Below are 57,164 nucleotides of genomic sequence, written 5' to 3'. Positions count from 1 at the left end.
GCTGTCTCGCCGTTCGCGAGAACGACGAGGACGTAACCCTGTGGCGCTTCAAGGGGCTGCGACAGGAAGCTGCGACGGTGCGCGTAAATCCGGTGATGTCGAGCAATGATGGCGCGGTCATCCGCGAGTGGGCACTTGCCGGTCAGGGCATCATTATCCGTTCCGAGTGGGATGTGGCGGAGGATCTCGCCCGGGGACGGTTGCGGCAGGTGCTGCCCAACTGGGCGCTGCCCACCGCGGACATCGTCGCGATGCTTGGCTCCCGGCACGGACGAAGCGCACGGACTGCCGCCTTCCTGACGATGCTGCGACAGTCGCTGAAGCCGCCGCCCTGGCAGGCCTGAACTTGAGCGATGGCGTCGCTAATAGCCGACAATGGCCTTCGTCTCGAGATACTCTTCCAGTCCGTGCACGCCATACTCGCGGCCATTGCCCGAGCGCTTGTAGCCGCCGAAAGCGGCCATGCCGTCCCACGCTGGATAGTTGATATGCACCTGCCCCGCGCGGATACGCGAGGCAACGCGCCGCGCCCGCTCCGGATCCGCAGACTGTACATGGGCTCCCAGTCCGTAGACGGTGTCGTTGGCGATCGCGATCGCCTCTTCCTCATCCCGGTACGGCATGACCGCCAACACGGGCCCGAAAATCTCCTCGCGAGCGATGCGCATATCCGGCCGGACGTCTGAAAAGATAGTCGGCCGCATAAAGAAGCCTCGATCGAGGCCCTCCGGACATCCCGGGCCGCCACACACGAGCTTGGCGCCTTCGTCGATTCCGGCGCGGATCATGGCCTGAACCCGCTCATGCTGAGCCCCATTGGCGATGGGCCCCATGGCTGTCTCCGGGTCCCGTGGATCGCCGACGCGGATCGCATTCGCGGTTCTACCGGCCAGATCCTCGACCTCGGCGAGGCGATGGGCGGGTACGAGCATACGCGTTGGGGCGCTGCAAGACTGGCCGACATTGCGCATGCCGGCCAGCACCCCTTTGGGCACCGCCTCGGCGAAATTGGCGTCGTCGAGGAGGATGTTGGGTGACTTACCGCCGAGTTCCTGGACGACCCGCTTGACCGTCGGGGCCGCGGCCTGCGCGACGAGCACGCCTGCACGGGTCGATCCGGTGATCGAGATCATATCAACCTCCGGATGACCGGCGAGAGCTGCGCCGACCACATCTCCGGTGCCATTGACCAGGTTAAAGACACCCGGCGGGGTGCCGGCGTCGTGCATCAGCTGGGCGAAGAGCAAGGCGCTGCAGGGGGACAACTCGCTGGGTTTGAGGACGATGGTGCAGCCTGCGGCAATCGCCGGGGCAACCTTGGCGGTGATCTGGTAGAGCGGCCAGTTCCACGGCGTGATCAGGGCGCAAACGCCGATTGGCTCCTTGGCCGTTGCCGTACTGCCATCAATCGTCAGGAACTGGTATTTCTGAAGGACCTCCATCTGGACGCGAACGTGCTCGGCAGCGAAAGGCACCTGCGTGGCACGTGCGAAGCTGATCGCCGCACCCATCTCCGTGACGAGGGCTTCGGCGAACAGCTCCGCTCTCTCCTTAAGGAGCGCATGCATCCTACCGAGCAGCTCCAGCCGTTCGGTCACGGACGATTGAGAGAAGGCAGGGAAGGCCTTGCGAGCCGCCGTAACCGCGAGATTGACGTCATGGGTGTCTCCCGCGGCAACGCGCCCAATCACCTGTTCGGAGGCGGGATCAACAACAGGCAGGCTTGTCGCGTTCGCGCGCTCTTGCCACACCCCTTCGACGTAAAATTGAGCTTCTCGTTCATTGATCATGATTGGAACTTCCTCGGGAAAGCAGCGCGACCCTCGAGCCTCCGGAGGAGCATGCCCTATTTTGCCTAAAGGCCGCTATTTATGTCATCTGAATGTCGGCTTAAGCGTCGCCTTAAGAATCCGCGCTTCATGCCGTTGTTCCCGCGCACCGCAACAAGGAGGTAATCGGTTCGGCGTTTGCCTTCATGGTCGCGGTGAAATTTCTAACACACTTGCCGAGTTCGCGCCGCTTGAAGCCGGTTTCAGAAAATCACTAGGTTGCCCTGAGATCGAGCAGATTTACTTCCGACGCGCCGAGAGCCAGGCTGGGTATCTCGTTCAGCTTGGCATCGATGCCGAGCTCTCGCGCCGCCGCAACGACATTGTCGATCCCCACTTCCATGGCCAGGGCCACCGTCGCCGCATTCAGCGAGCGCGCGAACGCCTCAGCGATGCTGACCCGGCCTCGATAGCCGCCACCGTAGTTTTCCGGCCTCCAGCCGTTGATCTCGATCGGAGCGTCATCGACACTGTCGAACGGGGTAAGCCCAGCTTTGAGCGCGGCGTAGTAGACAAACAGCTTGAATGCGGAGCCGGGTTGGCGCATCGCCGACGCTGCGCGGTTGAAGGAGCTCTTCCCGTAATCACGGCCACCAACCATGGCGACGATCGCCCCTTCCGGCGTCATTGCCACCAGGGCCGCTTGCGATGCACCTGCGTTCGCTCCATGTTTGTCGAGCGCTTCGGCGACTACCTTCTCCGCGAGAATCTGCAGGCGCGGGATCATCGTGGTCCTGACGGTAATTGTGCCCCGATAGGGACCGGCAAGCTCGCGTGCTTCCTGCATGACCCAATCCGAAAACCAGCTGCCCGACCTTGCTGTAGGCTTCGTCGGACTGAATTCGGCAAATGCGTCATTCGCCGCCTCGGCCTGGGCCACCGTGATCTTACCAGCCCTGGCCATCATATCGAGCACAAGCTTTGCCTGCTGGCGCGCGCCTTGCGGATGGTTGAACGGATTGAGCTGAGACGGCGCACGGATGATGCCGGCGAGCATTGCGGCTTCACCGAGCTCGAGCTCCTGGACCTCCTTGTCGAAATAGATGCGCGCCGCAGCAGGCATCCCGGTCGCACCCGCGCCCAGATAGATGTTGTTCAGATACCGCGTGAGAATCTCATCCTTGCCGAGCTTATGCTCCAGCCAGAATGCGATGACTGCCTCCTGGATTTTACGTTTCCAGGTACGGTCCCGCTCCAGGTACATGATCTTGATCAGTTGCTGCGTGATCGTGCTGCCGCCCTGGACGACCTCGCCGGCCTCGACATTCTTGTACAGCGCGCGAAATATTCCCCTCAAATCGATGCCGGAATGCTCATAGAAGCGACGATCCTCTATGGTCAAAACCGCATCGATCAATTCATCCGGGAAATCCTGGCGGGCTGCATAGGGGCCCTGTATGGGTCCCTGACGAACCAACGGTTTGCCGTCTGCCGTTTCGAGCACGACCACGGGCTTCAGCGATCCGTCGGCGATTTCCTCCCAAGGCATCTCTTAGTGTCCAAGCAAAGAACATGAACAGAAAAACCAAGCTCGCCGCACCGGCCGCTGCACCCAGCATCACGAGCGGCTTGCCTTGGTACCGGGTTTGGCGCAACTGCTCGAATGCCGAGCGAGTCGTGCGGCCCACACTGGACAAGGTAACCGCTGAACGCCGCCCCAGTGCAGCCAGGCCGATTCGGATGCTCGACAGGTCAGCACTGCGCAGCCTCCGTAGCCCCTTCCAAATGGCTTCGTAACATGTTCTCGCGGCGGGAACGCAGACTGCTGCCAGATCATCATTCAGGGATCGGGCAACTTTGACAAGCGCCTGGCCGAGTTCGCCGAGCGCTCGTCTGGTTCTCGCAAACGCCTTGGAACCGGAGTCCTCGCTTCCATTCCCGGTTTCGCCAAACACTCGCTTCTCGCCACTCCCGTTCGACGTGTCGGTCAAGGCCTGTGCCCCCTACCTCAACCGCAGGCGCCCTCCCGCGCAGCGGGTTCGTTCTTCGGCCCCTGTCCGGCAGTGCGATTTGGCCAGGAAGTAATCACATTGCAGAGTACAACCTACGCCGCTCGGAAGAAGCTTCTTCCTTTATCGTAGCTTTCCGCTTGGCCGAGCCGCAGCGCCTTGGCAGCAGCCGACGAAAGGGCACCTTGCTCCCCGGCTCGGCGGGAAGTGCGCTGATCTCCGCCGCTTTTGTCCCAGACTGCGCGGCTGCTGCCGGCGCCGTTATTGCCGTGGTGACCATCAGGGCAGCCAGAACGGTCGCCGTTGGTGTAGGCGCCACCGTCATCTTCCGGATTTCTCGTCGCATCGCATGTTTCTCCTCAATTGCGACCAATGTCTTCACGCCCGTTCCTCCGGATCGCGGGATTGTCGCGGTGAACCCCGGCGGCCGTCACGGGAACGGGATGCGAAGCGAAAGGAGCAATCGGCGCGCCAACGGCGAAAACGCCGCCACATCAAAGGCATGCACCTTCAGGATGCAGGCGCGCGTCCCGGCTTTGGTTCAAATCCACCGCTTTTCGGCCCCAGCGCGTGGATATCCACCGGTTGCGCAATGGAGAGCTTCCGGAAAGCCCTTTCAAAACAGGATGTTGTGCCGTGGCATCGGACTTGCTGGCTACAAGGCATTGAGCGCATGCGCAACGAAGAGACACAAGATGGACAAGAAGCATCAGATCAATCTCTGGTACGTCATCGCGGCAGTTGTCCTGCTGTTCCTGTTTCAGGGGTGGTACGCGACCTGGCGCACCGTCGAGCCGATTCCCTATTCCGAGTTCGAGCAGTCTTTGAAGGACGGGAAGATCGCCGAGGTCCAGGTAGGCGAGCAGCAGCTCGTGGGACAGTTCAAGAAACCGCTGAAGGATGGCCGCACCTACTTCACCACCAACCGGGTTGATCCAGCCATCGCCGATGAACTCACCAAATACGGCGTGAAATTCGACGGCACGGCCAAGAACACCTTCCTCAGCGACCTGCTGTCCTGGGTGATCCCCATCGGCTTCTTCTTCGCGCTCTGGCTCTTCTTCATCCGCCGGGTTGCGAGGCAAGGGGTCGGCGGGCTGATGACGGTCGGCAAGTCGAAGGCCAAGGTCTATGTGGAGCGCGACACGAAGGTCGCCTTTTCCGATGTGGCCGGCGTCGAGGAGGCCAAGGACGAGCTCAAGGAGATCGTCGCCTTCCTGCGCGATCCCGCAAGCTACGGCCGGCTCGGCGCCCGCGTGCCCAAGGGCATCCTGCTCGTCGGCCCGCCCGGCACAGGCAAGACACTGCTTGCCAGGGCGGTGGCCGGCGAGGCGGGCGTGCCCTTCTTCTCCATCTCCGGCTCGGAGTTCGTGGAGATGTTCGTCGGCGTGGGTGCGGCGCGCGTGCGCGACCTCTTCGAGCAGGCACGCAAGGCCAAGCCCTGCATCATCTTCATTGACGAGCTTGACGCGCTGGGCCGCGCCCGCGCACCGGGCGGCATGCCCGGTGGCTTCGATGAAAAGGAGCAGACCCTCAATCAGCTCCTGACCGAACTCGACGGCTTCGACCCCTCCGAGGGCATCGTACTCCTGGGCGCCACCAACCGCCCGGAGGTGCTCGACCAGGCCCTCCTGCGCGCCGGCCGCTTCGACCGCCAGGTACTGGTGGACCGGCCGGACAAGCCGGGGAGGCTGGCCATCCTCCAGGTCCATATCCGCAAGATCCTCCGGCTCGCCGCCGACATCGAGCTCGATCAGGTCGCAGCCCTCACGACCGGCTTCACCGGCGCTGACCTCGCCAATCTGGTGAACGAGGCAGCACTTCTCGCCACTCGGCGCGGCGCATTGGAGGTGACGATGGCCGACTTCACCAACGCCATCGAGCGCATCGTCGCCGGACTGGAGAAGAAGAGCCGCCTGCTCAATCCGCATGAACGCCGGGTGGTGGCGCATCACGAGATGGGCCATGCGCTCGTGGCCGCATCGCTGCCCGGAATGGACCCGGTTCACAAGGTATCGATCATCCCGCGCGGCGTCGGCGCGCTCGGCTACACGATCCAGCGGCCGACGGAAGAGCGCTTCCTGCAGACGACCCGCGATCTCAAGGACCGCATGGCGGTGCTCATGGGCGGCCGGGTGGCCGAGCGCCTCGTCTTCGGCGAGATCTCCACCGGAGCGGCGGACGACCTCGCCAAGGTGACCGATATCGCGCGGCACATGGTCACCCGCTTCGGCATGGTCCACGAAACCGGCGAGGTGGTTTATGAGCAAGACCGCCCGGCTCTTCTCGGCCAGACCTATGGACTGGGCCAGCCGAAGGACTATGCGGAGGCCACGGCGCGCGAAATCGACCTGGCGGTGATGAGGCTGGTCGAGGAGGCGTCCAAGCAGGCTGAAGCCATCCTCACCGAGCGCCGTGCCGACCTCCACGAGGGCGCCGAACTGCTCCTCAAGGATGAAACGATCACCGCCGCCGACTTTCCGCCGATCACCGGCAGGTCGCGGCCGGGCGAAGCGGCCCAGCGCCCCGGTCCGAAGGTGGCCGTGGCATGAGCATGGAAGACCGCCTCTCTCCCGCCGACACCTCCCCAGTGGCGGCGAAGGAGCTGGTGGCGGGGCGGCGGAGACCGCGCCTGGCGAAGCGATCGCTCTTCTTTGGCGCGGCCTTCGTCTCGGCCATCGGCTACATCGACCCCGGCAACTACGCCACGAACATTGAAGCCGGTGCGCACTACGGCCACATGCTTCTGTGGGTGGTCGTCTGGGCCAATCTGATCGCCGTTCTCGTCCAGCTCCTGTCGTCCAAGCTCGGCCTGGCCACGGGGGCGAGCCTGGCGGAGGTGCTGCGCGCGCACCTGCCGCCCTGGGCCAGATGGGCCTATTGGATACAAGCGGAGATCCTCGCCGTCGCCACGGATCTCGCGGAGTTTGTGGGTGCCGCGCTCGGCTTCAAGCTGCTGTTCGACCTGACGCTTTTTGAGGGCGCCGTGCTTACGGGGATCGCAAGCTGGGCGATTCTCTCGATCGAGCGGCGAGGCTTGAAGCCGCTGGAACTGGTCATCGGCTCGATGCTCGCCGCTGTCGCCCTCATCTACGTTCTCGAGCTTGCCTTCAGCCACCCTGCCCCCAAGGCCCTTCTCGAAGGCGCGCTCGTCCCCACGCTCTCCGGCGAGAACAGCCTCTATCTCGCCGCCGGCATTCTCGGCGCCACGGTGATGCCGCATGTCATCTACCTCCACTCCGCGCTCAGCCGCTCGGACGCGCAGACCTTCGCCACCACCTCGCGGAAAAAGCTCTGGTGGTGGAGTCGCTGGGATGTGGGTATCGCCATGGCGATCGCAAGCTTCGTCAATTTCGCCATGCTCGCCATGGCCGCGGCGGTCTTCCACCCCGTTCATTCCGACTTGGCGGGGATCGAGACCGCCTACCGGACGCTGGAGCCCTTGGCCGGCCCCTTCGCCGCCCGCATCTTCGGCCTGTCTCTCATAATTGCGGGGCTGGCCTCGACGGTGGTGGGCACGCTCGCCGGACAGGAGGTCATGCAAGGCTTCGTGGGGTTCCGGATTCCACTCCTCGTCCGCCGAGCGGTCACCATGGCTCCCTCCTTCATGGTCATCCTGGCCGGCTTCGACGTCACGCGGGTGCTTGTCTTGAGCCAGGTTGTCCTGAGCTTCGGCATCGCTTTTGCGCTCATACCGCTCGTGATCTTCACGAGCCGCCCGACCCTCATGGGCGATCTGGCGAACCGACGGATGACCAACGCGCTTGCCTGGACCGCCGTCGTCATCGTCGTCGCGCTGAATATCGTCCTTATGGTGACGACGTGAAAATCGACCGTATCAGCCGCCTGCCGCATGTGGAATCTGAAAGGCTGATCGCGACGATCTCCCGAAAAGGGACGCGGCTTGCCGTTCCCGGTGTCGTCGATCTTTCAAAGCTGGCGACCGACGAGAATGGCGTATCGAAGATAGCGAAGATTAGAATTAGTCGAAGTTGTGGGTGAAACCTATGCAATGCAACGACCTACACGCGATGACTACGCCGAGGCCCGCATTTCATACGGATCCGTAAAGTTTCGGCAAAGATGCCGACAGTTCCGCCTCCTAGGAGGCAGGAAGCCGCGGGCAGGAAGCCCGTCCGGCAGACAACCGCTTCCTCAGGAGGGACCGATGGACATCACCACGCAGGAGCCGACGGCAGCACCCATGCTGAACAAGGTGCCGGAGATCACGCTCTATTTCTGGATCATCAAAATCATGGCGACGACCGTCGGCGAGACGGCCGCCGACTACCTCAACGTCAACCTCGGCTTCGGCCTCACCAACACGTCCTGGGTTATGAGCGGGTTGCTCGTCGCCGTCCTGGCATACCAGCTTATGCGCCGCCAATACGTCCCGTGGCTCTACTGGCTGACTGTCATTCTCATCAGCATCGTCGGCACGCTAATCACGGACAATCTGACCGATGCCTTCGGCGTCCCGCTCTGGACCTCGACGGCGGTGTTCAGCGTCCTGCTGGCGGTGACCTTCATGGCTTGGTACGCCGCCGAACGCACGCTCTCGATCCACACCATCTTCACGACACGGCGCGAGCTTTTCTACTGGGCAGCGATCCTGTTCACCTTCGCGCTCGGAACGGCGGGCGGCGACCTCGCGACCGAGGGTGTCGGCCTCGGCTACATGCAGGGCACGCTCATCTTCGGCGGCCTGATCGCGCTGACGACGGTCGCCTACTACGCCATGGGCCTCAACGCGGTGCTCGCCTTCTGGATCGCCTACATCCTGACGCGCCCGCTCGGCGCCTCGATCGGCGATCTGCTCTCGCAGCCTCCGGCCGACGGCGGGCTCGGTCTCAGCCACTTCGGCATAAACGCCGTCTTCTTCGTGATCATCGTGGCTCTGATCGGCTACCTGACCGCCAGCCGAGCGGACAGACCGTCCCGAGAAGAGGAAACGGCGGCGAAGCGCCACTGGGCGGAAGGTGCTCACGGCTAGGTTGCACAAGAACCCGGCAGGTGGGGAGGACGGCCTTCCTGCCGCCTCCCTGCCATGCAATAGTAAAGGCAGACGACGATGCGAATCCTCTACATCGAAGATGATGCCAAGACCGCCGAAAGGGTAGCTCGCGGCTTCGCCGAGGTCGGGCACGTCTGCGACGTCGTGGCGGACGGCGAGGACGGCCTGTTCCAGGCAATGCGCGAATCATACGACGTTCTGGTGATCGACCGCATGCTGCCGGGGCTGGACGGCCTGTCGCTCGTGCGCTCGCTTCGCGCGGCCGGGCGCAAGATTCCGGCCCTCTTCCTCACCTCGGTGGGCGGGATAGACGATCGGGTCGAGGGACTTGAGGCCGGAGGCGACGACTATTTGGTCAAGCCCTTCGCCTTTTCTGAACTTCAGGCTCGCGTGAACGCGCTTGCGCGCCGGCCACCGCCGGTCTCCGTACAGACGATCTTGCAAGTGGCCGACCTGAAGATGGATCTGGTCCGGCGGCGGGTCAGGCGCGGCGAAACTGACATAGAGCTGCAGCCCAGGGAGTTCACCCTGCTCGAAGTTCTCATGCGCAACGAGGGTCGTATCGTAACACGCACGATGCTGCTCGAGCGGGTCTGGGAATTCCACTTCGATCCCAGGACGAGTGTCGTCGAGACCCATGTCAGCCGCCTGCGGGCAAAGGTCGACAAGCCCTTCGCGACTCCTCTCATCCATACCGTGCGCAATGTCGGGTATTCCCTGCATGCACCGCGATAGCCTCGTCCGCAGTACCCCCTTCCGGCTAGCCGTCGCATTCGCGGTGATGGTGGTGGTCGCCTTCGCGCTCACCGGCATTGCCGTGCACAAGCTAGTGGAATGGGAACTGCGTAGATATCAGGATAAGACGATCCGGGAGACCTATTCCGTTATCGCGGACGCCTATGGCGACAGCGATCTGCAAGACATGCTGGAGGCGGTGGAAATGAACGTGCGGGCGACGCGCGGAATGGACCGCATCTTTGAGGTGACGTCGGCGGATCGCCGCTTCCTCGGTGGCAATGTTCGCGATTTTGACGTGCCCGACGGATGGAGCGACATCAAGGGGCGGGCCATTGGGCGTGAACCGGATCTCGCCTACCGTGTCTATGCCGGGATGGTTGATGGCAACCGCGTTGTCGTGGGCACGAGTCAGCAAGAGAACGACAGCATCCAGGAAATCCTCGCTTCCAGCTTCGCCTGGGCCACGGTGCTGGTTGCCGTTCTGGCTGTGTCCGGCGGCGCGGCGCTCGCCGCAAGGGTCCGTCGCCGCTTCAACGCGGTCGGCGACACCATGCATGCCGTTTCCCGTGGACGACTGTCCGCTCGCATCCCGTCGCTCGGAAACGGCGACGACATCGATGCGCTCGCCCGCGACATAAACGACGCGCTGGCTCGCCTCGAGCATACTGTGGAGGGCATGCGCCAGGTCAGCGCAGATATCGCGCACGACCTGAAGACACCGCTCAACCGTCTACGCCTGACGATAGAAGAGGCGCTCGACCGGGAGGCTCACGGGCTCTCAGTCGGTGAGGCGCTTGTGGAAGCCGCCGTGGAGGCCGACCGCATCAACGAGACCTTCGAGGCGCTTCTGCGCATCTCCCAGATCGAGGCGGGCTCCCGCAAGACCCGGTTCGGTCCCGTCGACCTGGGCGCGATCCTGGAATTCCTCATCGAGGTCTATCGCGACGTCGCGGACGATGCTGGTCAGTCGCTGTTTTTCGACCGGCGTGCCGGAGCGTACCCGCCGCTTTCGGGCGACCGCGAGCTGCTCACGCAGATGTTTGCCAACCTCATCGAGAACGCGATCCGCCACTGCCCTGCGGGTACAACGCTAACCGTTAAACTCCAGAATGACCCGCAAGGCCTTGTGGCGCGTTTCGAGGACGACGGTCCGGGCATTCCCGAGGCCGAGCGGGAGAAGGTGTTCCGTCGTCTCTACCGGCTGGAAAAGAGCCGCACCTCGCCTGGCAGCGGGCTCGGGCTCAGCCTCGTAAAGGCGGTGGCAGACCTGCATGACGCGGCGATCGAACTCAACGACATGAAGCCCGGGCTTGGTGTCGTAATCCGGTTTCGTCCCGATCCGCGCGTCTGCGCGGCGTAACTTGTTCAGGAGCTCTCCCGAGGCCTCTTCAGATGACGCTCGAGCACGCGCCATTCGTGCCAGACGAGGACGATAACGACGATGTCGAAGAGCGTCAGCACTATGAGGCCGAACCCATGGGTGTAGGAATAGCGATATAGCTGGTAGGCGACGAACCCGGCGAGCGCGACGAGCGATGCCGGGTAGGCCCAGAGCCGTTCGCGCAGCAGGCCGGCGACAAGCACGGCCTTCACCAGCCCGTGGCTTAGCAGATAGAACGCATAGAAGGACTGGGTTCCGACCGAGAGATGCTGGGCAGCATCGAGCAGATGCGTCGCGATGAAGTCGCGAGGATCCTCGAGCAGTTCCTCCTGCGTCAGGAACTGCACCCAGCGCTTTATCGTCTCCCCGCTAACGATATAGAGCGCGATCCCGGATGCGCATTCGATCACGGCATGAAAGCCCTTGAGGATGACGCTGATCTGAAAGATGCGATGGATCCGCTGCTCGGTATGGTCCACCGCGACGTGTCGGTTCGCGAACATCAGTAGAAATCACTTTGGACAGAATGATCACTGCAGCCATCAACGGACCGGCTGGCACATATCCCCTGCTCGATAGCCTCACGATCGCCGTGACGCAACTCGGTGTCCCGGCCATCGTCCTGATCGTGGCGCTGCAATGGTGGAATCGGAAGGACCGTTTGCATGTGCGCCATGTTGCCGTCACGGCCAGCCTGTCGTTTGTCTTAGGACTTGCCGAACCAGCTTATCCTGCTTTTCGTAGATCGTGTGAGGCCATACGACGCGGAGGTACCCCACCTCATCATTGCGCCGACCCCTCCTTCCCGTCCGATCACGCGACGGTAGTCGCGGCCGTCGTCGTCGGTGGGGTGCTGACGGGCATCGCCGCAGAAATGCTGGTACGAATGCTTTATCGCAAAGGCAGCCGCCTAGACGCATTCGTGTCGGGGGTTCTCTAGGCCATGGCGATCCTCGACACGGTTCGGGAGCGTTTGGGAAAGGCTGCTGATCGAACCAGGTGTCTTCGTGGTGGGGGGCCAGCTGTGATGGTCCTGCTGTTTGGTTGGATCGTCGAGGATGTGTTCACGAACGACAGACTCACATTCGTCATGGCCATCACCAAGGCGATGCCTACGGCAGGCGACCTGACGACCGCCGAGGGCCGCACGGGCTCGAAAGCGCCTTGTCCATTCCGATATCGATATCCTCAACGAGCTGGGATATCTGCCGTTCAGCACCTCTGGTGGTGCGTTGCTCTTCCACCTGTTCAGCAAGCTCTACGAACGCACCACCGTCATCATCACTACCGGCCTGAGCGTCAGCGAATAGGCCAGCGTCTTCGGGGACGCTAAGATGACCACCGCGCTTCTCGACCGGCTCACACACCATTGCCACATCCTCGAAACTGGAAACGACAGCTTCCGCTTCAAGAATAGCTGGGCACATGAACGCAAACCACGAAGGAGAAAGGCAGGAACTTGACCGCACCCACAGACCCAAATGGCGGGTCAGTTCTTAGCGGAAATCAACAGTCCCGGCGCGTCGATGGACTGGACAATAACGCGATACCGCCGCCCGGCAAGCTGACTGCAAGGCGGCGGCAATTTTCACTTCGGCTTAGGCGTGCATCACTCGTCGTACTCGCCTTCCTGAGAATCATCGACGGTGCCGCTGCCATCGTTTTCATTCTCGGCTGCGGCGGTCGCCTTGACCGCCTCCCCGGTCGATGCATCGACAAAGAAGTTCTGCTCGGTTCCATCCGGCTGCACCGTGGAGACCTCATAGCCTGGCTTGCCGTTCTCGTCCGAGAACACGGCTTCCATAACCTTGCCGCCCGACTTGTCTTCTGCTGCCTGCACGGCCTCCGACATCGACACCTTGGCGGCAAGCGCCGCCTGCATTTCGGTTTTGTCTGAAGCACCTGTTTCTGCATAGGCGGGGAGGGCACTGCCCGCGACCATGGCAGCGAGGGCACCGGCGAGGACTGCGTTTTTCATGATTTTGCTCCTTGGCTGAGGGAGAGGCGACCGTCGCCTCTCTCCCGAACAGGTTGGGCCGCGAAGTTCACCGCATCCTTTCTGCGGGCTTACCGATACGTAAGAAAAACCAAAGGCAGAGCTTACGGACCGTATTTGCTCTCACCACGGCACAAGTGCGCCTCGCACAGGCCGTGATGGCTTAGCGCGACACATCTGTCGCTGAACTTTGCAAGGAGCTCGGGATCGAACGCGTGACCCTCTATCGCTATGTCGGTCCAAAGGGACAACTCAGAAACTATAGAAAGCGTGTCCTCGGTTTAGCAAACGATTTTGTTTCTTAAAATTACAACCCTGGTGGATCGCATAACCGCCAGTTTTCGCGGCTTTCCGCTCATTAACAATGATTTCAGTTGCTGGAACGGCTTTGCGGCAGGGAGACCCGCCGCTGAAATATCCACGTGAGCGCCCCGAAGCCGACACTGACAAAAAGCGAAAGCCAGAGCCACCCCTCAACCATGGGCTCAAAGTTGGGCGAGGAGCGTTCTTGCCATTCGATCAAAGCGAGGTTGGGAAGCAGACCGCTTGTCGACATAGCGACGGCAGCGATGACGACGCCGAACACTGACGGGGCGATCAATCGTGGCGGAGCGGTATGTGTATCGGGCGCATCGACGGGAACGCCGATCGTTTTCGCAACAAGCCCATGGCGAGGCGAGGTTGCCGCTGCCCCGCCCCAGCTTAGTGGAAAGCCGTATCTGGCGAGAATAACCCTGATGGTCAGAACGCCGACAACCGCGATCATTGAGGACGCCACTACGTCGCTGATATAATGCGCGGTTGTAACAAAGCGCGTGCAAGCCAAGGTGATCCCACCAGCAAGTGCCAGACTGCGATATTTCGGGAAGATCAGGGCCAGAGCTACGCCCGCCGCCATGGCGCAAGCGGTATGACCGGATGGAAATGAATTATAATCCCTTCCGAACCGGAAAAAGAAAAACTGATAAATATCGTGGTTTAGAAGTAAATTTGGGCGGGCTCTGCCAAATACGATTTTGATTATATCGACAACTATGCCGGTCACAGCCACGCTAAGCAGAACAAACAGCGCCTGGGAGGCATAGAGCGGGTTTCGCAATACAAACCGGGATAGTACGAAGGCCACAGCAGCGGGAATGATGAACCAGTAAGCTTTGCCGAAGTCCGTTAAGAACCAGGCAACCTGCACAAACATCGTGTCACGTTGGCTTGCGAAGAACAGAGCAACTGGACGGTCCACAAGCTCTTCCAGCGCGTGAAGCTGGACTATAGCCCCCATCAGCGCCGACAGCGCCGCACCAGCCAATATCCACTTTGTGAGTGTTCGGGGGGGAGCGTGTCCTGACGCTTGCATTTGGTCCGTCCTTGTCAATCGGCCTGTTGAAATTCAGTTGGTTGCGATCGCTCTCACCAAAAATGTGGAATCCGCCTACAGGCGAAATGAGACAAAATGTTGTCTTGAAATGTAACCGCTGTTACATCATGAAATGAATATGAATTCGCTTTCCTGGCTCCTTCTCATTTACAAAGTCCCTGCCGAACCGTCCTCGAAGCGCATTGCGATCTGGCGGCGGCTGAAGGGGATGGGGGCGGTCTATCTACAAAGCGGGGTCTGCGTGCTCCCGCAAACCGACGAGCACACGCGCGGCCTCAAAATACTGGCGAATGAAATCGCTGAGATCGACGGCGAATCCGTACTTCTGGAGACGGCCGCCCTGGATCGTGCGCAGAGAGACAAGGTGATTGCACGCTTCAAACAGGATCGGGACGAGGCCTACCGGGAATTCATCGACAAATGCACGGACTTCCATGGGGAAATTGCCAAAGAGCGGGCCGCGAACAACTTCACCTACGCCGAGCTGGAAGAGAACGACGTTGATCTGAAAAAGCTTCAGGGCTGGTTTGAGAAGATCAGGAAGCTGGACTTTTACAGCGCAGCTTTAGGGGCCGAAGCAGAAGAACGGCTGCGCGGTTGCGAAGAACTGCTCGACGTTTACGCGCGCGAGGTTTTTGACGCGCATGACGAGAACAGTTGAAGACGAAGTCGCCGCGGCTAATCCAGCCGTTGCGTCTCTGGACAATCGCCGATCCGTTCCCGCCGGCGTGTGGATGCTCGGCCTGGTGTCGCTATTCATGGACACATCGTCCGAGATGATTCATGCCCTGCTGCCGGTCTACATGGTTTCGGTGCTTGGAACCTCGGCTCTGGCTGTGGGTATGATCGAGGGCATCGCGGAAGCGACTGCCTCGATTACAAAGGTGTTTTCCGGCGCGCTAAGCGACTGGCTCGGGAAACGCAAACTCCTCGCAGCCCTGGGATACGGCTTGGCAGCCATCACGAAACCGATTTTCCCGCTCGCCACCTCAATAGAATGGCTGGTCGCCGCTCGCTTTATCGATCGGGTGGGGAAGGGCATCCGTGGTGCGCCGCGTGACGCTCTTGTTGCCGATATCGCACCTCCGCATTTGCGCGGTGCGAGCTTCGGGCTGCGTCAGTCCCTTGATACTGTCGGAGCATTTCTGGGCCCGCTCATCGCCATCGGCCTGATGTGGCTGACAGCCGACAATTTCCAGCAAGTATTCTGGATTGCCGTCATCCCGGCTTTCATGTCGGTCGCTATCATTGTGTTTCTGGTCCGCGAGCCTGACCGGCCACAGGACACGAGAAGGCTTCGCGCGCCCCTCCACCCCGCCGATCTGAAGCAGGTGGGCCGAGCGTTCTGGTGTGTGGTGGCCGTGGCGACACTCTTTACGCCGGCCCGCTTCAGCGAAGCCTTTCTGGTCTTGAAGGCACAAGCCATCGGCCTTCCGGTGATGGCAATCCCGGCGGTGATGGTCATCATGAGCTTCGCCTATTCGCTGTCGGCCTATCCCGCCGGCATTATGTCAGACCGGGTCAACCGCATCACGATGCTGGCCCTGGGTTTGGCGCTTTTGGTGCTGGCCGAGGTGACATTGGCCTTTGCGAGCGGACTGATAGCCGTCGCAATTGGGGTCACGCTGTGGGGATTTCATATGGGTTACACACAAGGCCTGTTTGCCACCCTTGTCGCGGACACCGCGCCGGCAGAACTGCGAGGAACAGCCTATGGGATATTCAACCTCGTTACGGGCGTAGCCATGTTTCTCGCCAGCGTGATCGCTGGGGCGTTTTGGGATCAGCTTGGATCTCAATCCACCTTCCTCGTTGGCGCCATCTTCGCAGTGCTTACGTTGCTAAGCCTTCCTCTCCTGAAAAATCGCCTGTGCGTTGAAGGCAACGAAGGCGTGCCTACAGTTGAAAGATAACAATGACGACTTCGACGGTTCAAAAGCCATTCCGGCAAAAAAATAGAAACTCAGCATAAATCGATACATAATCGGGCCCAGCGGCCGTCCTGGCCGCCGGACCTGTCTTGCGTCATGCCGCCTTCACCTCAATTTTCCGGACCTTTTTCTGCGCCTCCGGTGTCTTGGGAAGGATCACCGTCAAGACGCCGTTCTTGAACCGTGCCTCCGCCTTTTTGGGGTCGACACCGGCTGGCAGGGGAATGTTGCGGTAGAAGGAGCCGTAGCTTCGCTCGGACAGATAATAGCCCTTCTTCTTCTCCTCGCGTTCGTTCTTCTTCTCACCGCGGATGGTCAGAACGTCGTCGCTCAGCCTGACGTCGATGTCCTTTTCGGTCATGCCGGGCAGTTCGAACGAGACTTCGACTTCCTTATCGGTCTCCGAGACCTCCGTGTGCGGTGTGCCCACGGATAGGAATCCGTTCGTCGCGCCGGATGGGGGCTCGAAGCGATTCCAGAAATCGTCGAAGACACGGTTGATGTCTCGCTGCAAAGCCGAGAGCGGATTGCCGCCTCCGTCCTGCCCCTGCGAGAGAGTGCTTCGCGTGCGGCTCCAGGGAATGAGATCCTTGATCTGCATGTTAGGCCTCCTTTCACACCTCCTGAGCAGGCCTACGCCGCCTTAACCTCGATCCTTTGGGTCTTGGCGGATTCGGCCTTCGGCAACTTCAGGGTGAGCACGCCGTTCTTGTGGCTGGCTTCGATATGGTCGCGGTCGACCTCCTCCGAGAGGGTGAACACACGCTCGAAGTCGCCTTCGCCGTACTCAGCGTAGAGACGTTTATAGCCATCGTGAGCCTCCGTCGGCACCTTGCCGCGAATGGTCAGGACGCGGCGTTCCAGCGTGACATCGACATCGCCTGGCGCAACACCAGGCATATCGGCGACAAGCACGATGTGATCCACGGTCTCATAGATGTCTGTGTCAGGCAGATAGATCGGCGCCGCGGTGCTCGGCTCGCCGCCGTTGGTGCGAGCGACGTCCCGCTTCCTCGTGGTCGTCACTTCCTGTGCCATGATTGCATCTCCTTGCTGTTCATTGATTACTGATCTGAATCTTGCGCGGCTGATCTGCCTCCGGTCGCTGCATTTCGATCTCCAGGACGCCGTTCTGGAACCGAGCCTTTACCTGGTCCGGATCGACACGATAAGGCAGCGAAACGGTGCGAGAGAATGCGCCCAGGGGCCGCTCGCGCCGATGCCAGCTTGCCTGCTCCGCCTCTTCCATCGGTTTGCGCTCACCGCGGATGGTCAGCGTGTCCTCGCGAATCGTGAGATCCACTTCCTCCGCCGACAGCCCCGGCAATTCGGCCGTGACCGCTATGCTGTTCTCGCCGAGCCAGAGATTGACCGGCGGATAGATTCTGGTCGCAGGAGAGCTAGGGAAATCGGCAAACAGCCGATTCATGTCCTCCCGCATTCGTTGCATTTCCGTGAACGGATCCCAGTCGAAGCCTGATGTTCGTCCCAGCAGCATGGTTGTCATCCTCCTTCGTTCCAAACTTAGCCCGAGCCGCTAGCACGCGAACGGCCTCGCACGCACCGGCGTGCGTCCGCCGCGTGGCGCCGCGAGCTGCAAGTTTCGAGATGCGGAGAACAACTGCCGAGCCAGAGGCAAAGAGGAGGGAAAGCCCGACAACGACCGGCGCGTCTCGCAAAGAGAAGTGCCGGACAACAACCAATGGCTAGGCGCACATGCTTTCGTCGCGAAGCGACATGCGGCGCCCGCCCCTATGGGCCGGACTCGCCATTACTTGCCTCGGGACCCGTCAGTGGCATCCCGCGGCAATCGATTTGGTGAGGGCTGTTCGTAATTTCAAGTACCCCCGGATCCAGGAAGATGCTTTTCGGCGGAACGACTTATTCGGGTAGATTCCTGACGATTGGGGTGTCTACGAAATCACTGCACGTGACTTCTGATCGCAGCTACTCACTGCACTCCTCTCCTGCACGCTGAACTTATCTTCTGAACGTGTGAAGCTTGAAGTATCCGCCCCTATGGTGTGCCTCTCTGCCTTTGACTGCTCAATTTGACAGCCGTGGCCCGATGATCCCGCCGGCCTCAACCCTTCCCGCAAACGACACAGGAGACATTGCCGAACCCAAAGCCGCCGCTCTCCAGCGCCACAGACCGCGCACGGCTTTAAACTCACGCCGCCAAGTCGGCGCCCGAACCCGTCAAAACAAAGGGCGGTGAGAGAAGCGGGCTAGCCGGCGGGAGCGGGACTGGTGCGTACGCTGCCCGAGAAGCCAATGAAACAGGAGCGCCGTTGTTCACCATCGCATTCGCGCTTCAATTCCGAAGGCGGCGCGGCTGAAGCCATCCCCAGCCCCTCTGCGTGCGGTGGACGAATACGACGCGAACACGTCGAGCCAAAGGCTCTCAGTCATACCGTACGTAAGCCTGCCGCCGATATAGGCGATCGGGCGATCGCCGTCCGGCCGGCTCCATTCCCATCCCGCTGCAGCCTGGATCAGCAGGCAACACAGGCCGGTCGAAAAATCGGCTTTCACCGGCAAGCGGCGAACCTTCCGATTTTTAGCCCTGCCGGCGTCCCCACTTCGTTCGCCCTGAAGGGTGCCTGCTGCTCTTGATCCGGGCCGTGCATCGCTCCCGTCGGAAGATCGAAACACGGAGTGATCCAATGAACGACCCGAGCAACTTCATCCGCTTCAATGAGAACAACACCAAGCTGACAGGCAACGTCGCGGCCCTGGACTTAGACTTCAAAATCTTCGGCGAGAAGCTGAACAGCGAGAACGAAGAAGCGCCTGCGTATCGCCTCTTCGGCCACGCCGCGCACAAGGTTCACCTTATGCCCGGACGATGAATATTCTCGTTTGTGCGCCAGCCGTCCTGCCATCATTGATTATCGGATAGGGTAGGGGAACCTGCCCCAATACCATCCAGGTTCAAGGGAGGACTCAAGATGAAACTATCCAACATCTCCGCAATCGCATTTGCCGCGGCGATGCTTGTCCCGTTTGCGGCGCAGGCCAGCGACAAGGAATACAAGCTCGTTCTGACCAGTGAAGCCGGTGATCGCGACTCCGTTCTTGGCAAGGCCATGCAGAACTGGGCGTCGATGATCGAGAAAAATTCGGACGGGCGCATCCGCGTGAATGTCTTTTATCAGGGCGAGCTGGGTGGTCAGCAGGAGCTGTTTGACCAACTCGTCAAGGGCAACGTCCACATGATGATCACGTGGCCGCAGACGTCCTACGACCAGCGGATCGGTGTGAACTACATCCCCTACCTCGTTCTGGGATGGGACGACGCCATCGAGGCGTTTGGAAGGGAAGGCTGGATCCGCCAGTTGCTCGATCCGATCTATCAGGATATTGGCCTCAAGTATTTCGGACCGTTCCCGGAAGGCTTCGGTGGCATCGCCACCAAGGGCCGCTACGCCACCAGCTTTGAAGAGGCGCAGGGTCTGAAGGTACGGTCGCAACCGATCTTCCCGCTGCCGCAGACGATTCAGGCGATGGGCTTCCAGGCGGTGCCGATAGACTGGGCTGAAGTCTATACGTCGATCCAGACCGGCGTCGTGGATGGCGATTCATCCAATGTCATTTACTGGGACTACGAATATTTCCGTGACCAGCTCGATTACTTCGTTCAGTCGTCGCACAACTTCTCGTCCTACTCACTGCTGATGAACGGTGCGACCTGGGAAGAGATGGATGAAGAAGACCGCGGAATAATCGAATCCGCATCCGTCGCCGTGATGGACCAGCAGTTCAAGGACGCCAAGGCGGAAGACGACAAATGGATCGCCGCGGCGCAGGAATCCGGCATGGAATACATCGTTCCGACCCCCGAGCAGAAAGCTGCCTGGGTCGAGCGTGTCCGCACTGAAGTCTGGCCGCAGGCGGAGGAGGCCCTCGGCACAGAAATCATGGACGTGGTGCGGGCCAACGCATCGGTCCCGAAGTAGATCCACTAAAGACGGTTGAGGCGGGCTGCGCGGCTCGCCTCAGACTGCCGGCAACGTACGGCGGCCCTATGGGTGCTGGAGCACTCGCGGAAAGTTCATGGTTCAAAGACAGAACAAACCGAGATCGAGTCTCGCCGATCCCAACGGCTGTCAACAATCGAGGGGAAATCAATCTGGGCCGTTGTGTCTTGCGTGACCCGTCTTCGAATAAGGGAGGACTTCATAATGCAAACACTAAGAACAGCCGATGCGCTTCTTGTGCGCATCATCCATCCGATTTTGATCGTGGTCGGGCTGGCCGTCGCGCTGATGCTGGTCGTCGGCATCTTTACGCGGGTGCTCGGGGCACCTGTATTCGGTCTCGAAGAGATCATGCTGCTTGCGGTCATGTGGTTCTACATGCTGGGCGCAGCGCTGGCATCGCGTGAACGCTCGCACCTGTCGGCCGACTTCGTGCGCGTTATATCGAAAAACCCGAAAGTCTGGCGCGTTGCGGCCTTGTTTTCCACCGCGGTATCGCTGGGTATCGCGGTGTTGTTCAGCACTTGGGCGTGGGCGCTGTTCTCCTTTGGTCTGGAGCGTGGCCAATCCACGCCGGTCTTCGGGATTCCGTGGTGGATCTCGCAGTCCAGTCTCTTCGTCGCTTCGGTGATGTTCATTGTCTATTTGGTGCGGGACCTACTCCATGAGATCCGCGGCGAGGACTGGCAGTCGGGCGATCCCGCGGCAGAAGTGGAGTAATCTGAAATGGGTGCACTTATCGCAATCATCGCCGTCGTATTGCTGATGATGATCGGGGTTCCGGTCGTATTCTCCTTCGCCGCAATGACGCTCATCCTGTCGATCGCCTATGATGTCGATATCTCGTCCTTGATGACCACGGGCTTCTGGTCGGTCAACTCGGTGATCCTGGTGGCGTTGCCGCTTTTCGTGATGACCGGTTACCTGATGCAATCCGGCGGGATCGCCCGGCGCCTGGTGGACTTCGTCGAGGCATTGGTCGGGCGTTCGCGTGTTGGCATGGGCACCTCGATGGTCGTAACTTGCGGCATTTTCGGGGCCATTTCGGGTACCGCCTCGGCTGCCGTGGCTTCCGTCGGTTCTATCATGATCAACCCGATGGAGAAACACGGCTATGCGCGGGGATATACAAGCGCACTCCTGGGTATTTCCTCGCTCCTGGGTCTGTTGATCCCACCTTCGATTACTATGATCCTTTATGCGGTCGTGACCCGACAGTCGGTTGCAGCCTGTTTCCTAGCGACCGTAGGTCCGGGCATCTTGCTGATGATCTGCCTTGCGCTTTTCAATCGGCTGCATGTCAATCGGAAGCTGGGCGGGGATACTGAACGTGCTTCGTGGGGTCAGCGCGTTTCCGAAACGGCTTCGACCGGCTGGCGGGCTATTCCCGCATTATTGCTGCCGGTTATCATTCTGGGCGGTATCTATGGCGGCTTTGCCACGCCGACCGAGGCCGCAGCCATCTCAGTGGCCCTCGCCATTCCCATCGGCTTGTTCGTCTACCGAGAGCAGACGCTGCGAGGGATCGGCGAAGCTGTGATCCATGCCGCAACCACCACCGGCGTTATCATGATCATCCTCGTCTTTTCGTTCGTGGCCAGCCGGATCCTCACCCTTGAGCGCGTGCCTCAGGAACTGACCGACGTTCTGCTGAACACGTTTTCGAGCCCGATCCTCATTCTCCTGGTAGTGAACATCTTTCTGATCGCCATGGGCATGATCATGGACGATGTCAGCGTGATCGCCATCATCAGCCCTCTGATGGTGCCGGTCATGGCCGAGATTGGTGTCGACCCGATCCACTTTGCAGCGATCATCGGGACCAGCATTGTGATCGGGGCGAACAGTCCTCCGATGGCCCCAATCCTGTTCATGGCCTGTCGTGTCGGCAGGGTCGGGATGTCGGAAGTGATCACGCCCGCGTTCTATTTCATGGCTTTGGCGGCATTTCCAGTAATGCTCGTCACGACATATTGGTCGCCGCTGGCGCTGTTCTTACCGCGGCTTCTGGGGTTCATGCCGTAGAGACAGTGTCGATATCGCTCCGCCTGCGCGGTTTGGCGGGGCAAACACCGGGAGGCGGCCCCAAAGCCTCCCGGAATCCGACACAATTTGGCGAATGGAAGCGCGCAATGGCATTCAGGTTCACCCTTGAGGGGATCTACGCACCGATCGTGACGCCGTTCGACGAAGAGGGCGCATTCGATCTCGATGCGCTGGCCGACGTCATCGATCATCTGGTCGGAAAGGGCGTCCACGGGATAATTTCTGGAGGATCGACTGCCGAGAATTATTCCCAGACCGTCGAAGAGCGGCTTCTATTAGCGCGCTTTATCAAGGACCGACTGAATGGTCGTTTGCCGTTGATCGTGGGCACGGGCGCCATGCGCACGCCGGACTCCGTCGCGCTAGCCCAAGGTGCGCGCGAAATGCAAGCCGATGCCATCCTGCTGGGAACGCCCCCTTACTCGGTCCCGACCGAACGCGAGAATGCGCTGAATGCACTCGCCATTGACCGCGCCGCGGACCTGCCGATCATCCTTTACAACTACCCCGGCCGCATGGGCGTGGAGATGGGCGAGGAGTTTCTCGATCGCGTCTGCCGCTCGCGCAATGTCATCGGGATTAAGGAAAGCTCGGGCGATATCAACCGGGTTCACCTGCTGGCTCGCGATTACCCGCATATCCAGATGTCCTGCGGCATGGACGATCAGGCACTGGAATTCTTCGCCTGGGGCGCGCGCAGCTGGATCTGCGCAGGCTCCAACTTCCTGCCGGAGGAGCATGTCTTCCTCTACGAAACCTGCGCCGTGAATGGCGATTTCGCCAAGGGGCGTCGGATCATGTCCGCCATGATGCCGCTGATGCGCGTGTTGGAACAGGGCGGCAAGTTCATCCAGTGTGTGAAGCACGGAACAGAGATGGCAGGCCTGCGGGCAGGGCCGATGCGCCCGCCGTTACGCGGCCTCAACAAGGATGACAAGCGGGAGCTCGAACAGGTCATCCGAACCCTCAAAACCACGATTGCGGCTATCAAGGCGGAGAACTGATCCATGAGGGAGCTTCTGACCCGCGAAGAATACGAGGCTATCGCAGCCAACCTGTCCCTGCCGGTGAATGCGTTCATCGATGGCAGCTTCCGCCCGGCGAAATCCGGCAAAACCTTCGAGACTTTGAATCCGGCGACCGGTGTGAAGCTTGCGGATGTGGCGGCCTGCGATGCGCAGGACGTGGATTTCGCCGTTTCCAAGGCGCGCGAAGCGTTTGACGATGGCCGCTGGTCGAAACTGCATCCCGCCGAACGCAAGGAGGTGCTGATCCGGCTTTGTAAGCTGATGACCCGCAACCGCCACGAGTTGGCAGTGATGGAAAGCCTGGACAGCGGTAAGACGATCTACGATTGCGAAACCGTGGACGTGCCCGAGACCATCCACTGCATCAAGTGGCATGCTGAGCTGATCGACAAGATCTATGACCAGGTGGCCCCCGCTTCGGACAATCATATCGCAATGGTCGTGCGCGAACCTGTCGGCGTCGTCGGGCTTGTCCTGCCTTGGAACTTCCCGCTTCTGATGATGGCTTGGAAAATCGGCCCGGCGCTGGCCGCAGGATGCTCGCTAGTGATCAAGCCTGCAGGAGAAACCAGCCTCACCGCTCTTCGGATTGCCGAACTGGCCCATGAGGCGGGCGTTCCTGCGGGCGTTCTGAACGTCGTGACCGGCAGCGGTGCTGCCGTGGGTGAGCCTTTGGGCAAGCACGCGGATGTGGACATGGTGTCCTTCACCGGTTCGACGGCGACGGGGCGGCGGTTCCTGCATTATTCGGCGGACAGCAATCTCAAGGAAGTCGTGCTGGAGATGGGGGGCAAGAATCCCTGCATCGTGATGGATGACGCGGAGTATCTCGACACCGTGGCCGAACACGTGGTCAATGGCGCTTTCTGGAATATGGGCGAAAACTGCTCTGCTGCATCGCGCCTGATTGTCCACAAGGACATCAAGGACAATCTTCTGGAGCGCGTGAAAACCGTCGCCCGCCAGTGGAACGTTGGTTCACCGTTGGATCCGTCCGTGCGAGTTGGCGCCTTGGTTTCCAAGTCTCATTTCGACAAGGTCTGCAGCTATCTTGAGCTGGCCAAGGAAAGCCAGATCATCTTGGGTGGCGAGGATATCGATGGCGCCTTCGTGGAGCCCACGATCGTCGACGTGGGCGGCAATGACGAAACTTTGGCCCGCGAAGAAATCTTCGGCCCGATCCTGTCGGTCATCACCGTGACGAGCTTTGACGAAGCCATCTCGGTGGCCAATGACACGGAATACGGCTTGGCGGCCTCGATCTTTACCGCCAACGCACGTCGGGCGATCCGCGGGGCGCGCGCGCTTCGCGCCGGAACCGTGACTGTCAACAGCTTTGGCGAAGGTGACATCACGACTCCCTTCGGCGGTTACAAACAGTCGGGCTTTGGCGGGCGCGACAACGCGATCCACGCCCACGACCAATACACCCAGCTCAAGACCATCTGGATCGACCTTAGCGATCCGTCGGATTCCGAGGTGGAGTAATGGCGCGGATCGGTTTCCTCGGGACGGGAGAGATCGCCTCGGCGATGATTCAAACCATCGCTGGGGCGGGGCATGACATTGTCGTCTCTCATCGCAATGAGCGGGTTTCGGCGGAACTGCAGATGAGGCATCCCGGGCTCCGCCGGGCTGCGAACCAGACTGTCGTGGACGAAAGCGATATCGTGGTGCTCTGCCTCTTGGCAGACACCGCCCGCAAGGAATTGCCAAATCTGGTGTTCGGCGACGGGAAGACGGTTATTTCCGTCATGGCCGGAATGCCGATCGCCGAGCTTGAGCGGCTTTGTGCGCCGGTCACCGAAATCTGCGTCGCCATTCCGCTACCACCGATGCCCTTGGGCGGTACGCCATTGGCCGTCTATCCGGAGAATGTCTGTCTCCATGAGCTATTCGGTCCACATGTGCGCATCCACGCCTGCGCCTCAGAAGCCATGCTCAATGCGCATTTTGCGGCTACAGGTGTGCTCCTGCCCTTGCTTGATCAGATAGATGCCGCAGCAAACTGGCTGTCGGCGTTCACCGATGATCGTGCTGAAGCTGCGAGCTATTTGGCGGGGCTGATCGGCGCATACTGCAAGTTGCTGACGCAAGAGACGGGAACTGATCTTGCGCAATTGCGCGCTGGATTGGGCACAGAAGGCGGGCTGAACCAGTACTTGAGCAGGACACTGGCAGACAACGGAACCCTCACTGCCCTGGAGGCCGGTCTCGACGGCCTTCGGAAAAGACTTCAACTGCCTCCGAAAAATTAGTGATGCGAGGCGAATACTTCGCAAAGAGGTTGCCCAAGTTCGCCGGACGGGCAGCCTGGAGCGCAATTCTCGGCACATTGCCCGCGGCGCAGCCATTGCAAGGGAAGGTGACCGCCGACTTTACCGTGATCGGCGCAGGCTTTGCAGGATTATCCGCGGCGCGGCGCCTCGTTCAGTTGAACCCGGGGGCAAAGGTTGTCGTGCTCGATGCGTCCCGCGTAGGCGAGGGGGGCACCGGACGCAATTCCGGGTTCATGATCGACTTGCCCCATAATCTGGCATCGGAAAATTATGCCGGTGCGACTGAAGGTCTGGATAGAAGCCTGATTTCTCTGAACCGGATGGCGATTGGGTTCGCTCGTGAGGCGGTGCAGGACTATGGGATTGATGCCAATTATTTTGATCCAGCAGGCAAGATCAACGGCGCCGCGACGGAGAACAGCCACGCGCAGAATAAGTCTTATGGTGCTCATTTGCAGAAGCTGGGCGAACGCTATGAGATGCTGGACGAACAGGCGATGTTGGGGGTGACGGGCAGCCGGTACTATTTGTCGGGACTCTATACGCCGGGGACGGTCATGCTCCAGCCTGCCGGTTATGTCCGGGGTTTGGCTCAGGGCCTGTCCCGTGAGGCGGTTATCCATGAAGAGAGCCCGGTTACCGCCTTTTGCCGGCAAGGGACAAGTTGGCGTGTTGAAACTTCCGGTGGAGTTGTTTCGACTGACAAGATAATCCTTGCCAATAACGGCCACATCGAGAGTTTCGGCATCTCGCGCGGCCGCCTCATGCACATTTTCCTCTTCGCCGGTATGACCGAGGAGCTGAGTAGAGATGCGCTCCGCCGCGTCGGCGGGCAACCGAGATGGGGGATCACGCCATCTGATCCGATGGGAACGACGGTCCGCCGGATCGACACGGGGCAGGGCGGCAATCGAATTACCGTTCGGATCTGCGCCGAATTCTGCCCTGACATGGAAAGCACCGAGTACAAGATGCGTCGCGCAGCAAAAATCATGCGCAGAAAACTCGATGAGCGCTTCCCGCAACTCCGTGACGTCAGGTTGGAATACATCTGGTCGGGCCCCTTATGCTTGTCTCGGAACGACGTATCCGTGACGGGTGAGATCGACAACGGCGTCTATGCTGCCTGTTGCCAGAACGGCCTGGGAACGACCCGCGGGACGCTGACTGGCATCGCCGCGGCGGAATGCGCCAGCGGGAAAAGTTCCGTCATCACGGAGTTCTTTGCGCGACAAGCGAAACCGCCGCTTCTCCCGCCTGCACCGTTGGCGAAGTTGGGTGCGACGGCATATCTGAACTGGAAGGGATGGCGGGCGAGAAAGGAATGATGCGCATAGGCGTAATAGGTTAGACCACCATCAGTTCGGACGCGCTTGTTGCATTCAGCAAGAATGTTTAACTTGGGCCATGCCGCCCAAACGTCGATATCTTCCATCGCTCGGATCATTTGCCACTTTTGAAGTGGCGGCGAAGCATCTGAGCTTTACCATGGCGGGTACTGAGCTCAATGTCACGCAGGCGGCAATCAGCCAGCAGATCCGCGGCCTTGAAAAGGCTCTTGGCGCCACCCTTTTCGTACGGAAACACAATAGTCTCGAACTGACTCCCGCGGGCGAAAGCCTGCTGAGGGCCGTCAGCCGGGGGCTCGATGATATTTGCGACGGCATTGACGCGATCTTGTCACCGCCGGATGTCGCGGTGATTACCTGCTCAGGCACCAACGCGGCTGTCGCCTGTTGGCTGAAGCCCTTTGTAGACCGCTTCCGGGCCGACAATCCGGATATGAGATTCGTGCTGTTGGCCTCCGACGAGGATGACGCATTGCGGAACTTCGACGAGGTCGATGTATCCATAATCTGTGGCAACGAGCGCTGCGATGTGGGCGAAAGACTTTACTATCTCTTCCCGGAGACGGTCGAGCCGATGTGCAGTCCTGAATATTTGAGAAAGCACGGCCCGATCGATGATCCGAACAGCCTTGAGCGTGCACATCTGCTTGAATTGCATCGCAAACATTGGTCCGCCAATGCAATCGGCTGGCAAGCAGTCACCTGGGAGGACTGGTTTCGTGCGATGGGTATTGCAATTCCGCCGTTCGTACCTTCCCTAGTCAGCAACAATTATCCGCTGCTGCTGAACGCTGCTGTAAATGGCGAAGGGGTCATTCTCGGCTGGCATCACCTCGTCAAAGCGGAACTTGAGGCGGGGAGGCTCTGCCGCCTCTTTGACAACCCGCTTCAGGTGGATCGCGGCTATTACCTCAAGCTGAACTCCGCATCGCTGGGCAAGCCCCATGTCCTTCAGTTTATCGAATTCGTCTTGTCTGGTCTTGTGGGCACAACGCAAAACACCCCCTGGCGCTCACTCACGGGGTAAGCGCAAGTAGATGGTCCAACGTATCACTGAACGTGCTGATGAGGCGCCTCAGCCGCGGTTTTACGGCATAGCCATGTCGCGCTGTCGAAACACTCAATGAGTTCTCACTGCTTCGACGAATCTCCTTCTCGCTAGATCATTTCACCGTTTTACTGAAACGGTGAAATGATCTAAGCTTTTGATTTTACGCAATTCTGGGCGGAAAACCGGTATCCACTTTTCCTAGAATTGCTCTGACCTCTTCAACGAGCGCCCCATGTGTCGGATAGCCTGTATCCTTCCGGCCAAGGGTCGGACGGATCGAGCATGTGCTGGTGGATGCCGGTGATCCATCCGCGGCCGGATATCTCTGGGTGGATGGCCAGGCGGCCGGCAACGGTCGTTTCACCCAGGATCTGGCCGGAGAAGGTTGAGCCGATGAGCGAGCGAGTCGCGAGGCGGTCCCCCGTCTTCATCAGACCGCGCGCGTGCAACACAGCCATACGTGCTGACAGGGCCGTGCCGGTAGGGGAGCGGTCAACCTTCCCTGGCTGGATGGCTACGGCGGCGCCGGCCTCGAAGCCCTGCGGTCCATCTGAAAGCGACCCAGCGAAGAGACAGAAGGAAAAGTGCCGCCAGTCCGGATTCTCGGGATGCTCGAAGCTTAGTTGTGCGTTGGCGGCGTTCGTGATCTTTACACCGAGCCTGGCGATGTCATGCGCCTCGCTCTCGTTTAGCGAGAACCCCATCGCCGCGGCGTCCACGATCACGAAGCTATCGCCGCCATAGGCGGTGTCGACGGACAGCGAGCCGAGGCCTTCGACCTCAAGCGGCTCGTCAAGGCGGGAGGCGAAAGAGGGCACGTTCTGGACAAAGATGCGCTCGGCCTTTCCGTTGCGGCATTCCGCCCGCACGCGGACAAGGCCACCTGGCGCTTCGAGTACCAGATGTGTCTCCGGTTCTGTCATTGGAACGAGTCCGGCATCGAGCAGCACAGTTGAAACGCAGATGGAATTGGAGCCGGACATTGGCGGCGTATCCTCCGGCTCCATGATGATCCACGCCGCCTGTGCCTCCGGGTGCTTGGGGGGCACCAACAGGTTCACATGCCGGAAGACGCCGCCGCGCGGTTCGTTTAGGACGAAATTTCGCAGAGTCCCGTCCTGCGCGATCCATCGGCTCTGCTCCCAGATCGTGTCGCCCGGGGGAGGCAGGAGGCCACCGACGATCACATCGCCGACCTCGCCCTCGGCATGGGCAGAAATCACGTGAATGGTTTTGGATGAACGCATGTCAGATCACCTTCACCAGCCGCAGGGCGTCGTAAATCGCGGCATGGGTGTTTCGGGCAGCTACGGCATCGCCGATGCGGAAGAGCTGATATCTGCCGTCGGGGTTATTATTGACCTTTTGCGGGCGGCCATCGATAAGCGCCCCATAGTCCACCTCGCCGCGGTTGACGGAACCGGGGCGGAGGTCGAAATAGATATCGTCCAGCGGCCGCGTGCCGTGGTTTACTACAACCTGATCCACCCGCCGTTCGCGGGCGACACCGCCATAATCGCTGCCGACAGTGGCCAACAGCTCATTGCCCTCGCGTCGCACAGCGTCGAGTTTCCAGGTGACAGTAAAGGTCACGTCGCGCTTTTGCAGCTCGCGCATCGACGGGGTCAGCGACATGGCCATGACCTCGGGTGCGAAGCTGCGGTCGCGGGTCATGATCTCGACCTTTGCGCCGGTGGTAGCGATCTTCTCGGCCGCCTGAAGCGCGGCGTAGTCGCCCGCGTCGTCGTAGATCAGCACATTCTGCCCTGGCCGAGCATCGCCAGAGAGGATGTCCCAGGCCGATACGATCAACTCGTTGCCTTCGTCCAGCACGTCGGTATGGGGAAGACCTCCGGTAGCCACGATAACGACGTCCGGTTTGTCTGCCAGTACGGTCTCGTCATCGGCGAAGTTGTTGAAGTGGAAAGTGACGCCCATTCGCTCGCATTCGGCAAAGCGCCACTGGATGATCTGCATCATCTCGGCCCGGCGGTCGGTCTGGGCGGTCAGGCGGATCTGCCCACCCGGATCGTTCGCCGCCTCATGTACGATCACCTCGTGGCCGCGTTCCGCGGCGACACGGGCGGCCTCCAACCCGGCGGGTCCGGCGCCGACGATCACCACGCGCCGTTTGGTGTCGGCCTTGGCGATCTCATGCGGCTGCTCCAGCTCGCGCCCCGTCGCCGGGTTGTGCAGGCATAGCGCCGCGCCGCCCTGGTAGATCCGGTCGAGGCAGTAATTGGCACCGACGCAGGGGCGGATGCGCTCTTCCTCGCCGCGTATGATCTTGGCGACTATATGCGGGTCGGCCATATGCGCGCGGGTCATGCCGACCATGTCGAGCTTGCCGCTGGCGATCGCGTGGCGGGCCGTCGCGACATCCTGAATCTTGGCAGCATGAAAAGTGGGGAAGTTGGTCGCGGCTCGGATCTCTCCGGCGAAGTCCAGATGCGGGGCGCTGCGCATGCCCTGAACCGGGATCACGTCGGTCAGCCCCGCATCGGTGTCGATATGCCCCTTGATCACGTTCAGGAAGTCCACCATGCCGCAGGCTTTCAGCCGACGCGAGATTTCCAGCCCGTCCTCTTTGGTCAAACCGCCCGGCAAATCCTCGTCACCCGTGTAACGGACACCGACGATGAAATCTGGCCCCACCCGCTCGCGAATGGCTTTCAGCGTGTCGAAGGTGAAACGCAGGCGATTGTCGAGATCGCCGCCGTAGGGGGCGTCAAGATCGTTCGTCAGCGGCGACCAGAACTGGTCCATCAGATGGCCGTAGGCCTGCAGCTCGATGCCGTCGAGCCCCGCCGCCTTCATCCGCTCCGCCGCATCGGCATAATCCTCAATAATGCGGGCGATGTCCCAGTCCTCGGCCTTTTTCGGGAAAGCCTTGTGCGAGGGTTCACGTTCATGGCTGGCGGAGACCACCGGCAGCCAGTCAGCCTTGTCCCAGCGGGTGCGGCGGCCGAGATGCGTGAGCTGGATCATGACCGCGCAATTATGCTCATGACACTCGTCGGTCAGCTGTCTCATCCAGCCGACGACCTCGTCCTTCCAAGCCAGAATATTGTTGAACACAGGCGGACTGTCGCGCGCGACCGAGGCGGAGCCTGCGGTCATCGTCAGTGCCACACCGGCCCGTGCCCGCTCCGCATGATAGGCGCGGTACCGTTCCTTGGGCATGCCGTCCTCGGGATAGGCTGGCTCGTGGCTGGTGATCATCAGCCGGTTCTTCAGCCTCAGATGCTTTAGTTCGTAAGGCTGAAGAAGGGGATCGTGCGACATGGTTCGTCTCCCAAACACTGGGGGATGATTCCATGGAATGTTCATCTATGTCAATTCAAAGTTCATACGTGTATATTTTGTTTGCCGCGCGGACGATCGGCTGGTATGATTCCGCCAATGGACAGGAAAAGCGAAATCACCGGAAAAACCGAAAAATCGTCTGGTTGGCGCGGGTCGCGCGATGTCTGGCTGCAGGCAGCGAAGCGGGCGTTCCTCGAAACTGGGCTCGACGCGGTGAAAATCCAGCCGCTAGCGACCAGCCTGAAAATTTCGCGTACCAGCTTCTATTGGTTCTTCAAGGACAGGAATGCTCTGCTCGATGCTCTTCTCGAACAGTGGGAGACGAAGAATACCGGTGCTTTCGTGGCGGCCTGCGAATCGTATGCCGAAACAATTACGGAAGCCGTGTTGAACCTCATCACAGTATTTTATGATGAAGAGGTGTTCGAACCGCAATTGGATTTCGCCGTACGTGGTTGGGCCCACCAATCTGACTCCGTGATGGCGCGCGTTAACTTGATGGATGAGCGTCGCCTCGCGGCGATACGAGACATGTTCGTCAGGTTTGGTTTCGCCAGTGACGATGCTGACGTCCGTGCGCGCACGGTCTATCTCGTCCAGATTGGTTACATCTCGATGCAGGTGCAGGAAAGCGTTGCCACGCGGATGTCGCGTGTTCGGCGATATGTCGAGATTTACACGGGTCGGCCACCGACCCAGGGCGAAGTGGACCGCTTCCACGCGCGACTAAAATTCAGACCGCAAGAGAGGGGCGCAAGCCTGCATACGGTAGCCTGAACCCACTGTGCAAACTATTCTAGAGGAACGCCATTGCACGCCCAACTGATCACATACGACGGCACGATCGGTAACCTGTCCTGGACCGAGGCGGTTGAGGCATTGAGAGTCGGACATCTCCGGCCGAAAGCCCAAGTCGCGGACATTTTTCTCGGTCCGGCCAATGCCACGCTGCTCAGCCGTGGCGCCTTCATCGATGGGCTCGGCTACGGGGTGAAATCGGTGAGCGTATTCGACCAAAACCCGACCCACGGATTGCCGACCATTCAGGGTGCGATGTTCGTTTTTGAACCGAAACATGGCCGGTTGGATGCGATCATCGACAGCCGCCTTGTAACCGAGTTTAAAACGGCGGCGGATTCCGTTATGGGAGCGCGCTTTCTTGCCCGGCCAGACAGCAAGAATCTTCTGATCGTCGGCGCCGGAACGGTCGCCCGGAGCCTCGTCAAAGCCTATCGGGCGCTTTTCCCGGGGCTGGAACGAGTGTCCATCTGGGCGCGACGGGCGGAACAGTCCACGGCCCTGGCGCGCGAGTTTGAGGCCGAACCCTTCTCGGTCGCTGCCGTTTCCGATCTGGCGACGGCCGTCACCGAGGCAGACATCATTACCAGCGCCACCATGGCACGTGAACCGGTCCTTCGGGGCGCCTGGATCAAGCCGGGGGCGCATGTGGACCTGATTGGCGCCTACAAGTCCGATATGCGCGAGGCCGATGACGCTTTGATTTCGAGCGGATCACTTTATGTGGATAGCCGTGAGACCACGATCGACCATATCGGCGAGCTGACTATTCCCATTGCAAGCGGCGTCATCGCCGCGGACGCGGTTATGGGGGACCTTTACGACCTGGTTCATGGCCGGACCGACGGACGCCGTTCGCGTGACGAGATCACCGTCTACAAGAACGGGGGAGGCGCGCATCTGGATTTGATGATAGCGCGCTACATTTCCGAAAATGCCATCTAGCGCCGGATCGGATTTTGTCGCCCCAAGGGTTTGCGACCTCTTTCCCAACTCATGAACCGTTTGGGTTTGGCAGCAACCGCTCCGAGTTTGCCGGAGGTTGCTTGAGACGACTCATGTGTGCCGAGCGCGATATCAGCCCTTGAAATACCTTCGCCAAGCCAGAATCCCGTTGCTGGCGAGCGCTTATCAAGCGAGTCGAGCGAATTCCTCGGCACGCCGTGTCACAGCGGCCTCGCCTAATCCGTCTTTATTGGCGTCAGCATTGGTGTCGGCGATGGAAACGGCCCGGCGAGATCGGTTGTTGGCGCCGACACCGGCAAAAGGAGGCAGATCATGCGTATCTTTCTTGCAGGCGCCACCGGAGCGGTCGGCAAGCCGCTCGTGCGACAGCTCATCGCCCGGGGTCATGACGTTACCGCCACCACGCGGAGTGCCGCGAAGGCCGAGGCACTGCGCCAACTCGGCGTCACGGCCGTGATCATCGACGGCCTCGACGGCGCGGCTGTCGGCGAGGCGGTCGCACGGGCCGAGCCCGATGCGATCATCCACCAGATGACGGGTGTTTCGGGCAAGCCCGACTTCAAGAACTTCGACCGCTGGTTCGCGCCGACCAACGCGTTGAGGACGGTAGGCACCGATAATCTGCTCGCTGCCGCCCGCGCCGTTGGCGTCAAGCGCTTCGTCGCTCAGAGCTATACGGGCTGGAACAACATTCGCGAGGGCGGACCCGCTAAGAGCGAGGACGATCCGCTCGACACCTCACCCCCAAAGGCGCTGACCGAGACGCTGGCGGCGATCCAACATCTCGAACGGTCCGTCACCGATGCGCCTTTGGACGGGATCGTGCTGCGCTATGGCAATTTCTACGGACCGGGCGCGTCGGAGGAACTCGTCAGGATGGTGCAGGGCCGGATGATGCCAATTCTCGGCGGGGGCACCGGCATCTGGTCATGGATCCATGTCGACGATGCCGCTGCAGCCGCAGTGGTGGCCCTGGAGCGCGGTTCGCCCGGCCTATACAACATCGTCGACGACCAACCGGCCGCGGTGTCGGAATGGCTCCCTTATCTGGCGGAGGTCGTCGGTGCGAAGCCGCCGCTTCGCCTGCCGGTCTGGCTCGGCCGCCTCGTCGTCGGCGAGATGCTCGTGCGGTGGATGACGGAAGCCCGTGGCGCGTCCAATGCAAAGGCCAAGCGCGAGTTGAGCCTGGAGCTTGCCTGGCCGACCTGGCGCGATGGATTCCGGCACGGCCTGGTCGGCCAGGAACCTGTGGCATCGCCACAGTTCAGGGCCGTTGCATGATGCTACGAAGCGTCGGGGCGCTCGGCGCCGAAGCAAAGGCGCCGGGCACCCGGCGATCGCAACAGGAGGTGAGGAGAAGTGGCAGAGTCCGAGAGCTTCGAGAAACTGCGTCCGCGCATGTTCGCCATCGCCTACCGCATGCTGGGCAGCGTGAGTGATGCGGAGGATATCGTGCAGGAGGCGTTCCTGCGCTATCAGGGCGCACTTCGGGGCGGGACAGAGATCGGCTCGCTGCGAGCCTATCTTTCAGCCGTGGTGACGCGCCTGTCGATCGATCACCAGCGGTCTGCGCGCGTCCGACGGGAAGATTATTTCGGTGTCTGGCTCCCCGAACCGCTGCTGACCGATACGGGGGATAACGACCCGACCGTGGTCGCCGAGGAGGCGGATTCGCTGTCGATGGCGTTCCTGCTGTTGCTGGAGCGGCTGGGGCCGGTGGAGCGCGCCGCCTTCCTGCTGCACGACGTGTTCGGCTACGGCTATGACGAGATTGCCCGGATCGTCGGCAAGGGCGAGGCAAACTGCCGCCAGATTGTCGCCCGCGCGCGGGCGCGCATCCAGGCCGACCGCCCGCGCTATGAGGCGACGCCCGAGCAGCGCGAAAGGCTCGCCGCGCATTTCTTTGCCGCGATCACGAGCGGCGATCTCGACGGGCTTGTGCAGCTTCTCGCCGAAGATGCCATCATATATGGCGATGGCGGCGGAAAGGCGCCCCAGTTGTCGAAGCCTGTCGTCGGTGCGATGCAGCTGGCCCGCCTGCTGACCGGATGGGGCCGGCAGATGCGCCAGCTTGGGCTTCGCTTCTTGCGCCGGCGTGTGAACGGACAGCCCGGTGCCGTTTTGGTCGATCAGGACGGGCTCTACCTCGGCGTCTTCGCCCTCGAAATCGACCAAGGTGTGGTGCGGACGGTCCGCTCGGTGATCAACCCGGACAAGCTTCGTCATCTCGGCCCGGTAGCCGACGCCTGGGCGCTCCAGAGGAGGCTGACCGGAAAACAGCAGAAGCGAGAGATTTGAACCTGAATCGGCTCGAGAAAATCCCTCATGACGACGGCGTGCGCATCCCGCATGTATATGGGGGCGGGTGTGACATGCCTGTCGCCTGGAGTCATAAGACTGCTGCATCAGCGTCGAAAAGCCGGCCTCAACGCTCGATCGAACCCACTCGCCGTATCTTCTTCTGAAGGAGAAGAAATGCGTACAGAAGGGCTTCCGCATAGATGTCGACGGGGATGATTCGGTCCACACCCCGCGTCACGGAATACGAATAGTGATAATAACCCCCGCCATTGGCACATGAACCCATCGAGATAACGTAGCGGGATTCAGGCATCTGATCGTAGATCTTGCGAATCGCAGGGGCCATTTTGTTAGTCACTGTGCCCGCAACGATCATCACGTCGGACTGGCGCGGTGAGGCGCGCGGCGCAAAGCCGAAGCGCTCGCAGTCATAGCGCGGCATCGCAAATTGCATCATCTCGACACCGCAGCAGGCAAGGCCGAACTGGTTCCACATCAAGGAACCCGTCCTTGCCCATTGAGAAAGCTTGTCGATACTGGTGACGACCCAGTTGCGGTCGGTCAGTTCGCTGCTTATCTCTGTGAAGAGATTGGATGCAAACTGCGATTCTTTGCTGGCTGGCCGCTTCTCATCTCCGCCAGAAGAAGGGTGTTGGCGCGGCACTGCCGAATGGACCTTCGACCTGGGTGTCATGATCCCTCCTTTGTGCAGGACTGCACAAAGTAAGACGAGGTAGCGACGACAGACGTGACATGCGAGTCGTCTGACGCCAGGAAACTCAATCAGGGCTTCCGGTCCAGCGGACGCTCTCCCAGCAGCGCAACGTCGGCTATTCTATCTTGAAGCGGCCTTTGCTTGCGAGACGAGTGAATGGCGTATTCGGGGTCGAACTTTCCGGTTCCCATCCGTCACACGAGGGTGGGGAGCGGAAATGGCAAGTGCGGGATAATGCTATAGCAGTGCGCGGGAGATCAGCGCATGTTTGGACTCTTGGCCCTTTTAAGCGCGGCGATATTTTTCGGCGCCGCCATCTACATCAATTTAGCTGAGCAGCCCGCCAGGCTCGCACTGGACGATCGCGCCGCGTTGATCCAATGGGGCCCCGCCTACAAGCGTGGCTTTGCCATGCAGGCTTCTCTCGCAGTGCTTTCAGGACTGCTGGGGCTTGCTGCTTGGTGGGACCACGGCGATATGCTCTGGCTGCTCGGCGCCGCTTTCATCCTGGCTAACTGGCCCTATACGCTGTTCGTCATCATGCCGGTCAATCATCGCCTTGAGGCGACGATGGTCGATGGTGCAAACGGCGAAACGCGCAAACTGCTCGTGCAATGGGGAAAGCTTCACGCGGGGCGAAGCGTTCTTGGTGGCGTCGCGGCATTCGTCTTCTTCTTGGCCAATCTGCCCAGTGCCTGAAAACAGCTTTCGCGTCCGCTTCGGGTCGCTTTTGCGCGTTCCAGCTCATCGCAAGAGGGTGAAGGGAGTCCGCCAGGACGAAGCCAATCCGTTGCTTTGCGAGACAAACCGGTTAGTCAGGATAAATCAGCCGCCGACCGGCGCCATAGACCTGCTTCCACGCGAGGATGGTGTAGGACTTGCGAAGCCCGGTGGGCCAGAAAGGATCTTCGTGAACGAGCCGCTCCACTTCGTTGACGGATGCCGCATCGACGATCCAAAGACCGCCCCACCCCTCGCCATCGGAACCCGTCAGAGGCCCGGCCGAGACGACATTGTCGGAATGCGTCTCAAGAAAGGACAAGTGCTCGGCCATATGGGTTTCCCGAATGCCCGGATCGGCGTTCGCCTCGTCTTCAAACAGGATGATGAATTTCATGGTCTTTCTCCAATGCAGATTAAGGCCCGACCATAGGGCAGCAAGAACGCCAGTTGATCCGGCAATTCTGCCGCTTTAACCTGCAACAATGCAGGACCATAGCTGGGATGACCTCAGATATCTTCTCGCCGTCCATCGGGCGGGAACCCTGGCCCGCGCAGCGCGCGTCCTCGGAGTGAACGAAACGACGGTCGCCCGGCGCTTGCGGACCTTGGAACAGAGCCTCACGGTGAAGCTCCTCGTTCGGAACGCTTCTGGTCACTACGAGGTGACGGATGTTGCGCAGGTCTTGATTGGCCATGCACAGGTGATCGAACGAGAGAACCTCGCGATTGAAGATGCTGTAGGCCGGGCGTCGCGGAAAATGGCGGGCACGGTCCGTATCAGCTCGGTCCCGATTGTCGTGAACAGGATTTTGGTTCCACATCTCCCTGAACTCAGGGACAAATATCCATTGCTGACCGTTGAGCTGGTCCCTGACTCCAGAAACGTCGATCTGACCAAGCGTGAAGCCGATCTTGCCGTTAGGTTGGCACGTCCCGAGTCTAAGCGTCAGGGCGCAGAAGATCGGCATGCTCGGGTTCTCCGTCTTCGGCCCAGCATCAGGGGCGGCCCCTCAGGTCTGGATCGGATATGACGATGCCCATGCCCATCTGCCACAGGCCAAGTGGGTTCAGTCGATCAAGGGAGCGCGCCAAGGCTTCTTGCGGGTCGCCGATGCCGGGACAGCCCTGGAGGCGGTTGCCTGCGGGCTGGGCGTGAGCTTCCTTCCGAGGCTGGCGGCCGCGGGCGACGCGCGGTTGCGCGAAATCATCGATGACTTGCCGATATCAGCACGAGCCCGATCAGTCTGGCTTCTCTCGCATGTGGATCAGAGGATGCGAGCTTCGGTGTCCGTGACGAAAGATTGGCTAATGACATTGCCGTGGGACGACGTCGGCTGAGGGTGGTCGAATCTTCGCGTTCCTCTGAAGTCTCGAGAGGGTGGAACTACGTCATTGCTAGCAAGCAAATCAATGGCAGAAGCGCACGAGTTTCCCGACATTTCCTCGCTTCGCTGACGGTGGTATCACCACCAGACTAGGCTATTACGGTGCAGCGACGTGTTGTGGCAGAAGGAGATGGGCGACATTTCGCTCAACGCTCCGTGCTGCCTTGGACCTGTAATTTTCTACAATACCCAACTGTTTCACGATCCATACAATAGACGTGGTCGAGTGAAGAACCGCCGCGTGGTGATTTCGCTCACCAAGGAGGGTTCTCCGTTGGTAGTTGGGCAATTGCTTCGATGCAGTCTCTGCCAGTAATTCCCGCAATTCCTGGAGTATCGTGAGGAAATGATGAAATGACTTCCAAGATATACTTCTTTAAGAAAGACAAATATGTGCAAATCGACCCTGACAGCAAAAAAGTTGATTCAGGTTACCCGCGTTCGATCGCCGACGACTGGAATGGGTTAAAGGAGATAGGCTTTGATTCCGATTTGAATGGCGCGGCGTATATTAATAACGCGCTATACTTATTCAAGAAGGAAAAATATGTAGAGTACGATCTAGGGAATGACAAGATTAAAGGTGACGCGTTGCCGCTTAGCAGTCTATTTAAGAATCTTCCAGGCAAAATGCAATCAGGATTTGACGCTTGCGCTTACTGGAGGCCTAGTGAATTTTTCATCTTTAAAGATAACCAGTCTGCGAGCTGTAATACCGAGAATTCGCCATTTGTTTTTGGGGACGCCTACGATTTTAGCAGTCTTCATGGTAACGGTTGGGTTGCATTGCCTTCGAGTTTCAAAAGTGGTGTTGATGCCGGATTGACAAAATTTTCCGGTGCATCCTTCGATTCGGTAGATGGGACGGTCTTCTTCAAAGATAGTCAGATGGCTGTATATACTGCCGAAAGCACATGCAGTAATGCCCAAGCGATTCAGAGCGTCTGGCATGGATTGGATGGTACTGATTTCGCCGAGGGCATTGACGCGGCCGTCCAGTTGCCAACGGAAAAGAAATCGCATGGCAATGGCCCGTCTCCGGCGCTGCAGACCGGAAGGCAATGCTGCTTCGACCTGCCGCCGAATACGACATTCTATGTTGCAGCGATGAATACGGAGAAGTGGGTGCGAACGGTGCACGTCACCATAGACGGCAAGGAGGCCAAGCCGGTCAACCTACCTGCCCACGACAATGGCCTGGTCCAGGTCTACAAGTCCGGCGCGGGCTCGCCGCCGAGCGGCAAGAGTGGCGTATGCATCGGCATTGACGACAGCCAGTCGGGCCACATGCTGCTGGGCTGGTACCCGCCGGTGGTGGTCGCGGACGGCGAATTCGTGAACATCGGTGCCGAGAAGGACTACAGGAAGGAAACCGGCTTCAACGACGCAGCAGTGTGCGTTTTCTGGAGGAAGAGCTAGTCACATCTATCCGCAGCCGGCCGGGCCAGCAGCATGGCCCGGCCGGCTCCCGGATGCCGATGCGGCCGATCGAGAAGCTGGCACTGCCATCTGCTCATGGCTGGCGCGAGTCGGGAATGACCGGACTTGGGCGGTTGTGTCACATTGCCAGCCGTTCGGTAGATGTCGCCGTCGGGCCGAATCTTCGCGTTCCTCTGAAGTCTCGAGAGGGTGGAGGCTGTGTGAGAACTCCCGCTCATGATATTCTTTTCCGAGTTGAGCGGGGGATTCGGGATGGCAGGTTTCATCGAGGGCAAGGACCGTCGGGAACAGCTTTTCTTGCCGGAATGCCTCGATGACTACGTTGCCGAAGACAACCCCGTACGCGTCGTTGATGTCTTCATCGACGAGCTGGATGTAGGCGGATTGGGCTTTGCCGGCGCGGCGGCAACGGGGCGGCCAGGCTACAGCCCCGCGACGATGCTGAAGCTTTACCTGCATGGCTATCTCAACCAGGTGCAGTCGAGCCGGCGGCTGGAGCGTGAGGCGGGCCGCAACATCGAGCTAATGTGGCTGACGGGCAAGCTCGCGCCCGACTTCAAGACGATCGCCGATTTCCGGCGTGATAACGGTGAGGCGATCCGCGCCATGTGCCGCCAGTTCGTCGTGCTGTGCCGGCGGGTCGGCCTCTTGGCCGGCGGCACGGTTGCGGTGGACGGCAGCCGCTTCAAGGCGGTGAACACGCGCGACAAGAACTTCACGCCCGGCGCGATCCGGCGTCGCGTGGAACAGATCGAAACCAGCATCGAGCGCTATCTGTCGATGCTCGACACAGCCGATCGTCAGGAGGACGAGGTGGCGCAGATGCGCTGGGATCGCCTGACGGAGCGTCTCGACCGCTTGCGCCAGCAGATGCGCGATCTGAGAGCGATGAAGCGAGCCGTCGAGACGGCCCCCGACCGGCAGGTGTCGCTGACCGATGCCGATGCCCGGGCCATGGCCACCAACGGCAAGGGCACGGGCCTTGTCGGCTATAACCTCCAGGCAGCGGTCGATACCAAGCATCACCTGATCGTGGCGCACGAGGTCATTAATGTCGGCCACGACCGCAGCCAGCTCGCCAATATGGGCCAGCAAGCGAAAGAGGCAACCGGCGCGGAGGAACTGATCCTGCTGGCCGACCGCGGCTACTTCTCGGGCGAGGAAGTGTTGGCCTGCGAGGCGGCGAGCATCAAGCCCATCGTGCCGAAATCGCTCACCTCGAGTGGCCGAAAGCGTGGCTTCTTCGGCAAGCAGGACTTCGTCTTTGATGCCGACCGGGATCTGTATGTTTGTCCGGCGGGACAGGAACTGACCAGAGGCAAGTACCGATCGGACCGGCAAGGCGATGTCATCTTCTATCGCCACCTGACCGCCTGTTCGACCTGCGAACTCAAGCCCCGCTGTACGCCCGAGAAGCTTCGGCGCATCCGGCGCTGGGAGCATGAGGGCGTTCTCGACAGGATGCAGGCCAGACTCGACCGCATGCCCGAGGCCATGCGGGCCCGGCGACAGACGGTCGAGCATGTCTTCGGAACCATCAAGGGCTGGATGGGCCGAAGTCACTTCCTCACCCGGCCGCTACGAAATGTCGGAACCGAGATGAGCCTCCACATCCTCGCCTACAACCTCAAACGGGCGATTGCCATCCTCGGAGCGCCGATGTTGATGGAGGCAATGAGGGGCTAAGCTCCTCAGACCCTCTGCGCGTCACAGACCACGTCACAAATGACGTTTCCACACGGCCTCGGTGGAGAGAGGAAGTTTAGGTGAACGTGTGGAACTACCGCACAGTGCCAATGAGCTGCCATTCGTGAGACCCGTCCGAAGCTGAGCTTCGCGCTGTGATCGGGCTTGAGCCAAAGGCCTTGCCGCCACAACGGCGACGCCCCTTGATGCTGTCAGAAATCGCTATTCGGCCATGCCGAGTCGTTTCGCATTGGGCAATATCGACTGCTCAAGGAAGAACAGCAGCTCATCGCTTGGCAGGAAGGCCATCATGTCCTCCAGCACGGCCGCCCGCGCGGCGTCCGGATTGTCCCAGTCGGCACCAAGAATTGCCGCCTCGAAGCGATCGAGATAGGCCTCCTGCCACGCCAGGAAGGCAGGCGTGGCCGGTAGGCCATGGCCCACATGGAGGATCATATCCTCCGGCAGCTCCGATTGCAGCCGGCTAATCGCACGCTTCCAGTCGGGGTTGGCATTGTCGGCCATGTAGGGATGCATGAACGAGTAGACGAGATCGCCGACGAAGGCGGTCGGCGCCGGTCCCTCCAGGACGAAGATACTGTCATGGAAGGATTCAGCCGGCCCGATATCCATGACCGTGAAACGCAGGCCGGGACCGAAGTCGAGTGTCTCGCCGTCGCCGATGGTGTCGTTCGGAAAGATGCGGTTTGTTGGCCACTCCTCACCGAACATGCCACTTATGACGGCGTCCTTGTCGGCATCATCGCGACGGGCGATATCGTTGACCTCGGCTAGCGATACGATTGGAATGTCCAGCCCCTCCGTCAGATTGCCGAGCCCGGCATAGTGGTCGGGATGGGGGTGGGTGAGAAGAACCGCGCGAAGGGGTTTGCCGAAGCCATCCGCCTTTGCGCGCAAGTTCCGCGAGGCCGAGTTAGTCAGCATGGCGTCGACAACCACCAACCCGTCTTCACCTTCCACAAGATACGCATTTAGGGGAAACGGCGTTTCCACCCCCTGCCTGTGAACCTTGACCAGCCCGGCAGGCTCCTGCGCCGAGGCGGCCGCACCCGCCAGTGCCAAGCCAGTACCGGCCAGCACGCCGGCACCGGATACCCTGATCAAGTCGCGGCGTGACAGGGTAGTGTCGTCGGATCGGAATTTCATTTGCCCGCTCCTTGGTAAAGGTGCTCTTTCATCCAGTTCGAAACGTGTGCGACTGCAGCGCTTACATGCGGCTGGCTGTCATAGAGCTCGATATGGTTGGTGGTCTCGATCCACTCGATACGCTTGGTTCCGTTGATGCGCTCGAAGATCCGCGCCGCCGCTTCCGGCGAGCAGTAGAGATCGGTCGTGCCGTGCACGACGAGCGTTGGCGTGGCGGCCAGATAGTCGGCGCCGAGCACGGCGTCGAAACGGGCCAGATTGTAGCTCGACAGCCGGGTGATCTCGTTCTTCCAATGCGGGCTGTGCGCACGGTCGGTGCCGTAATAGTCGAAGGGTTCCTGGCCGGGCATGCCCGCAGCTTCGCCATCGACTTTGGTCACGGCCTTAATGCGCGTCGGCGTCCCTTCATGGAAGAGGGCGAGCTCGCGGGCATAGTCCTTGAACCACTCCGTCTTCCGGACAGCCGCATCCTCAGACGCCGGACGGGCGTCGAGATAGGCCGCAGCGACCGTGGCGAGCGCGCGGATACGCGGATCGAAGGCGGCGAAATGAAGCGCGAAGGAACCGCCGAGGCAGATGCCGACGGCGCCGATGCGCTGCGCATCGACCTCCGGTCGCGCGGCAAGGTAGCTGGTCGCCGCCGCCAAGTCGTCTAGCTTCTTATATGGTGCTTCGTGCTGGCGGATGCGCCCGCCGCTCTCGCCGAAATTGCGATGGTCGAAGGCCAGGGTGGCAAAGCCCTCCTTGGCCAGGAACCGCGCATATGTGCCAGTCACCTGTTCCTTGGTACCGGTGAAAGGACCGGTGAATACGAGCGCCGGCACCGGATCGGCTGCCGAGGCTCCCTCGGGCAGTTCGAGGTGTCCGATAACCGTCTCGCCATCCACCTCGAAGCCAAGCTTTTCCATGTCTCTACTCCTTGCGTGGACTAGCACGGTGGGAAAGAGTAAGGATACGTAAGTTATTTGTGAACTGGCATCAGAGCGATATCAATTATTGATGAAGTCGATTGGGGTGTTGCAATGCCCGTACCGATACAGGAACTTGACCTCAACCTGCTAAAAGTCTTCGACATGCTCATGGAGGAGCGCAGCGTCTCGCGCGCGGCGCAACGCCTTGGGATCACCCAGTCGAGCACGAGCAATGCTCTCGACCGTTTGCGGCGCGCACTTGACGATCGCGTGCTCGAGCGTTCCGGAAACGCGATGGTGCCGACGCGCACCGCTGTTGAATTGTGGCCGCACGTCCAACTGGCTCTGGCCCAGATCGTCACCGGCTTGAATTCCGTTGGCGAGTTCGACGCGGCCGCGCTGCGCCAGACGGTCAGCATCGGAATGGACGAGTACAGCCTGGCGGTGCTTGGCCCGGCGATCGAGGCGCGGCTGCGCGCGGCCGCTCCCAGGATCCGGCTCGTCTTCCTTCCAGCCACGCCGCATGAAGACGAGCAGGCCCTGTTCAGTGGCAAGCTGGACCTTCTTGTCGGCCCGGCCTGGCGCCCTATTCCGGGGCTGGAGCGGTCAGTACTGTTGCATGAGACCTTCGTCGCGGTGGTCGACGCCGACCATCCGTTGGTCGGTACGCGAGGGACCCGCACGGTGAGAATCGAGGACTATGTGCGCTATGCCCACATACTCGTGTCGAGGCGAGGCTACGTGACGGGAAATGTCGATGCCGGCCTGCGGCGGCTTGGCATGCGCCGGACGATAGCGATGACGACGCCCTATTACGCGAGCGCGCCGCGTTTCCTCCGCGGCACCGATCGGATTCTCAACCTGGGCCGCAGGCTCGCCAGAGAACTCACCGAGGAAGTCGGTCTGCGAACCTTCGAGATACCGGTAAACGTGCCGGGTTTCGATATCTGCCTATTTTGGCATCCCCGCAACGCTCGCGCCAAGCCGCATCAGTGGCTCCGGAGCGAGATCGAGGCGGTAGCGGCGGATGTCTACGTCCAGACATGATAGATCGTTGTCGGTAGATTGCACGTTCAATTGGTCCAGCCCGCATAAGTGAAGACACCACCAAGAGTCTGCCATCGCATTCCCGACGTTCTCATCCAAGCTGACCGATGTCCGTCTTGGGTCGACTCGTGACCTTGGTTGCTTTCGCCGCATAGGTCAGGGTGGCGCGAGGCGACACACAGGAACCGCCAGCGAATGTCGGTATCTGTGGTTTCTGTAATCGAGCGTTTGAGGTCAAGCGCAAATCCTCAGCTGTCCTACCACGGGGCTCTGGCTTCTGTCCGAGGTCGGCATTCGGCCGCCTCATGATCGACATTGTCGCGATTGACGAAAAAAGTAACCTGTAACGTTGCAGATCGAAAAGCCTGTGGCATACTCACCCCTGAACCACTTCGGGTGCGGCCACCACAGGAATGCCGCAGCTGTAGGAAAGCGGGTTCGGTCCGGCCGACGGTCGGGGAGGAGTCAACAAGGGAGGAGTCTGATGAAGAAGCTATTTCCGTCCACTTTGCTGGCCGGCACCGTCCTGGCCGGGTTCGTCGCCACGGCGGGGGCGCAAGAGCTCGTGACGACAGACCGGGTGGGAAGCCCCGATGCACCGAACGTGCTGACCATGCGGGCCAATCCCAACCAGTCGACCAACAGCCCCAGCCCGGAGCAGAAGGCAGCATTCGAGAAGGTGTGGCAGGAATTCGCTGAGGCCCATCCCGATTGGCAGATCCAGTTCGAGTTCTTCGGCCAGGATATCGGCGGCGAGCATGCCCGCCTGCTTGAACAGGCGCGGGCGGGCCGCGCGCCCGATTGCGTCACCGTCGATTCCTTCCAGTTAGCGCTTTTCATAGACAATGGCGTACTGAAGCCGCTGGACGACTATTTCAGCCAGGAGGAGATTGACGATCTCTTTCCCTTCATCCGTGAAGGCGTCACTGGGCCGGACGGCAGTATCTACGCTTGGTGGTGGGGCACCGACCTGCGCGTACTCTACCGCAACACCGAGATCGTCCCGGAGGCTCCTCAGACCTGGGAGGAGTTGCAGGCGGCGGCGCTCAAAGCGACTGAATCGGGCATCGAGGGCGTGCTCTTCAACGGCGGCCGCTGGGAAGGCACCACCTTCGACTGGCTCGCCAACTTTTGGGCCCAGGGCGGCTCGTTGGTGGACGACAGCGGCAAGCCGATCTTCGGCGAAGGCGAAAACCGCGAGAAGATGCTGACGGCCATCAACTACTTCAAGGGCCTCGTCGACAGCGGTGCCGCGCCTAAGCGCGTGGCTACGATCAAGGACTATAACGACTTCAATGCCGCCGCCATCGCCGGCAGCGCCGCCATGTTCTTCGGTGGCCATTGGCAGCATTTCCAGCTGATGGAGGCGATGCCGGAAGCAGAATTTGCCAAATGGGACGTGTCGGAGCTGCCGGGCCCATCGGCGGACGAGCGCTCCACCGGCACCGGCGGCTGGACGGTGGCGGCCTTCTCGGACGATCCGGCGAAGGTGGAGATGTGCGCCAATGTCATGCGCGAGGTTTATATGGGGCCGGCCAACGAGGTCATCGGCGATCTGCCGACGCGAGAGTCCCTGTTCGCGTCGCTGCCGAAATTTCAGGATCCCTATTTCGGCAAGCTCAAGGAGTATCTGGTGAACGGCCATGCCCGTCCCGGCGTGCCGATCTATCCGGAGATCTCCAACCAGATCCAAATCATGATGGGCGAGGTGCTTTCCGGGACCAAGGAACCCGAGGCGGCACTTGACGGCGCCTGGAACCGGGTGATGGACGCCTACGGCAAGCTCTAACCGCTTGGACGTCGGTCCCGGAGGCGCACGCATGAGTCAGGATGCTGTTGCAAGGCCCGCCGCGCGCGCCGCGGTTAGTGATACTGGGGTAAGGTGGCGGCTTGCAGAGCGACCGTTCGTCTGGCTGGCACCGCTCGCCTTGCTCCTGGTCGTGACCTACGTCTATCCGGCGATCGACGTCATCCGCTACAGCTTCACCGACGCGACGCTGCTCAACCCCCAATATGCCTATACAGCCGACAGCTACAGGTCGGTGGCCACCAACCCGGACCTACCAGGCATCCTCTGGGTTACCCTCCTGTTCGTCGTTGCCAGCGTCATCCTCCAGCTCGTGCTCGGCCTGCTTGTCGCCATGGTGCTTCACCGTGGCGTCAAGCGACGCCTGCCGGGCGTTGCGGCGGTCCGCATCATAATCCTGTCGGCCTGGATCGTGCCGGGCGTGGCCGCCGGCATCGTCTGGCAGTTGATGTTCAACGAGGCGAGCTACGGCTTCCTGAACGCCATGCTGCGTGGCGCCGGCATCTCTCCCGTGGCCTGGCTTTCGGATCCGGATATTGCCCTGTGGTCGGCCGTCATCGCCAATGTTTGGCGTGGCACTGCCTTTAGCATGCTCCTGCTCTATGCGGGTCTCGTCGTCATCCCGTCGAGCCTCTACGAGGCCGCCTCGGTGGATGGGGCCACGCCGCTCAAACAGTTCTGGTACATCACCCTGCCGCAACTGCGGCCGATCCTGCTCATCAACACGGTGCTGATCAGCATCTTCACGCTCAACACCTTTGACCTCATCCTACCGCTCACTGGCGGTGGGCCAGGCAGGGCGACGGAGGTGCTGGCGCTCTACACCTACAATGCGGTGTTTCGCAATTTCGACCTGTCGAGCGGGGCGGTGTTGGCCGTTCTTCTCCTGGCGATCAGCGTCGTCTTCACCCTCATCTATGTCCGCCTTCTGCCTAGGGAGCTCTGACCGGTGACCACCCTCGGACGCACCCGCCTTGCCGACGTCGGCACCTATGTCGCCTTCGGCGTCATCTGCCTCTTCTTCGCCGGACCCCTCCTCTGGCTGGTCTCGCTGTCGATCCGCACCAGCGCCGAGATCTATGTCAGCAGCATCAATCTGTGGCCCAACAATCCGACGTTGGAGAACTATGTCGCCGCCCTCAACAACCCCCTCTTCCCCACCTATCTGTGGAACGGGCTGAAGCTGGCCGTGGGCGGCGCCTTTGGCGCCATCTTCTTCGCAGCACCCGCGGCCTACGCGCTCTCGCGCTTCCGCTTCCGCAACAAGCAACTCGCCATGATTGGGCTCCTCGCGGTGCAGATGATCTCGCCGCTCGTCATCATGGTGCCACTCTACCGCTACATGGACCGCATTGGCCTCACCGACAGTCATGTCGGGGCGATGATGCTCTACATCGCCATCGCAGCCCCCCTATTCACCTGGATGCTGAAGGGCTTTCTCGACGGCATTCCACGCAGCCTGGAAGAGGCGGCGATGATTGACGGCTGCACGCGCTTCGGTGCCTTCATGCGCGTCGTCCTGCCGCTGAGCCTGCCGGGACTGACATCGGCCTTCGTGCTGAACGCCATCCTCGGCTGGTCGCAGTTCATCATCCCCTTCATCCTCATCAGCAAACCCAATCTTCTGCCGATCGCCGTCGGCATTTTCAATTTCCAGGGCACCTACAGCCAGACCTCGACGCAGACGCTCGCCGCCGCCAGCGTCATCTCCATCGTGCCGGCCGTGGTCGTGTTCCTGGTCCTGCAACGCTTCATCATCGGCGCCCTCATGAGCGGCGCGGTGAAAGGCTGACCGCCCCTCATTCCGAACACAGGGACCACCATGACTTTGACCGTTGAACAACGCATCCACCGACTGCGGAAGCGGCTTGCCGAACTGGAGCTGTGGACCGTGCGCGCCGGCATTCCGCTCGAAGGATGGACATTCAACGATCAGCCGCTCGCCCTGGGCACCCCATGGCCGACGCGCGACGGGACCGTCGTCCTTGCCCATGGCGAGGCGGAGGTACCCGCCGACTGGCCGCTCGAGGAATGCCGGCTTGACCTCGATCTCGGCGGTGAGGGGCTGGTGCGCGTCACCTATGCGGGCGGAGTGTGCGAAGGCTTCGGCCTCGATCCCAACCACCGCCAGCTGCCACTGAAGGGCCGGCGCTTCTTCGTGCGGGCCGAATGCGTGGCGCGGCTGCCCTTCGGCGTTCCCAGCCGCGATGCGCGGCTTGCGCGGGCGCGGATCGTCCGCATCGATCCGGAGCTCTGCGATTTTGCCCTGCTCGTCACGCAGGTTGCGGAGACGGCGGAGGTTTTGCAGATGCATGAGGCCGTGCCGCCGCTCCTTTCAGCGGGAGAGGCGGCGCTCGCCCGCCTCGACTGGCCGTCGGCCACCGAGGCCTATGTCGCCCGTGTCGCCCCCGGCACAGAAATGCAGAAGGTCTGGCAGTTGCCGGCGGAGTTGCTCCCTGAACCGCCGGGCCTCGACGATGCACAGCGTGCCTCCGTGAGGGCTGCGGCGGACCTCCTCAAGGAGCGGTTTGGCGCGCTGCGCGACCGTTATCCGCCGAGCGGCGCGCTCGCCATGACCGGCCACGCCCATATCGACCTTGCCTGGCTGTGGCCGCTCGACGAGACGCGGCGCAAGGCCAACCGCACCTTCCACACGATGATCGGGCTGATGGAGCGCAATCCCGACTTCCGCTTCAACCAGTCAACCGCACAGCTCTACGCCTTCCTGGAGGAGGACGATCCGGCGCTGTTCGAGCGCATCAAGGAGAAAGTGGCGGCCGGCCAGTGGGAGCCGAACGGCGCCATGTGGGTGGAGCCCGACACCAACATGCCGACGGGCGAATCCTTCGTCCGCCAGCTCCTTTACGGCCAGCGCTATTTCGAACGGCATTTCGGCAAGCGCCACACGGTCTGCTGGCTGCCCGACTGCTTCGGCTTCTCCCCGGCGCTTCCCCAGTTGCTGCGACAGGCAGGCGTCGAGAACTTCTTCACCATCAAGGTGAACTGGTCGGAGACAAACGCCATGCCCTTCGACCTTTTTTGGTGGGAGGGGCTCGACGGCAGCCGCGTGCTCGCGCATACCTTCAACAATCCGGTCGGCGGCTACAATGCCGAGATCGGCCCGCGCGCCGCGCTTGAGACATGGCGCAATTTCCGTGGCAAGCACGATCATCCCGAAAGCCTGATCGCCTTCGGCTTCGGCGACGGTGGCGGCGGGCCGACCCAGGAAATGCTCGACCGCGCGCGGCAACTGGCCGGCTTCCCCGCCGTGCCTGCATTGCGCCAAGTGCGAGTGGGCGAATGGTTTGAGGATGTCCGGCAGAAGATCGCCGAGCGCCCGGACCTGCCGGTCTGGGTTGGCGAGATGTATCTGGAGCTGCACCGCGGTACCCTAACCACGCAGGGGCGCACGAAATTCCTCCACCGCCGGGCCGAGCGCGCTTTGATCACCGCGGAGACGCTGTCGAGCATGGCGACCCTTCTCGGTGAACCGGCGGCGGCCTCGCTGGAGGAGCATTGGCGCGTGCTCTTGCGCAACCAGTTCCACGACATCCTGCCGGGGTCGAGCATCCGCGAGGTCTACGAGCTCGCGGAGGCGGAACTTTCCTCGGTCGTCGCGGCAGGCAAGGAGAAGATCGATGCGCATCTGGCCGCAATCGCCCGGCGCTTGGTGATCAAGGGCGGAAAAGCCGGCTTTCTCGCCGTCAACCCCGACCTGTCGCCGCGTCCCCTGCGCCTCTCCTCAAGCGAGCCGCTTCCAGGTGGCCAGGCGGTCGAGGGCGGCTGTGTGCTTGCCGGATCGCGGCAGGTCCCTGGCCTTTCTGCCGCAGTCATGATGGAGGTCCGTCCAGCGGCCGGACTCACCGTGGAGGAGCGGAGGCTGGAGAATGTCGATCTCCGCGTCGAGCTCGCTGGCGACGGTACGCTGTCCAGTGTCTATGACAAGCGGGCCGGGCGCGAGGTGCTCTCAGGCCGCGGCAATCAGATCTGGGCCTATACGGATAAGCCGCGCAATTGGGACGCCTGGGAGGTGGAGGAGAACTACGCCGGCCAGGGCGAGGAGATCGGTGCTTCAGCGATGGAGGTGGTCGAACGCGGCCCGCACCGCGCCGCCATCCGTATCACCCGCCGCTTCCGTGACAGCACCATCACGCAGACGGTGCGGCTCTGGGCCAATTCCCCTCGGCTGGAATTCAAGACCGACATCGACTGGCACGAGCGACGGATTCTCTTGAAGGCACGTTTCCCGCTCGCCATCCGCGCCGACCATGCCATTTTCGAATGCGCGCACGGCGTCATCCACCGGCCCACCCACCGCAACACCTCATGGGACCAGGCCCGCTTCGAAGTCGCCGCGCACCGCTTCGCCGATCTTTCCGAGCAGGGCTATGGCGTGGCGCTTCTGAATGACGGCAAGTACGGCCACCACGCCGTGGGGAACGAGCTGGGCTTAAGCCTCCTGCGCTCGCCCGTCTATCCCGACCCGCTCGCCGACGAGGGTCAGCAGAGCTTCTCCTATGCGCTTTTTCCCCATGATGGGGATTGGCTCACCGGCGGTGTGCTTGCGGAGGCGGAGGATTTGAACCAGCCCCTCCTTTGCCTGCCGGCGAAGTCCCACGCCGAGGCCTCCTGGTCGGCGGCGCGCCTCGACGGGATGGCCCTTGGTCTCAGCGCCTTCAAGCCAGCGGAGGAGGGGAGCAGGTTCGTCTTGCGCGTCTACGAGCCAGCCGGCGCCCGCGGCGCAGTGGAGATCGCATTGCCCCAGGGCTGGCGGCTCGGCAGCGAAGTGAACCTCCTGGAAGATGGCGCAGAGCCGGCCGACCGGTGCTTCCTCCCGTTCCAGTTGCACAGCTGGACGTTCGAGAAGGAGCAGTAAAACCGGTCGGGCCGGCGGCCTTTGTTGGGAGAGAAGTCGATGGCACATGTCCAGGTAAATCAGCTGTTCAAGAAATATGGCGAACTACAGGTGGTGCACGGGGTTGATTTCGAGATCGGCGACGGCGAGTTCACCGTCCTCGTCGGCCCGTCCGGCTGCGGCAAGAGCACCATCCTCAGGATGATCGCGGGACTTGAAAGCGTCACCAGCGGTGACATCGTAATCAACGAGCGGGTGGTCAACGACATCCCGCCGCGCGACCGCGACATCGCCATGGTCTTCCAGGATTACGCGCTCTATCCGCACATGTCCGTTCGGCAGAATCTTGGCTTCGGCCTTAAGATGCGCAACGCGTCCAAGGTGGAGATAGACGAGGCTGTGCGCCGGACGGCCGACACCCTGCAGATCGGCGCGCTGCTCCACCGTAAGCCCGGGCAGCTTTCGGGCGGCCAGCGCCAGCGGGTGGCGATCGGGCGGGCGATCGCCCGCGAGCCGCAGCTCTTCCTCTTCGACGAGCCGCTGTCGAACCTTGATGCCAAGCTGCGCGTGGAGATGCGCACGCAGATCAAGCGGCTGCACATGAGCTTCCAAGTCACCAGCATCTATGTCACTCACGATCAGACCGAGGCGATGACGCTGGCCGACCGCATCGTCGTCTTGCGCGACGGGCGCATCGAGCAGGTGGGTACGCCAGACGATCTCTATTCCCGCCCTGCCAACCGTTTCGTCGCCGGCTTCATCGGCTCGCCGACCATGAACTTCATCGACGCGCGGCTGGTGGCGGAGGGGGACACCTTGTGGGTGGAGCCGACAGGCGGGCCGCGCCTGTCGGTGCCGGCCGAAAGGGTCGGCCGCTACCGGCCGCACGCCGGCAGACAGATAACCCTCGGCATGCGGCCGGAGGATTTCACCAACACCTGGACCGATGAGAGCCGCGCGGCGTCAAGCGCGGTGCCACTCGACGTGACCGTGGACATTGCCGAGCCGCTCGGCTCCGATACGCTCATCTTCGGCCGCATTGGCGAGGCCGAGATCGTCTGCCGCGTCACCGCCGTCGCCGCCCCGCCCAGGGGTGCCGTCATGCGCCTCAACGCTCACATGAATCACATGCATCTGTTCGAGTCCGACAGCGGCGTTGCGCTGTAGAAGACTATCGCTGGTCGATCAGGTGCGCCGGCGCAGTTGTGGGGCGGCGATGGTCTGCAAGTCGCCCACCGGCGTGCCCGCTATGCGTCTCAAAAGCAGCCGTGCCAGCTCCTCGCCTGCAAACGTCAGGTTCTCATAGAAGGAATCGATAGCCGGCGTGATGTGGTCGAGCAGGTCCGACGTCTCCTTCGCGATGATGTCGCCGTCGCTTCCGATATCCAGCCCTGCCTCCCTGAGCCCGGCCATCAGGGCGATGCTCCGGGTCTCGTTCGCGCAGATGTACCCGTCCGGCGGATTCGGCCCCGAGGCCAGCTGCCGCCCGACAGCGCGGAATTCCAGGGGGTCACTGTCGAGATCGATGCCCTCCACCACGATGCCTTCGAGCCCGGCGCGTCTTGTCGCTTCAAGAAACCCGTCAAACATGTGGTACGCACAGGTCAGGCTGTCCGGCGGCGGGATAAGCGCCAGGCGCCGGCGCTTTCTCGCACGCAGGCGCTCGACCGCCTCGACCATGAAACGCTCATTGTCGAAATCGTAGAAAGCATGTGCCAGGCCTAGATCGGTCCGGCCGTGCGTGACGAAGGGGAACTGACGGCCCAGCAGATAACGAACCCGCTCGTCGTGCGGCTGCGTGTGGGTGAATATAAGGCCGTCCGCCGCGCCTGTCTCGACAATGTAGCGAACCGGCTCCATCACGTCGGCTCCTTGGCGAAGTGGCATGACGACGAGATGATAGTTGGTCTCGAACAGCACGCTGGAGACACCGAGAATGATGCGGCGCTCGAACTCGGCGATGGTCACGCTCTGGTCGAGGATGAGGCCGATGACATAGGTCCGTCCGGTGCGCAGTCGCACGCCCGCGCGGTTGGGCCGATAGCCAATGTCGTCGGCTACCGACTGCACCCGCGCCCGGGTCTCCGCACTCAGCTCCGGGCCATTCTTGAGCGCACGCGAAACAGTCGTCACGCCGAGACCGGTGATCTCGGAAATCGTCCTTAGCGTCGGCCGCCCCTTGTCCTTTTCAGCGCGGCGCTCGTTCGCTGTAGTGCGCATATCCTGATCGCCTGCCACAAAAATTCCCTCCCGTTGCCAGCCGATTACCGGCGAAACAGTCGGAAATAATTATTGCAGCTTATGGGCGTTTTTGCACGCAATCCTGGGGTTGAACTCAGGCGGGCAAGTTCTGCATTCTCGCCTGATATTTCCGCATGGTTGCGGGCAGCTTTCTCGTCCTGCCGCGCTGACCGGGACTGACGACAGGATCATTCGGACCCGCCCGCATCCAAGCCGTTGGTTCAGTGGCTTGCCTTGCGCGATCGGAAACCCTCTGGGTGTTGAGGTTTGGTCCGGGCTCGAGTAACTGTTGTCTACTCAACCGAGCCGTTCATCATGCCAGACGTGAACGACCAGGCTGGGTCGCCAAAAGCCATCGCGCGGATCCTGGCCCGGCATTTCCATGCTGTGTTCGACGGCACGAGCCGAAAATTTGCGGGAGCAATGTCCGAGAGTGAGGCTTCGTCGGTGCGCATTGGCATCGGAGTTTCCGTGCAGCTTGTCGGGAGTGCGCGAATGAGAATGGCCGGCTTGCCGGCCGTGCTTCTGCTTGCCGTTGCCGTGACGGGGTCGAGCGCTTCAGGAGAGGAGCAACGGGGCCGCTTTCGGGTGTTCGACAACGGCCCGGGAGAGATGGCCGCCCTCTATGCCGATCGCCCCTCAATCGTCGCGGACTACGCGGCTGCGATGTCGCGCTACCGAATGGTTGCCGAGGTCGCTGACTTCAAGCCGCTGGCATACCCTTTCCTGTCATCTCGCAGCGTGATTGCGAAGGAACCATGGACCTGGATGGCCCCGGACGGATCGGTTGTCCGCCGTCTCAGAATTGGCCTGTTCCGGATCAACGCTGCCGACAGTCTTGGCAACTGGTTTACCGACATCGAGTGCGTGGACGCCGGATGGCCCGTATTCGAGTGCAGCGACGGCCGGACGCGGCGGATGTCGGCCCCCGATGGCGAGACGATGATCTTCGGTGGTGTCGAATACAAGCGTGAGCTCAGCCAACCTGCAGCAAAGGATGGTGCGGTCCCGCAGGAGAAAGAAAACGACTGAGCGGGCGACATCCTGCTGAATTTGAGTATGGATCATAATGCGAAGCCCTGCGGACTGACCAAGAGGGCGCCTATCTCCGTTGGTCCAAGGCACCCGTCATAAGGCCTGATCACCTCTGTGGTGATCCGGACCGGGGACCCGTCTGGCCCTTTCACCGTGACCGGGTCCTCCTGTGTCCATTGTTCCCAAGCGCCCCGCCGACGGGTTCCGCGTTTCGAAAGCGAAACAGCCGCCCAGCATAAGGGTCCATTCGAGAACTTTCCATCAAAACCGCCCAAGAGACTTGACGCGAGAACTTTCGGCTACCCGCTCCACACCAGAGCTACACGAGGTCCGGAATGGGGCCAATGTTGCTGGTGGGCATCCCAGTGGACGTAAAACGCGAGCAGGTCAGGGCAGAGGTGACCGGCGCTGCTAGCGGCGCACCTTGCAGCTTTCGGCTTGGTCTTCCTTTCGTCCTTATTTTCTCCAGTAGCTCTGAGGTTTCCACAGCGCTGGCGCTGCGGACCTTCTCGCGCTCGCGGCGGCCGCCCCTTGCTCCTCTCAAGGGACCTTCGGACGTCAGGAATTTGGCGCAACCGCCACCTACGGCTTCGCCATCGGCGAGGTCTGCTATTGGGCGGTAGCAAAGCCGCCCTCTACGGCCGACACCGGGGCGCCTAGCCGCTGGGCCGCTTCTCTGGCCCGCCGGCTCCCGGTTTCTGCGGCGAAGGAGCTCAAGTCCCGCCGCAATCGGTCGCACGCGCCCGCGGCATCACAACTACGCAACGTTTGATCGCTTGATCGCGCGGAAGGCTTCCCATCTATTAACACTCTGGCGAGTGTGTGCCGGCAAGGGAGAGGGCAGAATGACGAAGCTGACAATCGGCTCCGACGGGGGGGCGGCCTCCCGCCGCGTACGCTGGGCGGCCCTGGCTATTTTGTTCATGATGTCAACGCACGCGACAGCCCAACTTGTCGACGAGCCCGCCGCGCCCGAGCAGGCGGTGGCCATCGAGCCTGTGGCGCGCGACGAGGCGATTGAGGAGCGGATCCGCCGGATCCTCGAAGCGTCCGGCTGGTATCGCAGTGTAGAAGTTGCCGTCGACGAGGGGATCGTGTTCCTTGACGGGATCGCGGGTTCCCAGGAGCAGCGGACGTGGGCGCGCGATCTGGCAGCGCGGACCGAGGGCACGGTTGCCGTGGTGAACCGGATTGAGGTGCGTGAGGAGGTGAGCTGGAACTTCGCGCCCGCCTTTTCGGAGATCGAGGCGCTGGCCCGCAGGATCGCAGTAGCGCTGCCGCTGATCGCGCTTGCGGTGCTGATCTTGCCACTCGCATGGTGGCTGTCAAGCGCGATCGCCTCGCTCATGCGCCGGGTGCTCGCGCCGCGCATCGAGCAGGACTTCCTGCGCAACGTGATCGCGCGGGCAATCGCAATCCCGGTCCTCCTGCTTGGCGTCTATCTTATGCTGCAGGTTGCAGGGCTGACGGGGCTCGCGGTCTCGCTGCTGGGCGGCGCGGGCGTGATCGGCATTGTGCTGGGCTTTGCGTTCCGGGACATCGCCGAGAATTTCCTCGCGAGCCTTATGCTCACCATCCGCCGGCCTTTCAGACAGGGCGACGTGATCGGTGTGGCGGGCTTTGAAGGCGCGGTGCAGACGATGAACACGCGATCGACGATTCTGCTGACGATCGACGGCAACCACGTGCAGATACCTAACGCAACGGTTTTCAAGAGCACGATCATGAACTACACGGCGGCACCGGCGCGCCGGGTGACGGCGGAGGTCGGCATCGGCTACGATGCGTCGATCGGTGACACGCAGCGCCTGATCGTGGAGGTATTGCGCGGCCACGACGCGATCCTGAACGAGCCATCGCCGATGGTGTTGGTGGATGCGCTGGGGGCGGCGACGGTGAATCTGAAGGCGCATTTCTGGATAGACGGGCGTACGCTTTCGCCGCACAGGGTGCGATCCTCGGCGCTGCGGCTCATCAAGCGGGTGCTCGTTGAGCACGGCGTTTCGATGCCGGATGAAGCGCGCGAGGTTATTTTTCCGCAGGGCGTGCCAATTGTTCGTTTGGACGAGACGCGGTCGAAGGTGGCGCCCGCACAGACTTCGGCGGCAGCTCCAGGCAGACCTACGGCGTCGACGGCCGAGCCAAACACAGAGGCAACCTCGGCCGAGGGCGGCTTGGGAAATGAGATCAGCGAACTGCCGCACGACATTGCCAACGCAACCATTCCCGAGGCTGCTTCAGGAAATCTCTTGTCGGGCCAAGAGCAGCGATGAGATTATAGAATCGACGCAAGAGCCGGTAGCCCCGACTACACCGAAATTCAGCTCAGCGGGACAAGCCTCGACAGTCGAGTGTCTCCATCGCACATAGCGCGCGAGACCGACGGAAGGACTGCTTGTGGGCTGAGGGCGCACCGCCCGAATGCGTCCTACGGAACCACATTGCTTAGGGCAGTCTACGACGGATTGGTTAAGGGCATTCAGCATGGTCAGGCACCGGATTGAGCGGCTGAGTGCGCCGTGAAGCATCCTTTGGATACACCTGAGCAAGATCGTGGCAGTCTTCAGGTGTCAGAGGCGCTGCGTCGAAGCCTGGAGAAGCCTAGGCGGCGGTAGGGAAGAGGGCGACCATTTCGCGCCGCCTCATCGAACTTGATTGCGCTTGGAAGGCGGCATATATTATGCACAAAAGATGCGGCAAAAGATATGACAAGGTGTACGATATGGGACAGGTGCCCAAAACGCCGCTGCAGGATGAACCCCTTGTTTGGACCTTCATGGACCAGAACGGCAAGATCGCGATCGCGCAGGTCGCCAACGGGTTCGGGATGTCCAA

At 61.2% G+C, this 57,164-nt stretch carries 52 protein-coding genes and 3 pseudogenes (1 of these 55 running past the window's edge); 38 read left to right on the top strand and 17 right to left on the bottom strand.

The annotated features are described in order from the left end of the window. Positions 1–344 carry the 3' portion of a LysR family transcriptional regulator gene (locus N5A92_RS24095; protein WP_260906910.1) on the top strand. 562 nt of this gene lie to the left of the window's left edge, so only the last 344 of its 906 coding nucleotides appear in the window; the start codon falls outside the window, past its left edge; it ends in the stop codon at positions 342–344. Between the two features lie 18 nt (positions 345–362). On the opposite strand, the gene N5A92_RS24090 is transcribed toward N5A92_RS24095, so the two are convergent. The 3 genes and pseudogenes from N5A92_RS24090 to N5A92_RS24080 form a co-directional block, all read right to left on the bottom strand. Then, positions 363–1,790 carry an aldehyde dehydrogenase family protein gene (locus tag N5A92_RS24090; RefSeq protein ID WP_260906908.1) on the bottom strand — a complete coding sequence of 476 codons (1,428 nt, stop codon included), beginning with the start codon at positions 1,788–1,790 and terminating at the stop codon, positions 363–365. Positions 1,791–2,055: 265 nt separating this feature from the next. Further along, positions 2,056–3,388: pseudogene (locus tag N5A92_RS24085) on the bottom strand (transglycosylase domain-containing protein); the annotation flags it as partial. A gap of 466 nt (positions 3,389–3,854) precedes the next feature. Continuing rightward, positions 3,855–4,160: a hypothetical protein gene (locus N5A92_RS24080; protein ID WP_260906906.1), complete on the bottom strand. Its 306-nt coding sequence runs from the start codon at positions 4,158–4,160 to the stop codon at positions 3,855–3,857. A gap of 313 nt (positions 4,161–4,473) precedes the next feature. On the opposite strand from N5A92_RS24080, the gene ftsH reads away from it, so the two are divergent. The 6 genes from ftsH to N5A92_RS24050 all read left to right on the top strand — a co-directional run bounded on the left by ftsH (position 4,474) and on the right by N5A92_RS24050 (position 10,890). Then, entirely contained in the window at positions 4,474–6,330 is a 1,857-nt protein-coding gene (gene ftsH, locus N5A92_RS24075; protein WP_260906904.1) for an ATP-dependent zinc metalloprotease FtsH, read from the top strand. Then, complete coding sequence (locus N5A92_RS24070; protein WP_313958454.1) at positions 6,327–7,604, top strand: Nramp family divalent metal transporter; 1,278 nt, start codon at positions 6,327–6,329, stop codon at positions 7,602–7,604. Before ftsH ends, N5A92_RS24070 begins: the two co-directional genes overlap by 4 nt. Next, the gene (locus N5A92_RS24065) at positions 7,601–7,780 is read left to right on the top strand and encodes a recombinase family protein (protein ID WP_260906902.1); all 180 of its coding nucleotides are present in this window, start codon (positions 7,601–7,603) and stop codon (positions 7,778–7,780) included. Before N5A92_RS24070 ends, N5A92_RS24065 begins: the two co-directional genes overlap by 4 nt. A gap of 166 nt (positions 7,781–7,946) precedes the next feature. Next, positions 7,947–8,771: a COG4705 family protein gene (locus N5A92_RS24060; RefSeq protein ID WP_260906900.1), complete on the top strand. Its 825-nt coding sequence runs from the start codon at positions 7,947–7,949 to the stop codon at positions 8,769–8,771. Positions 8,772–8,849: 78 nt separating this feature from the next. Further along, positions 8,850–9,527, top strand: coding sequence for a winged helix-turn-helix domain-containing protein (locus N5A92_RS24055; protein ID WP_260906899.1), 678 nt, complete (start codon positions 8,850–8,852; stop codon positions 9,525–9,527). Beyond that, positions 9,514–10,890, top strand: a complete 1,377-nt coding sequence (locus N5A92_RS24050) for a sensor histidine kinase (RefSeq protein WP_260906898.1) — start codon at positions 9,514–9,516, stop codon at positions 10,888–10,890. The genes N5A92_RS24055 and N5A92_RS24050 overlap by 14 nt, the downstream gene beginning before the upstream one ends. 5 nt (positions 10,891–10,895) lie before the next feature. On the opposite strand, the gene N5A92_RS24045 is transcribed toward N5A92_RS24050, so the two are convergent. Then, the gene (locus N5A92_RS24045) at positions 10,896–11,414 is read right to left on the bottom strand and encodes a DUF2127 domain-containing protein (protein ID WP_260906897.1); all 519 of its coding nucleotides are present in this window, start codon (positions 11,412–11,414) and stop codon (positions 10,896–10,898) included. 14 nt (positions 11,415–11,428) lie between these two features. Between N5A92_RS24045 and N5A92_RS24040 the strand changes: the two genes are divergently transcribed. Further along, positions 11,429–11,851: a phosphatase PAP2 family protein gene (locus N5A92_RS24040; RefSeq protein WP_313958453.1), complete on the top strand. Its 423-nt coding sequence runs from the start codon at positions 11,429–11,431 to the stop codon at positions 11,849–11,851. 235 nt (positions 11,852–12,086) lie between these two features. Next, a pseudogene (locus N5A92_RS24035) lies at positions 12,087–12,326 on the top strand (ATP-binding protein); the annotation flags it as partial. Between the two features lie 194 nt (positions 12,327–12,520). On the opposite strand, the gene N5A92_RS24030 reads toward N5A92_RS24035, so the two are convergent. Further along, the gene (locus N5A92_RS24030) at positions 12,521–12,889 is read right to left on the bottom strand and encodes a PepSY domain-containing protein (RefSeq protein WP_260906896.1); all 369 of its coding nucleotides are present in this window, start codon (positions 12,887–12,889) and stop codon (positions 12,521–12,523) included. Positions 12,890–12,915: 26 nt separating this feature from the next. On the opposite strand from N5A92_RS24030, the pseudogene N5A92_RS27560 reads away from it, so the two are divergent. Beyond that, positions 12,916–13,212 (top strand): annotated as a pseudogene (locus N5A92_RS27560) (recombinase family protein); the annotation flags it as partial. Positions 13,213–13,277: 65 nt separating this feature from the next. Here the strand turns inward: N5A92_RS27560 and N5A92_RS24020 are convergent. After that, positions 13,278–14,213 (bottom strand): phosphatase PAP2 family protein, encoded by a 936-nt coding sequence (locus N5A92_RS24020; RefSeq protein WP_260906895.1) that lies wholly within the window; start codon positions 14,211–14,213, stop codon positions 13,278–13,280. A gap of 187 nt (positions 14,214–14,400) precedes the next feature. Here N5A92_RS24020 and N5A92_RS24015 point away from each other — a divergent pair, with 187 nt between their 5' ends. Together N5A92_RS24015 and N5A92_RS24010 are read left to right on the top strand one after the other, a co-directional pair. Continuing rightward, the gene (locus N5A92_RS24015; protein WP_260906894.1) at positions 14,401–14,943 is read left to right on the top strand and encodes a Chromate resistance protein ChrB; all 543 of its coding nucleotides are present in this window, start codon (positions 14,401–14,403) and stop codon (positions 14,941–14,943) included. Continuing rightward, positions 14,927–16,195, top strand: coding sequence for an MFS transporter (locus tag N5A92_RS24010; RefSeq protein WP_425248636.1), 1,269 nt, complete (start codon positions 14,927–14,929; stop codon positions 16,193–16,195). Before N5A92_RS24015 ends, N5A92_RS24010 begins: the two co-directional genes overlap by 17 nt. A gap of 112 nt (positions 16,196–16,307) precedes the next feature. On the opposite strand, the gene N5A92_RS24005 is transcribed toward N5A92_RS24010, so the two are convergent. The 4 genes from N5A92_RS24005 to N5A92_RS23990 all read right to left on the bottom strand — a co-directional run bounded on the left by N5A92_RS24005 (position 16,308) and on the right by N5A92_RS23990 (position 18,754). Then, complete coding sequence (locus tag N5A92_RS24005; protein WP_260906893.1) at positions 16,308–16,814, bottom strand: Hsp20/alpha crystallin family protein; 507 nt, start codon at positions 16,812–16,814, stop codon at positions 16,308–16,310. A 32-nt stretch (positions 16,815–16,846) separates the two neighbouring features. Next, a complete protein-coding gene (locus tag N5A92_RS24000) occupies positions 16,847–17,251 on the bottom strand; it encodes an Hsp20/alpha crystallin family protein (RefSeq protein ID WP_260906892.1) in 405 nt (134 codons plus the stop codon). Positions 17,252–17,270: 19 nt separating this feature from the next. Continuing rightward, entirely contained in the window at positions 17,271–17,711 is a 441-nt protein-coding gene (locus N5A92_RS23995) for an Hsp20/alpha crystallin family protein (RefSeq protein ID WP_260906891.1), read from the bottom strand. A 797-nt stretch (positions 17,712–18,508) separates the two neighbouring features. Next, complete coding sequence (locus N5A92_RS23990) at positions 18,509–18,754, bottom strand: hypothetical protein (RefSeq protein WP_260906889.1); 246 nt, start codon at positions 18,752–18,754, stop codon at positions 18,509–18,511. A 125-nt stretch (positions 18,755–18,879) separates the two neighbouring features. On the opposite strand from N5A92_RS23990, the gene N5A92_RS23985 reads away from it, so the two are divergent. The 9 genes from N5A92_RS23985 (at position 18,880) to N5A92_RS23945 (ending at position 27,922) form a co-directional block, all read left to right on the top strand. Beyond that, a complete protein-coding gene (locus tag N5A92_RS23985; protein WP_260906887.1) occupies positions 18,880–19,065 on the top strand; it encodes a hypothetical protein in 186 nt (61 codons plus the stop codon). 99 nt (positions 19,066–19,164) lie between these two features. After that, positions 19,165–20,172 carry a TRAP transporter substrate-binding protein DctP gene (gene dctP / locus N5A92_RS23980; protein WP_260906886.1) on the top strand — a complete coding sequence of 336 codons (1,008 nt, stop codon included), beginning with the start codon at positions 19,165–19,167 and terminating at the stop codon, positions 20,170–20,172. 225 nt (positions 20,173–20,397) lie between these two features. Next, a complete protein-coding gene (locus tag N5A92_RS23975) occupies positions 20,398–20,913 on the top strand; it encodes a TRAP transporter small permease (RefSeq protein ID WP_260906884.1) in 516 nt (171 codons plus the stop codon). Positions 20,914–20,919: 6 nt separating this feature from the next. Beyond that, a complete protein-coding gene (locus N5A92_RS23970) occupies positions 20,920–22,218 on the top strand; it encodes a TRAP transporter large permease (protein WP_260906882.1) in 1,299 nt (432 codons plus the stop codon). Positions 22,219–22,325: 107 nt separating this feature from the next. After that, positions 22,326–23,243, top strand: a complete 918-nt coding sequence (locus N5A92_RS23965; RefSeq protein WP_260906880.1) for a dihydrodipicolinate synthase family protein — start codon at positions 22,326–22,328, stop codon at positions 23,241–23,243. Positions 23,244–23,246: 3 nt separating this feature from the next. Next, positions 23,247–24,755: an aldehyde dehydrogenase gene (locus N5A92_RS23960; RefSeq protein ID WP_260906878.1), complete on the top strand. Its 1,509-nt coding sequence runs from the start codon at positions 23,247–23,249 to the stop codon at positions 24,753–24,755. Beyond that, positions 24,755–25,525, top strand: coding sequence for an NAD(P)-binding domain-containing protein (locus tag N5A92_RS23955; protein WP_260906877.1), 771 nt, complete (start codon positions 24,755–24,757; stop codon positions 25,523–25,525). Before N5A92_RS23960 ends, N5A92_RS23955 begins: the two co-directional genes overlap by 1 nt. Positions 25,526–25,554: 29 nt before the next feature. Further along, positions 25,555–26,874, top strand: coding sequence for an NAD(P)/FAD-dependent oxidoreductase (locus tag N5A92_RS23950; RefSeq protein ID WP_260906876.1), 1,320 nt, complete (start codon positions 25,555–25,557; stop codon positions 26,872–26,874). 79 nt (positions 26,875–26,953) lie between these two features. Beyond that, positions 26,954–27,922 carry a LysR substrate-binding domain-containing protein gene (locus N5A92_RS23945; RefSeq protein WP_260906875.1) on the top strand — a complete coding sequence of 323 codons (969 nt, stop codon included), beginning with the start codon at positions 26,954–26,956 and terminating at the stop codon, positions 27,920–27,922. 242 nt (positions 27,923–28,164) lie between these two features. Here the strand turns inward: N5A92_RS23945 and N5A92_RS23940 are convergent, their stop codons facing one another. Both N5A92_RS23940 and N5A92_RS23935 read right to left on the bottom strand, forming a co-directional pair. Next, positions 28,165–29,193, bottom strand: a complete 1,029-nt coding sequence (locus N5A92_RS23940) for a trans-3-hydroxy-L-proline dehydratase (RefSeq protein ID WP_260906874.1) — start codon at positions 29,191–29,193, stop codon at positions 28,165–28,167. Between the two features lies 1 nt (position 29,194). Beyond that, positions 29,195–31,231 (bottom strand): NADH:flavin oxidoreductase, encoded by a 2,037-nt coding sequence (locus tag N5A92_RS23935; protein ID WP_260906872.1) that lies wholly within the window; start codon positions 31,229–31,231, stop codon positions 29,195–29,197. A 117-nt stretch (positions 31,232–31,348) separates the two neighbouring features. Here N5A92_RS23935 and N5A92_RS23930 point away from each other — a divergent pair, with 117 nt between their 5' ends. The 4 genes from N5A92_RS23930 to N5A92_RS23915 all read left to right on the top strand — a co-directional run bounded on the left by N5A92_RS23930 (position 31,349) and on the right by N5A92_RS23915 (position 35,314). Beyond that, positions 31,349–32,029, top strand: coding sequence for a TetR/AcrR family transcriptional regulator (locus N5A92_RS23930; protein ID WP_260906870.1), 681 nt, complete (start codon positions 31,349–31,351; stop codon positions 32,027–32,029). A 33-nt stretch (positions 32,030–32,062) separates the two neighbouring features. Further along, on the top strand, positions 32,063–32,995 hold the full coding sequence (locus N5A92_RS23925) for an ornithine cyclodeaminase family protein (RefSeq protein ID WP_260906869.1): 933 nt from the start codon (positions 32,063–32,065) through the stop codon (positions 32,993–32,995). A gap of 333 nt (positions 32,996–33,328) precedes the next feature. Further along, positions 33,329–34,297, top strand: a complete 969-nt coding sequence (locus N5A92_RS23920; protein ID WP_260906867.1) for an NAD-dependent epimerase/dehydratase family protein — start codon at positions 33,329–33,331, stop codon at positions 34,295–34,297. Between the two features lie 78 nt (positions 34,298–34,375). After that, positions 34,376–35,314, top strand: a complete 939-nt coding sequence (locus tag N5A92_RS23915) for an RNA polymerase sigma-70 factor (RefSeq protein ID WP_260906866.1) — start codon at positions 34,376–34,378, stop codon at positions 35,312–35,314. 127 nt (positions 35,315–35,441) lie between these two features. Here N5A92_RS23915 and N5A92_RS23910 read toward each other — a convergent pair whose 3' ends face one another. After that, positions 35,442–36,011 (bottom strand): NuoB/complex I 20 kDa subunit family protein, encoded by a 570-nt coding sequence (locus N5A92_RS23910; protein ID WP_260906865.1) that lies wholly within the window; start codon positions 36,009–36,011, stop codon positions 35,442–35,444. A gap of 285 nt (positions 36,012–36,296) precedes the next feature. On the opposite strand from N5A92_RS23910, the gene N5A92_RS23905 reads away from it, so the two are divergent. Further along, positions 36,297–36,731 (top strand): anthrone oxygenase family protein, encoded by a 435-nt coding sequence (locus tag N5A92_RS23905; RefSeq protein ID WP_260906864.1) that lies wholly within the window; start codon positions 36,297–36,299, stop codon positions 36,729–36,731. Between the two features lie 112 nt (positions 36,732–36,843). Here N5A92_RS23905 and N5A92_RS23900 read toward each other — a convergent pair whose 3' ends face one another. After that, on the bottom strand, positions 36,844–37,149 hold the full coding sequence (locus N5A92_RS23900) for a YciI family protein (RefSeq protein WP_260906861.1): 306 nt from the start codon (positions 37,147–37,149) through the stop codon (positions 36,844–36,846). Positions 37,150–37,237: 88 nt separating this feature from the next. Here N5A92_RS23900 and N5A92_RS27555 point away from each other — a divergent pair, with 88 nt between their 5' ends. The 4 genes from N5A92_RS27555 (at position 37,238) to N5A92_RS23880 (ending at position 41,266) form a co-directional block, all read left to right on the top strand. Continuing rightward, positions 37,238–37,786, top strand: a complete 549-nt coding sequence (locus N5A92_RS27555) for a LysR family transcriptional regulator (protein ID WP_425248635.1) — start codon at positions 37,238–37,240, stop codon at positions 37,784–37,786. After that, on the top strand, positions 37,722–38,093 hold the full coding sequence (locus tag N5A92_RS23890) for a substrate-binding domain-containing protein (RefSeq protein ID WP_260906858.1): 372 nt from the start codon (positions 37,722–37,724) through the stop codon (positions 38,091–38,093). Before N5A92_RS27555 ends, N5A92_RS23890 begins: the two co-directional genes overlap by 65 nt. Before the next feature lie 401 nt (positions 38,094–38,494). Beyond that, positions 38,495–39,559 (top strand): hemopexin repeat-containing protein, encoded by a 1,065-nt coding sequence (locus tag N5A92_RS23885; RefSeq protein WP_260906857.1) that lies wholly within the window; start codon positions 38,495–38,497, stop codon positions 39,557–39,559. Positions 39,560–39,832: 273 nt separating this feature from the next. Further along, on the top strand, positions 39,833–41,266 hold the full coding sequence (locus N5A92_RS23880; protein ID WP_260906856.1) for an IS1182 family transposase: 1,434 nt from the start codon (positions 39,833–39,835) through the stop codon (positions 41,264–41,266). Between the two features lie 222 nt (positions 41,267–41,488). Here the strand turns inward: N5A92_RS23880 and N5A92_RS23875 are convergent, their stop codons facing one another. Beyond that, on the bottom strand, positions 41,489–42,433 hold the full coding sequence (locus N5A92_RS23875; protein WP_260906855.1) for an MBL fold metallo-hydrolase: 945 nt from the start codon (positions 42,431–42,433) through the stop codon (positions 41,489–41,491). Beyond that, complete coding sequence (locus N5A92_RS23870) at positions 42,430–43,341, bottom strand: alpha/beta hydrolase (RefSeq protein WP_260906854.1); 912 nt, start codon at positions 43,339–43,341, stop codon at positions 42,430–42,432. Before N5A92_RS23870 ends, N5A92_RS23875 begins: the two co-directional genes overlap by 4 nt. Positions 43,342–43,455: 114 nt before the next feature. Here N5A92_RS23870 and N5A92_RS23865 point away from each other — a divergent pair, with 114 nt between their 5' ends. The 6 genes from N5A92_RS23865 to N5A92_RS23840 all read left to right on the top strand — a co-directional run bounded on the left by N5A92_RS23865 (position 43,456) and on the right by N5A92_RS23840 (position 52,220). Further along, positions 43,456–44,391, top strand: a complete 936-nt coding sequence (locus N5A92_RS23865; RefSeq protein ID WP_260906853.1) for a LysR family transcriptional regulator — start codon at positions 43,456–43,458, stop codon at positions 44,389–44,391. Between the two features lie 484 nt (positions 44,392–44,875). After that, the gene (locus N5A92_RS23860) at positions 44,876–46,180 is read left to right on the top strand and encodes an extracellular solute-binding protein (RefSeq protein ID WP_260906852.1); all 1,305 of its coding nucleotides are present in this window, start codon (positions 44,876–44,878) and stop codon (positions 46,178–46,180) included. Between the two features lie 31 nt (positions 46,181–46,211). Next, positions 46,212–47,144, top strand: a complete 933-nt coding sequence (locus N5A92_RS23855) for a carbohydrate ABC transporter permease (RefSeq protein ID WP_260906851.1) — start codon at positions 46,212–46,214, stop codon at positions 47,142–47,144. A 3-nt stretch (positions 47,145–47,147) separates the two neighbouring features. Next, positions 47,148–47,990: a carbohydrate ABC transporter permease gene (locus N5A92_RS23850; protein WP_260906850.1), complete on the top strand. Its 843-nt coding sequence runs from the start codon at positions 47,148–47,150 to the stop codon at positions 47,988–47,990. Between the two features lie 30 nt (positions 47,991–48,020). Beyond that, positions 48,021–51,074 (top strand): alpha-mannosidase, encoded by a 3,054-nt coding sequence (locus tag N5A92_RS23845; RefSeq protein WP_260906848.1) that lies wholly within the window; start codon positions 48,021–48,023, stop codon positions 51,072–51,074. A gap of 39 nt (positions 51,075–51,113) precedes the next feature. Continuing rightward, positions 51,114–52,220 carry an ABC transporter ATP-binding protein gene (locus tag N5A92_RS23840; RefSeq protein ID WP_260906847.1) on the top strand — a complete coding sequence of 369 codons (1,107 nt, stop codon included), beginning with the start codon at positions 51,114–51,116 and terminating at the stop codon, positions 52,218–52,220. An 18-nt stretch (positions 52,221–52,238) separates the two neighbouring features. On the opposite strand, the gene N5A92_RS23835 is transcribed toward N5A92_RS23840, so the two are convergent. Then, positions 52,239–53,273 carry a LacI family transcriptional regulator gene (locus N5A92_RS23835; RefSeq protein ID WP_260906845.1) on the bottom strand — a complete coding sequence of 345 codons (1,035 nt, stop codon included), beginning with the start codon at positions 53,271–53,273 and terminating at the stop codon, positions 52,239–52,241. Between the two features lie 336 nt (positions 53,274–53,609). Between N5A92_RS23835 and N5A92_RS23830 the strand changes: the two genes are divergently transcribed. Both N5A92_RS23830 and N5A92_RS23825 read left to right on the top strand, forming a co-directional pair. Next, positions 53,610–54,326: a hypothetical protein gene (locus tag N5A92_RS23830; protein ID WP_260906843.1), complete on the top strand. Its 717-nt coding sequence runs from the start codon at positions 53,610–53,612 to the stop codon at positions 54,324–54,326. Between the two features lie 848 nt (positions 54,327–55,174). Further along, entirely contained in the window at positions 55,175–56,602 is a 1,428-nt protein-coding gene (locus tag N5A92_RS23825) for a mechanosensitive ion channel family protein (RefSeq protein ID WP_260906841.1), read from the top strand. The last annotated feature ends 562 nt before the right edge of the window (positions 56,603–57,164 follow it).

The sequence above is a fragment of the Chelativorans salis genome (assembly GCF_025336525.1).
Lineage (GTDB): Bacteria > Pseudomonadota > Alphaproteobacteria > Rhizobiales > Rhizobiaceae > Chelativorans > Chelativorans salis.
This window is presented reverse-complemented; position numbering and strand designations above follow the sequence as displayed.

Bases quoted from the DNA above. Each gene is read 5' to 3' on its own strand.
- N5A92_RS24090 (WP_260906908.1), bottom strand. From the start codon at position 1,790: ATGATCAATGAACGAGAAGCTCAATTTTACGTCGAAGGGGTGTGGCAA.
- ftsH (WP_260906904.1), top strand. From the start codon at position 4,474: ATGGACAAGAAGCATCAGATCAATCTCTGGTACGTCATCGCGGCAGTT.
- N5A92_RS24070 (WP_313958454.1), top strand. From the start codon at position 6,327: ATGAGCATGGAAGACCGCCTCTCTCCCGCCGACACCTCCCCAGTGGCG.
- N5A92_RS24060 (WP_260906900.1), top strand. From the start codon at position 7,947: ATGGACATCACCACGCAGGAGCCGACGGCAGCACCCATGCTGAACAAG.
- N5A92_RS24055 (WP_260906899.1), top strand. From the start codon at position 8,850: ATGCGAATCCTCTACATCGAAGATGATGCCAAGACCGCCGAAAGGGTA.
- N5A92_RS24050 (WP_260906898.1), top strand. From the start codon at position 9,514: ATGCACCGCGATAGCCTCGTCCGCAGTACCCCCTTCCGGCTAGCCGTC.
- N5A92_RS24045 (WP_260906897.1), bottom strand. From the start codon at position 11,414: ATGTTCGCGAACCGACACGTCGCGGTGGACCATACCGAGCAGCGGATC.
- N5A92_RS24030 (WP_260906896.1), bottom strand. From the start codon at position 12,889: ATGAAAAACGCAGTCCTCGCCGGTGCCCTCGCTGCCATGGTCGCGGGC.
- N5A92_RS24015 (WP_260906894.1), top strand. From the start codon at position 14,401: ATGAATTCGCTTTCCTGGCTCCTTCTCATTTACAAAGTCCCTGCCGAA.
- N5A92_RS24010 (WP_425248636.1), top strand. From the start codon at position 14,927: ATGACGAGAACAGTTGAAGACGAAGTCGCCGCGGCTAATCCAGCCGTT.
- N5A92_RS24005 (WP_260906893.1), bottom strand. From the start codon at position 16,814: ATGCAGATCAAGGATCTCATTCCCTGGAGCCGCACGCGAAGCACTCTC.
- N5A92_RS24000 (WP_260906892.1), bottom strand. From the start codon at position 17,251: ATGGCACAGGAAGTGACGACCACGAGGAAGCGGGACGTCGCTCGCACC.
- N5A92_RS23995 (WP_260906891.1), bottom strand. From the start codon at position 17,711: ATGCTGCTGGGACGAACATCAGGCTTCGACTGGGATCCGTTCACGGAA.
- N5A92_RS23985 (WP_260906887.1), top strand. From the start codon at position 18,880: ATGAACGACCCGAGCAACTTCATCCGCTTCAATGAGAACAACACCAAG.
- dctP (WP_260906886.1), top strand. From the start codon at position 19,165: ATGAAACTATCCAACATCTCCGCAATCGCATTTGCCGCGGCGATGCTT.
- N5A92_RS23975 (WP_260906884.1), top strand. From the start codon at position 20,398: ATGCAAACACTAAGAACAGCCGATGCGCTTCTTGTGCGCATCATCCAT.
- N5A92_RS23970 (WP_260906882.1), top strand. From the start codon at position 20,920: ATGGGTGCACTTATCGCAATCATCGCCGTCGTATTGCTGATGATGATC.
- N5A92_RS23965 (WP_260906880.1), top strand. From the start codon at position 22,326: ATGGCATTCAGGTTCACCCTTGAGGGGATCTACGCACCGATCGTGACG.
- N5A92_RS23960 (WP_260906878.1), top strand. From the start codon at position 23,247: ATGAGGGAGCTTCTGACCCGCGAAGAATACGAGGCTATCGCAGCCAAC.
- N5A92_RS23955 (WP_260906877.1), top strand. From the start codon at position 24,755: ATGGCGCGGATCGGTTTCCTCGGGACGGGAGAGATCGCCTCGGCGATG.
- N5A92_RS23945 (WP_260906875.1), top strand. From the start codon at position 26,954: ATGCCGCCCAAACGTCGATATCTTCCATCGCTCGGATCATTTGCCACT.
- N5A92_RS23940 (WP_260906874.1), bottom strand. From the start codon at position 29,193: ATGCGTTCATCCAAAACCATTCACGTGATTTCTGCCCATGCCGAGGGC.
- N5A92_RS23935 (WP_260906872.1), bottom strand. From the start codon at position 31,231: ATGTCGCACGATCCCCTTCTTCAGCCTTACGAACTAAAGCATCTGAGG.
- N5A92_RS23930 (WP_260906870.1), top strand. From the start codon at position 31,349: ATGGACAGGAAAAGCGAAATCACCGGAAAAACCGAAAAATCGTCTGGT.
- N5A92_RS23920 (WP_260906867.1), top strand. From the start codon at position 33,329: ATGCGTATCTTTCTTGCAGGCGCCACCGGAGCGGTCGGCAAGCCGCTC.
- N5A92_RS23910 (WP_260906865.1), bottom strand. From the start codon at position 36,011: ATGACACCCAGGTCGAAGGTCCATTCGGCAGTGCCGCGCCAACACCCT.
- N5A92_RS23905 (WP_260906864.1), top strand. From the start codon at position 36,297: ATGTTTGGACTCTTGGCCCTTTTAAGCGCGGCGATATTTTTCGGCGCC.
- N5A92_RS23900 (WP_260906861.1), bottom strand. From the start codon at position 37,149: ATGAAATTCATCATCCTGTTTGAAGACGAGGCGAACGCCGATCCGGGC.
- N5A92_RS27555 (WP_425248635.1), top strand. From the start codon at position 37,238: ATGCAGGACCATAGCTGGGATGACCTCAGATATCTTCTCGCCGTCCAT.
- N5A92_RS23890 (WP_260906858.1), top strand. From the start codon at position 37,722: ATGCTCGGGTTCTCCGTCTTCGGCCCAGCATCAGGGGCGGCCCCTCAG.
- N5A92_RS23885 (WP_260906857.1), top strand. From the start codon at position 38,495: ATGACTTCCAAGATATACTTCTTTAAGAAAGACAAATATGTGCAAATC.
- N5A92_RS23880 (WP_260906856.1), top strand. From the start codon at position 39,833: ATGGCAGGTTTCATCGAGGGCAAGGACCGTCGGGAACAGCTTTTCTTG.
- N5A92_RS23875 (WP_260906855.1), bottom strand. From the start codon at position 42,433: ATGAAATTCCGATCCGACGACACTACCCTGTCACGCCGCGACTTGATC.
- N5A92_RS23870 (WP_260906854.1), bottom strand. From the start codon at position 43,341: ATGGAAAAGCTTGGCTTCGAGGTGGATGGCGAGACGGTTATCGGACAC.
- N5A92_RS23865 (WP_260906853.1), top strand. From the start codon at position 43,456: ATGCCCGTACCGATACAGGAACTTGACCTCAACCTGCTAAAAGTCTTC.
- N5A92_RS23860 (WP_260906852.1), top strand. From the start codon at position 44,876: ATGAAGAAGCTATTTCCGTCCACTTTGCTGGCCGGCACCGTCCTGGCC.
- N5A92_RS23855 (WP_260906851.1), top strand. From the start codon at position 46,212: ATGAGTCAGGATGCTGTTGCAAGGCCCGCCGCGCGCGCCGCGGTTAGT.
- N5A92_RS23845 (WP_260906848.1), top strand. From the start codon at position 48,021: ATGACTTTGACCGTTGAACAACGCATCCACCGACTGCGGAAGCGGCTT.
- N5A92_RS23840 (WP_260906847.1), top strand. From the start codon at position 51,114: ATGGCACATGTCCAGGTAAATCAGCTGTTCAAGAAATATGGCGAACTA.
- N5A92_RS23835 (WP_260906845.1), bottom strand. From the start codon at position 53,273: ATGCGCACTACAGCGAACGAGCGCCGCGCTGAAAAGGACAAGGGGCGG.
- N5A92_RS23830 (WP_260906843.1), top strand. From the start codon at position 53,610: ATGCCAGACGTGAACGACCAGGCTGGGTCGCCAAAAGCCATCGCGCGG.
- N5A92_RS23825 (WP_260906841.1), top strand. From the start codon at position 55,175: ATGACGAAGCTGACAATCGGCTCCGACGGGGGGGCGGCCTCCCGCCGC.